Origin of the sequence: Streptomyces sp. NPDC015032 (genome assembly GCF_043080425.1) — a bacterium.
Taxonomy (GTDB): domain Bacteria; phylum Actinomycetota; class Actinomycetes; order Streptomycetales; family Streptomycetaceae; genus Streptomyces.
The window spans coordinates 1-47,614 of record NZ_JBIBVN010000049.1; the positions used below are offsets into that span (position 1 = coordinate 1).

A 47,614-nucleotide genomic window follows, 5' to 3' on the forward strand; every position below is an offset into this window, starting at 1 on the left:
TCAGGCGAGTACTTCGATGTCCCCAACGGGAACTCCCGTCCTATGGATCTTCACGATCCAATGATCAGGGTGTCCACGATCAAGGGGAAACGCCCGGGGGACCTGAATGAGCGGCAGTGGGTCTATCTGGGTGAGACCCTGCGGGATGACCAGATGACCGGCCGAGATTTGGATGCGCTGGCAGAACTAGGTGAGCATTACACCGGCCAGGCAGTGGCGGAAGCTGCCGTTCGCGCACCCGCTGAAGTGGTCGGCCGCACGCGTCCCTTGCTCGCAAGATGAGCTGCAGCTTGGGCGCGGTTCGCCTTGAGCGGACGCCTCGCGGAGATCACACCCGTCTGCATCGGCGTCGAACCCGACCGCTCGGCTCCATGTCCGCAGCGCCTCGACGGCTCCGCCCCTATGGTTCCCCTCGAGAGCCGAAGAGTGAGGGACCTAGCGCTCCTCGTGCCCTGCGGTAGGCAACCCTCCGTCGCGACTGCGAGCAGTCTGGCTAGTGACAAGACAACGGCTGCGGAGGATGTGGACGGTATGCAGGAGCCATGTGGCATTCCGGCAGAGGTGCAGCGATTACAAGGCCATGCTGAGCGCGCCTTCGTCGAGGTACAGCGAACAGACACGAAAGCAACGGCGTTGTGCGGAATAGCCGGTGGGTTGCTGGCTGCATGTGTGGCTGTGCTGTCAGGCGCAGATGACATGCCCTTGATCGGGTCCTTCTCCCTAGTACTGACGTGCCTATTGCTGATGGTCGCCATAGGAGCTGCGTTGCTCGCCCTGCGGCCTGCAATGCCAAGATCGGGACTACATGCAGTGCTGGTACGGGAGGCGGCCGTGCACCGCGGGGTTGGTGTGAGCGCGGCCGCGCACGGGGAGCTTGAACGGCAGGTCGAGGCCCACCGTCTGTGGGTGCTCGCCTGGCTGGCAGACAGAAAACTCCGAGCGGTCCGTCTGGCTGTCGATTTTGCGCTAGCAGCCCTACTGGTGGCTGGAATCTGCCTATTGAGCTGCTTTCTGGTCAGTTGAGACGATCACCTAAGTGTGTTGGGGCCACGCAGCAGGGGGACGTGTGTATCAGCCGCATGCCACGGTGATCGGTGACAAGTTCTGGGCACATCTGAAGGCGCTGGCACCGCAGCGCATCCGGCCCGCTCGAAGTGTGCTGCTGCGTCAGGGAGATCCAGCAACACACGTCATCGTGCTGGCATCCGGATCAGCGTTGATCACCCTCGCCGGGGACTGCGGAGAAAGGGCGCTCCTCGCCGTTCGCGGCGCCGGCGAGTTGCTCGGAGAGCTGGCCGTTCTGGATTCTCAGCCGCGCACTGCCACGGTCATCGCTGCTGAGCCCTGTCATATCCACATCATTCCGGCCACCGCCTTTCTCACCTTCGTGGACGAGCATGGCCTGCTCACCCCACTACTGCGCCATGCCATTGCCCGAGTCAGGGAGTCGGAGGCCGTGCGGCTTGAACTGGCCACCGCGTCCGTGCCACTACGCCTGGCATCGGCCCTGTGCCGACTGGTCGAAGCCGCATCCACTTCGCCCTCGGAGCTCACCGTGCGTCTGACACAGACAGAGCTGTCTCAGATGATCGGCGCTTCCCGCAATGCGGTGGTCAACGCGCTCAAGCCCTGGCGCGAGGAGGACTGGGTCCGCACCACCTCCGGTGGCGGGCTCCTTGTTCGCGACATCCATGCGATTCAGTCGCACGCACGTACGCAGACGTGACAGGTCGCACTTACGGCATGCCCACTACTGGGCAGCGGCGGGCGCGCCCCCCGATCAACATGGGCACTCTCCTGACCGCCTGCGCTGAAAGGACGGTGCCCGATGGATGCGCCGCTGTACTCAGAACCCTTGGCTATGCCCGCTGAACTCGCCCTCGTGGCGATCGACATGGAGGAGTACAGCCAGATCCCCGAGGCAAAGATGGCCCCCGCGCGGTGCGACGTGGACGACATCGTGGCAACCGTGCTCGCCGAATGTCAGCTGCCCGATCCGCAAGAACTTCCTGGTGGCTACAAGGACAGCGGCGACGGGGCGATCCTGCTTTTCCCGCCCTCGGTACTGGCCCGGCTCGTGGATCCGCTGCTGGGCCGGCTCAATGCGGCGCTGGTGCGCTACGAGCAGCAGCGGCTGGCCAGCAGTCCCGTCCTGCGACTGCGAGCCAGCGTGCACGTCGGCCCCCTGTCCCTGCCCGACCACCGCGGTAACGCCATCAACGACACCAACCGACTGCTCAACAGCCAGGCAACTCGCCAAGCGCTGTTCGCCGCGAAGGACAGCGGTGCATTCCTCGCGGCCGCGCTCTCCGAGACCGTCTGCCAGCGCACCGTCCACGCAGGCCGCACGCCGGATCTGGGCCCACACCACTTCCTTGAGGCGGTTGCCCGCGTCAGCGACAAGCCCGGCTTCGAGCAGCCGTGCCGGGTCCACGTGCCGGGCATGACCGGACGGGCCGTACGCCCCTACCTCACCGACGCCGCATCGCCGGCTACTGCTCCCTCCTCTACCGCACAGCCGAGCGATGCGTTGGCGCCACCGGTTGCCAGCAGCAGCGGCGGCACGTTCCAGTTCCACGGTCAGGTCAACGACCCCACGATCGCCAACGTCATCGAAACCCTGCGGATTGACCGCCGCCAGCGGTGAGGCGTCCGTCCGCCCGCCCTGCCGTTATTCCCAGAGTCACCCTGGAGTTCCCGCATGTCTGACGTACCCTTCGACGCCACCCGCTCCAACACCACCCCGCCGACCAGCGAGGCCGGCGAGAACCAGTCCAACGGCTCCGGCAGCTGGCTGCAGCGATGGCGTCCTGGCGCTGGCGCTCCCGATCGGCCGGACGCGAACCTTGACGACCCATCCCCCTCCCCCGCTCCCCCGTCGCCGGATCCTGTCCCACCCACGCCGCGCGTGCACGAAACCAACGGTGCAGCGACGAACGTGTACGGGGGAGCCGACGTCGTCGCCAACGTCATCGAACAGCTGATCCTGGAAACCCGAAAGCGGGACTTACTGGAGGGTGTCAAACAAAGCCGCGAGCGGCTGCTCGACCAGCCGTTCGCTCGCAGCACTCACTGGGAAACGGTCTGGGAGCAGATCATCGATCCTGCTACCAGCCGCCCTTACCAACCCGTGATCATCATTGTCGCGCCCCGCTCATACGGCTCCACAACACTCGCTCTGAGACTGCTGGCCGAGCACACTACTGACACCACCACCGTGGTCAAGCTGGATGCGGACTGGAAGACCCCTAGCAAGGGCCGTCTGCCGCTTGAGAAGGCGCACGCCTACCAGCTTGACCTCAAGCACCCGGAGAACGATCAGGTATCGACCGACTTCCTCAACGCGTTGTCGGAACACGCCACCCACCTCCGGGGCTGCCGTTCCTATCTGGCGCTGACCGTGGCACAGGACCTGTGGAAGGATCACCGCCTCAGTGATCGTGACGGCATCCAAGTGGTTCGTCTGCGCGAGGCGCCCGATGCCCAGGACGTGGTCGAGACGCATCTGGACGCCCACGGCTACGGCCAGCTGGTCACATCGCTGCGTTCCCTACCCAAGGCCACCGCTTCCTTGCGCGGACTGACCGCGGTGGCCGCCGTGCGAGCCGCGCACGCCGTGGCGATGACTTGGAAGGAACACACTCACACCAGCTCCCAGCAGTCGCTCGTACAGACCGACGGCGAGGGCGAAACCCAGAGCACGCTTGAGGAACGCATTATCGCGGCGCTGACCGATTGGCGCGGTGAACTCGACGTGCGGTTCGGCGAGATGAACAGCCTGCACGCCCACGAGAACCCCTCACTCACTGTGCAGGACCGCTGTCTGCTGCTGGCCCTGGCCGTGCAGCAGTCCGCGCCCATGCCCGTCGTCGCGCGCAGTGCAGCCGCTCTGCTGGAAGCCATCGGAGACACCCCTAAAGCTCCAAGCCCAGCACCAGGATTCTCACCGACCCTCAGTGCACTGGCCGGACGGGGCATGCGCCGGCGTATCCAGGATGTCGGGGGCCGAGTCGACATGCAGGACACAGTGGTCTTCGACCGGCCCGCCTACGGACGCGCGGTACTGGAGTACGTCTGGGACAACTATGACGTCATGCGCAAGCCCTTGCTGACCTGGCTCGTCGCAACAGCCCAAAACGCCGACCCGGAAGACCACGCAGTGGCCGCGCTGGCCGAACTCACCGTGCGGCACGGAACGGTGGGCTACCTCACGACACTGGGCGAACTCGTCGGCAGCAGTCAGCCAAAGGTGCTCGGTGCGGTGATGGAAAGCGCCGTGCGCAACGAACACGTCGGACGCCTGGCATGGGAGGCACTCTATGGGTGGGCTGAGCAGAAAAGTTACGCGCCCACCGTGATTGCACTGTGCCGACGCATCCTGGATGACTCCTCCGTCGCCGCATCTCTGGCCAAGCGGGCAATGGTGCGCCTGCGCCGCGTCGCGCACAAGAACACCGACGACACCGTAGTCAGTCAAGTCCTGGATGCCTTCGACGCTCTGGTCCAACACCCCACAGTGGCCCAGCGGCTGGCCGGCGAGGTCCACGGCTGGCAACAGGGCAAGGTCTCTGCACGCAGCGGCGCACTGGCCTTCCTCGCATTGATGACCGTCCGCCGCGACGGCACGCCGTGGCTCGTGTGCTCCCCTCCCACGGACATCGACGTACAGCGAGCCGTCCACGACCTGTTGTCCTCTTCGGACACCGCCCCTGAAGTCATCTCGCGTCTGACGGACTGGATCCGTTCTTGTGCCGGCGATCCCAGCGCCTACACACAGTTGCGTGAAAAGCTCCTGCCGGCGCTGCGCGGCCACAACATGTTCGAGGCTGGCATGAAACTCATGAACGAGCTGCGTGGCATCTCCACCGCTGAGGGCGTCAGCGTGGCTGACGACTTCTACAACCACCTCGTCGACAGCCGTCTGCACACGGTCTTCCCGCTTGAAGAGAACCTCGTATGAGGTGGCCATGGCGCCGCGCAGTCCGCACGAGTACGTCTATCCAGCCGCGTCTTCTGCCCAGTGCCACCGAGGGCATCGCGTTCGAGGCCGTGTTCACGATCACCTGGCGCCCGCTCTGGCGTGTGCCTCCCAACGTGGAAGAGGCCGTACGCACAGCTGTGCATGCCACGGCCACCGAGGGAGCGGCGGGTCTGGGAGCCTCGGACGTGCCCGCCGCACAGGACGCCGTCAACGCCGCCCTCGGCTGCCTGCCTCGTCGTGCCTCGAACTACTGCCTGCTGAACGTCTCCGCGGCTCTCGGTCTGCCCAGCGCAGCACAGGAGCTACTGGCACAGCAAGCGGCCGACGAACAACGCATCCGCCGCCTGCGCTTCTTGAAGGAGAACCTCTACGATCACCCCGACCTCGTCGTCCTGGATCAACTTGAGCACCATGCCCCCGACGCTCTGGGCAATGAACACGTTGCCGAACTCCAGCGCCTTGCTCGCCTGATCTGCTCCTGCGACCGCTGGTGGTTCCCGCTCCTGCAGCAATGGGAACAGGTCGGCCAAGGGTTCACGGACATCGAGCAGCGACAGCAAGCCATGCTCGTGCTGTCCGACTCCCTCAAGGCTCTCAACGGCGGCAGCCTGCCCAGCAGCATCGCGCGGGTGGACATGCATGGGTCCGAGGGGGCGCTGCGAAGGGCGCATCCATGAAGCTCGTCCTGTGGCGAATACTGCTGGCCCCTCTGGCCAGCTTCCGAGCCCTGCTCATTCAACGGCGCAGTGCAACCCCTCTGTCGTATGACGCTGCCTGGCGCCGGGCACGCTTGCACCGTTGTCCCGACGAAATGGTCTATCGGCTCCACGGCCACCAAGCCGCCACCACCCCCGACCAGGCATCCAGTGCTCGGTCACCCTTCGCCCCGCCCAGGAAGGACGAGCCGACCGACCGACGCCCATGACCTGAGCCTTCCGCAAACACACAGACGCCTTGGCCCTGTCCATGAGGACAGGGCCAAGGGACGTTTCTGGGCGCGGAACCGGGTGGTGCTCGACGCCGATGTCTCCCACCCGGCCCGGAAGGTCGCCGAGCGCGGCGCGGTCCACTTCCGCAATGACCTGCACACCTCGGTGCGCTGGGACGACGAAACGCTACGGCTGCTCCGTCGGCCCAAGGAGCTCACCCCGAGGGCAGCAGGCCAAGGGGCCCTGACCCCGGGGTTTGGACACCGGAGAGACTTGGATCTTGATGGTCCAGGAGAACGGAGTCCCTGTGGGGATGAAGCACTACCCCGCCGAGTTCAAGGCGGACGCTGTTGCGTTGTACCAGTCCCGTCCGGGAGCGACGATCAAGTCGGTCGCTGCGGACCTCGGGGTGAACACCGAGACGCTGCGCAACTGGATCCGGGCCGCCGACGGACGTCGCCCCGGTGCCCACTCCGCACCCGCGGTGGCGCCGCAGCCTGACAGTGACACGGTTCAGGCGGAGCTGGCCGCCGCACGGAAGAGGATCTGGGAGCTCGAGGAGGAGCGGGACATTCTCCGCAAGGCGGCTCGGTATTTCGCAGGGGAGACGCGCTGGTGAACCGCTGCCAGTTCGTTGACGATCACCAGCGCCGGTTCGGCGTGAAGCGGTTGTCCTCGATCCTGGGGATCGCGCGCTCGAGTTTCTACTACTGGCGCCGCACCGCCCCGGACCGGGCGGCCCGCCAGGCCGCCGACGACCGCCTTGCGGCCCGGATACGCACGGTCCACCGAGACTCCGACGGCACCTACGGCGCCCCGAGGATCACCGCCGAGCTCCGCGACGAGGGCGGCCAGGTGGTCAACCACAAGCGCGTCGCGAGAATCACGCGGACCATCGGCCTCGAAGGGGTCCGCCTGAGGCGCCGTCATCGCACCACCATCTCCGACCCGGTCGCAGTGAAGGCGCCGGACCTGATCGGCCGCAACTTCACCGCGACCGAAGTGAACACGAAGTACGTCGGCGACATCACCTACCTGAGCGTCGGCGGCGGAAAGTTCTGCTGTCTCGCGACCGTCATCGATCTGTGTTCACGACGTCTGGCCGGGTGGACGATCGCCGACCACATGCGTTCCGAACTCGTCACTGACGCCCTCGCCGCCGCGATCCGGACCCGCGGCAGCCTTGCCGGAGCCGTGATGCACACCGATCACGGAGCCCAGTACACGAGTCGGGCCTTCGCCGACGCCTGCCGCCTCGCCGGTGTCCGTCAGAGCATGAGCGCGATCGGCAGCAGCGCGGACAACGCCGCTGCGGAATCGTTCCACGCAACCTTCAAAAGAGAGACGCTGAAAGGACGAAAGGGCTGGTCAAACGAGCGCGAAGCCCGACTCGACGCCTTCCGCTGGCTCCATCGATACAACACCCGACGCCGACACTCCCGCCTCGGCCAGCGATCCCCGCTCGCCTACGAGGACGCCTTCCACACAACATCAACTACCCTGACCCGAGCCGCATAGACGTGTTCAAACTTCGGGGTCAAGGCCCGCGCCCAACCGCCCCTCGGCGCCAGTCACGGAAAGCTCGCCGGCCACCATTCCGGCCACCCGGGAGCCCTCCGAGCCGCCCCCTCTTGAGTGAGGCCCCACGGGGCCCGAAGCGCCGGAAACCACACATGCCTGGGTGACGGTCACTGACCGTTACCCAGGCATGCTCTGTTCTCGGAGACAGACGTGGCTGTGGCGTGATCGTCACGGCACCACCGCCTCACCAAGCCGACCGCAGGGCCCGAAGGCCCCATGAACGACGAATTACCGGTGATCCCTAAGGATTCAACCGGTAACTCGTGAATGAGAACGGGACGATCTCGTGAACATCCCACTGGTGTCCGAGGGGGGACTTGAACCCCCACGCCCGATAAAGGGCACTAGCACCTCAAGCTAGCGCGTCTGCCATTCCGCCACCCGGACCAGGTGGTCGGCCCCGGTTTCCCGCGGCGACATGGAAAACAATACCAGGGGTTCGGGGTGCCTCTCACCTGCGTTTCCGGTGGTCAGTGCGGTGCGGCGGCCAGTCTCGGCCCGGTCCGGCGCACCGTACCCGGACGTGCGCACGATCCGTGCCGCCGCCTGTACGCACCGTGCCCGAATCCGTGGCCGGTCGGACGGGAGGCCGTCCGGCCGGGCTTCGCGGGATACGAACGACCGCGGCTCTCCCCGCCCGCAGCGGGGAGAGCCGTCGTACATGGGCCGGTCAGCAGCCCTTGCGGCGCAGTGTGTGGAGGTGGGCGGCCGAGCGACGGGCCGTGGTGAAGGAGTCGATGATCGGCTGGTCGTGCTCGACCTGCCAGTGGTGGTCGCGGCGTCCGCCGTGGGTCCTCGTGACGGCGTCGAGGAATTTCTGGTAGTCGATGTCGCCGTCCCCGACGTCCACCATGCGGTAGCCGTCGCGGGCCGCGGCGTCGTGCTCGCCGTCCTTGACGTGGAAGAGCGGGTAGCGATCGGGCTGCTTCAGTACGTAGTGCAGCGGGTCGAACGTGTCGGGCGTACCGTCCGCCCGCTTGCCGAACCGGAACTGGCCCACGTACGCCCAGTAGATGTCCATCTCCAGGAAGACCAGGCCGGGGTCGGTCTCGGCGAGCAGCACGTCGTAGAGGCGGACGTCCGGCCGGTCGGTGGCGAAGGAGAACTCATCGGCGTGGTTGTGCTGGTAGAACTTCATGCCGCGTTCCCTGGCCGCGGCGCCGTAGGTGTTGAAGTCCGCGGCGGCGCGCTTCCAGGCGTCGACGGTCGACCCGTAGCGGAACGGTCCGGAGGCGGTGCCTATGTGCTTGAGGCCGAGGGCCTGGGCGTCGTCGAGGACCTTGGTGAGATTCTGCGCGAAGGTGTAGGCGTTCGCGTTGTTGTTGTCGTAGTAGCCGACGTGGCTGCCGATGCCCTTGAGCCCGTGGTCACGGGTGAGCTGCCCCAGCTGGGCGAGGGTGAGGGCACCGGCCGAGCCCTGGGTGTAGCCGGCGTACTCGACCTCGTCGTAGCCGTACGCCTCCAGTTCGGCGAAGACCTTGTCGAAACCGAGTGTCGATACCTTGTCGCGGAGGGTGTAGAGCTGGATTCCCAGGCGGCCCGGCGGCAGCAGCGGGCCGCCGTGGGGCTTGCTCAGGGCGGTGGCGGTCGGGGCGGCGGCGCCGAGAAGCGCGGCGGCCGTGGCTCCGGCGGCGACGCCGAGCATGGAGCGCCGGCTGAGTTTGTGGGCGAGTTCGGCGTCGACGGGGGTGCGGCGGCTCATGGTGGAACTCCTTCTGGGGGTGCGACGTTTGTCAGTGCAGTCCGGCAAGCCCGAGGAGCAGGGACTTCACTTCGGTGGCCCGGACGGGGCCGGTGAACGCGTGGGGGGTGGAGCACAGGATGAGCGGACCTTCTTCGTCGCTCGGGGGAAGGCGGCCGTGGCTGCCGCGAACAGGTGACGGGTCCAGCGGTACGACCGCCATGCGATAGCGCATGCCGAGTTTCTTGCGGGCGACCGCCGTGGCCGCCTTGACCCGGACGTACGGGTCCTGGGGGTCCAGGAAGAGTTCGACGGGGTCGTAGCCGGGTTTGCGGTGGATCTCGACGAGCTGCGCGAAGTCGGGCGCGTGGGCGTCGTCGAGCCAGTAGTAGTACGTGAACCAGGAGTCCGGTTCCGCGACGGCGACCAGCTCGCCGGAGCGGGGGTGGTCCAGGCCGTGGGCCTTCTTGCCCTCGTCGTCGAGGAGCTGCTCGATGCCAGGGAGGTTCTGTAGGGCCGCGCGGGTCGCTTCGAGATCCTCGGGGCGGCGTACGTAGACGTGGGCGAGCTGGTGGTCGGCGACGGCGAAGGCACGGGAGGCCATCGGGTCGAGGTATTCCATGCCGTCCTGGGTGTGGACCTCCAGGAGGCCCGCGCGGCGCAGGGCCCGGTTGATGTCGACGGGCCGGTCGACGCGGGTGATGCCGTATTCCGAGAGGGCGACGACGGTGCGGCCCTCGTGCCGGGCGTCGTCCAGGAGGGGGGCCATGGCCCGGTCGAGATCGGCCGCGGCCCGGTGGGAGCGGGGGTCGTCGGGGCCGTAGCGCTGCAGGTCGTAGTCGAGGTGCGGGAGGTAGCACAGGGCCAGGTCGGGGTGGCGGGTGCCGAGGATGTGCCGGGTCGCGTCGATGATCCACCGGGAGGAGACGAGGTCGGCGCCGGGGCCCCAGAAGTGGAAGAGGGGGAAGGTGCCGAGTTTCTCGGTGAGTTCGTCGTGCAGGGCGGGTGGCCGGGTGTAGCAGTCGGGTTCCTTGCGGCCGTCGGCGTAGTAGACGGGGCGCGGGGTGACGGTGATGTCGGTGTCGGCGCCCATCGCGTACCACCAGCAGATGTTGGCGACGGTGTAGCCGGGGTGGGCGCGGCGGGCGGCGTCCCAGAGTTTGTCTCCGGCGACCAGTCCGTTGTGCTGGCGCCAGAGCAGGATGTCGCCGAGCTCACGGAAGTACCAGCCGTTGGCGACGATGCCGTGCTCGGCGGGGGTGGTGCCGGTGAGGAAGGTGGACTGGGCGGCGCAGGTGACGGCGGGGAGCACGGTGCCGAGGGGGGCGTGGGTGCCGGACTTCCCCAGGGCCTTGAGGTGGGGCATGTGGTCGAGGAGTCGCGGGGTCAGGCCGACGACGTCGATGACGAGGAGCGGGGTGGGTGCCGTGGGCCCGGTGGGCTGCTCGGCTGCGGTCACGGGAGCTCCTTGAGGCCGAGGTCGACCAGGAGGTCGCGGGCGAGGGTCAGTTCGGCGGCGATGCCGTCGGCGAGCTGGGTGCGGGTACGCGGGCGCAGTGCGGCCGGCAGTGCCTGCCAGGTGTACGTCTCGACCTCCAGGTGCCTGGTGAGGGGCCTCGCACTGCCCACCAGCCGGGTCAGCGCGGACCGGAGTTCGGGAAGGGTCGAGGTGAGCGGTGGGGCCGGGGGTGTGTGGAGGGGCACGTGGAAGTGGGCGCGCCACGGGGCGCCGTCGGGCAGGGCCCGGCCGGTGACCGCCTCGTCGAGGTCGTCGGTGCCGCGCAGCCCGGCGGCGGTGCGGGTGCGGGTCTGGTGGAGGAAGCGGGGCTCGGCGAAGGCGGCGAGTGCGGCGCGTACTTCGGGGAGGTGGGGGTGTTCGGCATGCAGTGCGGCGGAGAGCTGGGCCTTGGCGACCGGGATGCCCGCTGCGTCGAGCGCGTCGACGGCGGTGCCGGGGTCTTCGAAGGAGGTGGCCAGGTGGCAGGTGTCGATGCAGATGCCGATGCGGGGGTGTCCGACGGCCGTGAGCGGTCCGATGGCATCGGCGGTGGTCTCGATCGTGCAGCCGGGCTCGGGTTCGAGGCCGATGCGGATGGACTTTCCGGTGAGCTCGGCCAGCGCGTCGAGGCGCTCCGCGAGGCTGGTGAGCGCGGTGTGTGCGGCTCCGGCGGCTTCGGCGTCGGAGTCGAAGGGGGTGCGCCAGGCGATCGGGAGAGTGGAGATGGTTCCATCGGTGACGTCGTCGGGGAGCAGGCCGGCCAGGAGCCGGGCGAGGTCCGTGGTGTGGGCGAGCCGTTCGGGGTCCGTCCAGTCCGGCTTGTACACCCGGTACTTGACCTCGTCGGCGCCGAACCCCTCGTACGGGAAGCCGTTGAGGGTGACGACCTCCAGACCACGGCGGTCCAGTTCGGCACGGAGGGACCGCAGTTGGGACGGGTCGTTGATCAGGCTGCGGGCGGCGTCCCCGGCCAGCCAGAGGCCGATTCCGAGGCGGTCGCGGCCGAGCCGTCTGCGGACCGGTTCGCAGTGGTCGCGGAGTTGGGCGCGGACCCCGTCGAGCGTCTCGGCCGGGTGGACGTTGGTGCAGTACGAGAGGTGGACGGTGGAGCCGTCGGGATGGCGGAAGCGCATCGCCTCACTCCCCACCGCGCAGGATGGAGTTGCCCTCGTGGAGTGGTTCCGGCGCGGCGACGCCGAGCTGGAGGCGGCCGCTCTGTCCGTAGAAGGCGACGGGGTTGCGCCAGAGCACCAGGTCGATCTCGTTGTTGCTGAACCCGGCGGCGAGCATCGCGTCCCCCACCTTGCGGGTCTTGAGCGGGTCGCTTCTGCCCCAGTCCGCGGCCGAGTTGACCAGGATCCTCTCGGGGCCGTAGAACCTGAGGATCGCGATCATGCGGTTCTCGTCCATCTTGGTGTCGGGGTAGATGGAGAAGCCTGCCCAGCAGCCGCTGTTCAGGGCGTGGCTCACGGTCGTCTCATTGAGGTGGTCGAGCAGGACCCGCTCCGGCGGGAGGTGGGATTCGCGGATGACATCGAGGGTGCGGTGCAGACCGGCGAGCTTGTCGCGGTGCGGGGTGTGCACGAGGGCCGGCAGGCCGTGGTCGGCGGCGAGCTGGAGCTGGGCGGCCAGAGCGGTGTCCTCGGCCGGGGTCATGGAGTCGTAGCCGATCTCGCCGACGGCGACGACGGAGTCCTTGACGAGATAGCGGGGCAGGGCGTCCAGGACGGGGGTGCAGCGGGGGTCGTTCGCCTCTTTGGGGTTGAGGGCGAGCGTGCAGTGGTGGGCGATGCCGTACTGGGCGGCGCGGAAGGGTTCCCAGCCGAGCAGGGCGTCGAAGTAGTCGAAGAAGCTGGTGGGCGAGGTGCGGGGCTGGCCGAGCCAGAAGGAGGGTTCCACGAGGGCGCGGACGCCCGCGTCGTACATCGCCTGGTAGTCGTCCGTGGTGCGGGAGGTCATGTGGATATGGGGGTCGAAGATGCGCATCAGGACTCCTCCGTGGGGGCGGCAGGGCCGGGGGTGGTGAGGGCGAGGACGCGGGTGAGATCGGCGGGGACGCCGCGGCCCGCGGCGATGCGTTCGGCCGCGAAGTCGCCGAGCATGCGGGCGAGTTCGGCGTCGCCGCGCGAGCGCCGTGCCAGCCGGCCGACCGCCTCGACGGGGACCCCGGTGAAGAGGCATTTGAGAACGGCGTGGCGCCAGTTGTGCGCATCGAGATGGGCGGCCGCGTACGGGCCGACGGCTGCCGCGATCAGCCGTGTGTCGTTGGTGCGCAGCGCGTCCTCGACGAGCGGGAGGGCGGTGGGGCCGACGTCCAGCCGGTGCAGGGTGAGCAGGACGGCGCGTCGTTCGGCGGCGGTTCCCTGCTCGTAGAGCCGGGTCAGGGCGGGCAGTGCGGCCCGGGCCTCGATGAGCAGCAGGGCGCGTACGGAGTCGGCGTGTTCGAGTCCGCAGTGCCGGCCGGCGGCGGCGTACCGAAGCTCCCACGGCGGCACGGCGTACGGGCTGCCGGGCCGCTGCTCGGTGTCCTCGTGGGCGGCGGCGTGTTCGGCTTCGGCCAGGGCCTCGTCGAGCCAGGCGCGCGCGGCTCCGCCGAGCCTGGCGTCGAGTTCCTTGCGGGTCAGCAGCGGGGCGTTCGTCGGGGTCATCGGCATGGTGTCGTTGCTCCCTTCGCGGTTTCAGTGGCTCGACGGGCTGTGCTTGCGGAGGAACTCGACGCAGGTGCGGGCGAGTTCGGGGCCGGCGTGGGAGTGACGGGGCAGCTCGACCACGGTGAGACCTCGGTAGCCGGTGTCCGAGAGGGCGTCGAGCGCTTCGAGTACGGGCGGGAAGTCGATCTCGCCGTCACCGAACGGGAGGTGTTCGTGGACGCCCCGGCGCATGTCCTCGATCTGGACGTGTCGCAGCCAGGGAGCGGCGTCGCGCACGCAGTCGGCGGGCGGGGCGGGCTCCAGGCACTGGCAGTGGCCGATGTCGAGGGTGAGTCCGAGCGGTGGTGGATCGCCGCTGAGGACGCGCAGGCGGTGGAAGCCCGCGAGGTCGGCGAGGAGGTGGCCGGGCTCGGGTTCGATGGCCAGGGGGATGCCGGCGCGGTCGGCGGCGTCCAGGACGGGGGCGAGGGAGCCGGTGAGCCGTTGCCAGGCGGTGTCGGGGGTGGTGTCCGGTGGGGCGATGCCGCTGAAGCAGTGCACGGCGTGGGCGCCGAGGTCGGCGGCGATGGCGACGGCCCGGACGAGCAGCCGGGTGCGGGCGGCGCGGGCCTCGGGGTCCGGGTCCAGGAGGGACGGGCCGTGCTTGCGGCGGGGGTCGAGGATGTAGCGGGCGCCGGTTTCGACGGTGACGTCGAGGCCCAGCTCCCGGAGCCTGGACGCGACCCGGCGGGTGCGGGCGTGGAGATCCGGGGCGAGCGGGTCCAGGTGCATGTGGTCGAGAGTCAGGCCGACGCCGTCGTAACCGAGGTCGGCGAGGAGCCCGAGGGCGTCGTCCAGGCGGAGGTCGGTGAGTCCGTTGGTGCCGTAGCCGAGGCGGATCGTCATGTGGGGCTCACCTTCCGGGCGAGAGTGCGGGCGAGCGGGACGAGCCCCATGACGGCGAGCCCGGATCCGGCGGCTCCGGCGCGGGTGGCCAGGGCGGCCTGGAGCGGGATCATCGCCCTGATGCCGCCGCCGACCGCGCGCTGGGTGAGCGGCGGGGACGGGTTCAGGGCGGCGTGGAGGAGGGGCCCGGCGGCGGTACGGACGTAGGTGCCGGTGAGCGCGGCGCGCAGGAGGCGGGTGGTGGTGGAGGTCGGGGTTGTCCGGGTGGGGTGCGGGCGGAGCACCTCTGCCGTCCTGGCGCGATCCGTGGCCGGCGTCGCGCCCGTTCCCGGGTCCGCCGTCGCGCCCCCGGGGCCGCGGCCGCGCCGCTCGCGCAGGGTCGCGGCGCCCAGCGCGGTGATGGCCGCGAGCGCGGCGAGCGGGGCGGTGGTGGATCCGCCCTGCGCCTCGTGCCGGGAGACGGCGGTCACGGCGTAGGTGTGCGCGCCGACCAGACCGGCGGCCGGAAGGGCCCCGCGTACGCGGCCGCGCACGGCCTCGGCGGCGCCCGGACCAGGGCCCGGGGCCGAAGCGGTATCCGGCCCGGGGGACGAAGCCGGACCCCGGTGCGTCGTCCGTTTCGCGGCCCCCGTGGCAGCGGCGCCGAGGAGCAGGTCCAGTCCTCGTGCCGCCGCCATCGCCGCGGGCCCCGCCGGGGTGTGTTTGAGGCGGAGGTCGTACGCCCAGACCGTCGCCGCCAGCCCCGTGGCGACCGCGAGGGCGGGGCGGCCCGCCCGGGCGGCGAGGCCCAGGCCGGCGGCCGTCAGCGCGCCCGCCGCCGCGAGGGCGGCGCCGGGCGCGATCCGTCCCGAGGGGATCGGCCGGTGCGGGCGGTCGACGGCGTCCTCGTCGCGGTCGGCCCAGTCGTTGAGCGCCATGCCCGCCTCGTACAGGCAGAGCGAGGCACCGGCGGCGAGCACGGTGCCCCGGTCGGGGCGCCGGCCCGTCGCCGCCGCTCCGGCGAACGCGTCGCCGGGGACGGTGAACAGCGCCGACACCCGCAGCAGTTCCGCCCAGGCCCGTAGCGTCACTTCTCCCCCCGCAGCCGGTCGGCGAAGGCCAGCAGTTCCCCGTACTGCTCGAAGAGCGCGGCCGGACCACCGTCCGGGTCCTTGAAGTAGAACCCGAGCTGGGGCAGGGGGCCGGTCAGTCCCTTCTCGTGAGCGCGGGCGACCAGCCTCGCCAGGTCCAGGACCAGGGGTGCCGCCAGCGCGGAGTCGCAGCCCTGCCACGTCGTCTGGAGCACCATGCGGGCCCCGAGGAATCCGTCGAAGGCGATGTGGTCCCAGGCCGTCTTCCAGTCGCCGAGGGCCGGCACGTCGTCGATGTGGACCTCGCCCTCGGGCGCCGTTCCCAGCGTGTCGGCGAGGACGCGCTCCTTGCCCGCGTTCTTGGCCGCGGCCGCATCCGGGTCGGCCAGCGCCGCTCCGTCCCCGCCGCCCAGCAGGTTGGTGCCCGACCAGGCCCGCACGGGCAGGGCGCGTTGCACGAACATCGGGGCGAGTACGGAGCGGAGCAGTGTCTGGCCGGTCTTGCCGTCGCGGCCCGCGTGAGGAAGTCCGCAGCCCGCGACGGTGTCCTGGAGGGCGGGGGTGCGCAGCCCGGTGGAGGGGGTGAAGTTGATGTACGGGCAGCCGGCCCGCAGGGCTGCCGCGGCATAGAGCGAGCTTGCGGGCAGCCGCCGTTCGCCGGGTGCCGGAACGGGCTCCGTGGAGGCGACATTGATCACGACGGTCCTGGCCAGGCTGTTGCGTTGCCCGAAGTCGACGAGGTCGTCGGCGAAGGCGGCGATGAGTTCCTCGTCGCCGCGGGTGTCGCCGGGCAGTGGGCCGCCGGGCCGTATCTCCGCGTCGGCGGCGGCGAGTTCGCAGCGCACGGCTGCGGGCAGGCCGTGCGGCAGCACTCCCCCGGCGGCCAGGGCCTCGGCGCGTTTGGGCAGTGGACAGCCGATGGTGTCGTGTCCGCCGAAGACCAGTGAGGTGACGGGGGGCAGCCCGCTGTCGGCGAACGGCGGGGTCTCGGTGACCATGCCTGCCGCCGGGTGGAGCCCCGCCGCGACCGCCGCGCACCCCGCCGTGGCGGTGGTGGCGACGGAGCCGCGTGCTCCGATGAACCAGACTCCGGTGCGAACGGCGGGTGCTGTCACGGGCTGCCTCCCTGGCTGGGGATCCTGTCTGGGCGGAGCGGGTGGCGCTGTGCGACGGGGGACGGGATCGACGAGTCGGGTTGGTCTCGCGTGGTGACGGGGGGCGGGGAGGACGGGTCTTCCCCGCCCCCCGTCGACCGGGTGCACCGCCCTACGCGGAGGGCAGCTCCTTCAACTGGATGTTGCGGAAGGACACATGGTCATCGGCACCGTGGTTCTGCAGGCCGATGTATCCGTTCTTCAGGCTCCGCACCGGATCGGTGTTGGTGAAGTCGTTGATCTTCACCCCGTTGAGGAAGACCCGAAGACGCTCGCCCTGGACCTTGATCTCGTAGCTGTTCCACTGGCCGGGCGGTCGCAGGGCCCGGTCCCGGGCCTGGAGGTCCGCCGCCTTGAAGGTGTAGACCGAGCCCGTGGTGCGGTCGGGTGCGTCGGTGGCGTCGATCTGGACCTCGTAGCCGTTGTTCACCGCGGACCAGGGGTCGTCGGACTCGGGGAAGCCGACGAAGACACCGGAGTTGTCGTCGCCCTGCAGCTTCCAGTCGAGCTTGAGCGAGTAGGCCCCGAGTTCCTTGGCCTGGTAGGTGAGCAGGCCCATGCCGCCCTGGGACCGCAGTTCACCGTCGACGATGTCGAACTTCCCGGGGCCGGCCTGCTTCCAGCCTTCGAGCGTCTTGCCGTTGAAGATCGACCGGTAGCCGGTGTCGGGCTTGCAGTCGGCCTTCACCTGGCCGGCCGCGTACCGCATGCCGCCGAGCAGGAGTTGACGGAAGGCCGGTTCGGCGTACGACTCCTTGGTGTGGCCGAGGCCGGTGTAGAAGGAGCGGCCGCCCTGGTAGCTCTGGCACCAGGTGATCGGGTGATCGCCCTTCATGGCGCCGCCGGTGTAGGTGGTCTCGTCGAGTGTGGCGAGGACCTTGGCCTGACCGCGCGGGTTGGTACGGTAGTTGTACCACTCGTCGGTGCGGTTCCACTCGTCGTCGAGGTGGGCGGTCGCCGGGTGCTTGTGGTCCTCGACGCGTACGGTGGCGGGCTGGATCGCGGGGTGCGAGGAGAAGTACGCCCCGACGAGTCCACCGTAGAAAGCCCAGTCGTACTCGGTGTCCGCCGCCGCGTGGACACCCATGTAGCCGCCGCCGGTGGCCACGTAGTTCTCGAATGCCTTCTGCTGGTCGGCGGCGAGCACATCACCGGTCGTCGACAGGAAGACGACGGCGTCGTACCGCGCCAGGTTCGCGGTGGTGAACTGGCGGGCCTCCTCCGTCGCGTCGACGGTGATGTCGCTGCCCCTGCCGAGTTCCTTGAGCGCGGCGATGCCGTCGGGAATCGCGTCATGGCGGAAGCCGGCCGTCTTCGAGAAGACCAGGACCCGCTTGGCGGTCTTGCCGACGGTGCTGTGGGTGAGCTCGAAGTCGTCCACGTCGTACAGCGCTCCGTCGCCTCCCTTGAAGACGAGGAAGAGCTCGGTGGCCTTCTTGGGAACGTTCCTCAACGGTACGTCGACGTCCTGGAAGTTCTCCCAGCCGCCGGTCACCGGCACCGGGGTCGAGCCCAGGAGCGTACCGGTCGCCGAGCCTGCCCGGACTTCGAGGAAGCCGCCGCTGCCACCGGACGCGATGCGGGCGGTGAGCTTGTTGGAGTCACCGAGGATGTATGGCGTGAAGGAGATCCAGTCGCCGTTGTGGATGTCGCCGACGGTCTTGCCGCCGTTGGCGGTCGCCTTGTCGTAGACCTTGATCCCCGACGAGGCGCTGAAGTGCTCGGCCTGGCGGTGCCGCGGCTGGAGCTGGGCCTGATCGTGACCGGACAGGGATGCCTGGCCACCGCCTCCGCCGTCCGTGTAGGAGGCGTCGATGACCCCGAAGATGTTGGCGTTCGGGTCGTGGCCGCCGTCGACGGCGGTCTTGATCGTGCCGGAGCAGCCGTTGGCGGTGGTGATGGGGTGACCGTGGCTGTCGTGGCCGAGAACGAAGCGGACCTCGACCTTGGAGCAGTCGATCGTGCCGTCCTCGGGATCGGTGACGGTCACCTTGAACGGGACGTCGTCGCCGAAGCTGAACAGCTGCCCGTCGCCGGGGAGTTTCAGCTCCACCTTCGGCGCGGTGTTGCCGACGGTGACATGGACACTCGCCGAGGCGGTCCGGCCGGTCGGGTCCTTGGCGGTGACGGTCGCCGTGTAGGTGCCGTTCTTCTTGTACGTGTAGGTGGGGCTAACGGCCGTCGAGGTGCCGCCGTCACCGAAGTTCCAGGCGTACGTCAGTGCGTCGCCGTCGGGGTCGACGGTGCCCTCCGAGGAGAACTTCACCTTGAGCGGTGCCGTGCCCGAGGTCTTGTCGGACGATGCCACCGCGTTGGGAGAGCGCCCCCCGGTGGCGTTCTCGATGCGGTAGAGGGCGGAGTTCGCGTCGCCGCCGAACCAACTGGTGCCGTAGTCGAGTACGTACAGCGCCCCGTCGGGTCCGAAGGCCATGTCCATCACCTGGGTCCCGGTCCACGGGACGGGGTTGATGGACTGGACGGTGCCGTCGGCGTCGTGCTTGATGGCCTTGATCCAGCGTCGGCCGAACTCTCCGGCGAAGAACTGCCCGTCGTAGGACTCGGGGAACTTCACGGGCGAGTCGAGGCCGGCGTCGTAGTGGTAGACGGGTCCGCCCATCGGCGACTCGGATCCGGTGCCGAACTCGGGTACGGATCCGCCGTCGTAGGGAATCCAGGCGGGCTGGGCGGGCGGGAGGTCGACGAGACCGGTGTTGTGCGGAGAGGTGTTCTTCGGGGCGGCGCAGTCGAAGGACGCGCCGGACGTCTTCGTCGCGAAGTCGTAGTCGACGTACGCGTCGTTGTTCCCGGTGCAGAACGGCCAGCCGAAGTTGCCCGGCTCGGTCACCCGGGCGAACTCGACCTGGCCCGACGGGCCCCGCTTGGGATCGGCCGCGCCCGCGTCGGGCCCGTAGTCGCCGACGTAGAGGATGCCGGTGGCCTTGTCGACGGAGAAGCGGAACGGGTTGCGGAAGCCCATCGCGTAGATCTCGGGGCGGGTCTTGTCCGTGCCGGGTGCGAAGAGGTTCCCGTCGGGGATGGTGTACGAGCCGTCGTCGGCGACCTTGATCCGGAGGATCTTGCCGCGCAGGTCGTTGGTGTTGCCCGCGCTGCGCCGGGCGTCGAACGCAGGGTTGCGGTCGGGGCGCTGGTCGATCGGGGTGTAGCCGTCGGAGGCGAACGGGTTGGTGTCGTCACCGGTCGACAGGTACAGGTTGCCCTGGGCGTCGAAGTCGATGTCGCCGCCGACGTGGCAGCACGTGCCGCGCGAGGCCGGGATGTCGAGGATCTTCTTCTCGCTGGCGTTGTCGAGAGTACCGTCGTCCTTCAGGACGAAGCGCGACAGGCGGTTCACGCCGTCGAACTTGGCGAAGTCGGCGGCCGTGCCGTTCTCGGGGGCATCTCCGGAAGGGGTGTCCAGCGGGGGCGCGTAGTAGAGGTAGATGGCTCGGTTCTTGCTGAAGTCGGGGTCGACGGCGACGCCCTGGAGCCCTTCCTCGTCGTGCGAGTACACGGGGACGGACCCCACCGTGCGGGTGTTCCCGCCGCTGTCGGTGAGACGCAGCTCTCCAGTGCGCGAGGTGTGCAGCACGCTGCGGTCGGGAAGGACCGCGAGGGTCATGGGCTCGCCGGTCTCGGCTGCGCCCTTGGCGAGGGTGACCTGCTGGAATTCCTCCGCCGCCGCGTCGGCGCCGGCCGGCGAGGACGGTCCCGTCGCGGCCGCTCCGGGCGAGGCGCCCAGAGCGAGGGTTGCCGCCGCGAGCAGGCCGCTGGTGAGCAGCGCGAGAGATGTGCGGGCGCGGAGCCACGTTCGGTTCCTGCTTCTGGCTCTTGTTCTGTGCACGAGTGTCCTCCGGAGAGTGCCGGTTGTACGGGCGGGTGCTGCCGTGCCGTGCTGCGCGGGGACTGCCGCGCGGGTCGTCCGGGGCCCGTGGGGCACCGGCGAGCCTAGTCATGTCATGTACACGATTTGGACGGTAGACCTGTTCGTCCAAGACCGAAAGCCCTTACGCATCGGTCTCATTGAACTTCTTCCTGCGCCAGGACAAAGCGGGATGAGGGCAGGGGCGAGCACGGGGCGACCGCGGAGCTCTCTCCTCTGCCCCGCGCCGCCCCCGGTGGGGCCGCGGTCAGTCGCCGCCCCCGAAGGCCGCGTCGAACGACGCCGACGGCGGCTCGAAGTCGTACCGCTTCAGCGTGGCAAGCGCTTCCGGGGCGCCCATCAGCCGGTCCATCCCCGCGTCCTCCCATTCCACGGAGACCGGCCCCTCGTACCCGATGGACCGGAGCATCCGGAACACGTCCTCCCACGGCACATCACCGTGCCCGGCCGAGACGAAGTCCCAGCCGCGCCGCGGGTCGCCCCACGGCAGATGGGAGCCGAGGCGGCCGTTGCGGCCGTCCAGTCGCCTGCGTGCCTCCTTGCAGTCCACGTGGTAGATCCGGTCCCGGAAGTCGTACAGGAAGCCGACCGGGTCGAGGTCCTGCCAGACGAAGTGGCTGGGGTCGAAGTTCAGCCCGAACGCGGCCCGGTGGCCCACTGCCTCCAGTGCGCGGTGCGTGGTCCAGTAGTCGTACGCGATCTCGCCGGGGTGCACCTCGTGGGCGAACCGCACGCCCTCCGCGTCGAAGACGTCGAGGATCGGGTTCCAGCGCTCGGCGAAGTCCTCGTACCCCCGCTCGATCATGTGCGGCGGGACGGGCGGGAACATCGCGACCAGGTGCCAGATGGAGGAACCGGTGAAGCCGATGACCGTACGCACCCCGAAGGCGGCTGCGGCCCGCGCGGTGTTCCCGAGCTCCTCGGCGGCCCGTCGGCGTACCCCTTCGGGCTCACCGTCGCCCCAGATCCGCGCCGGCAGAATTCCCTGGTGCCTTTCGTCGATCGGGTGGTCGCAGACGGCCTGGCCGACGAGGTGGTTGGAGATCGCCCAGCACTTCAGCCCGTACGTGTCGAGCAATTGCCGTCGGCCGTCCAGATATCCCGGATCGGACAGGGCCTTGTCGACCTCGAAGTGGTCGCCCCAGCAGGCGAGTTCGAGCCCGTCGTACCCGAAGTCCCGGGCGAACCGGCAGACCTCCTCCAGCGGCAGGTCGGCCCACTGGCCGGTGAAGAGCGTGAAGGGACGAGGCATGAGGGGGACCTCCTAGAGAGCTACGGGGGTGTGTACGGAGTTCTTCTCGGCGCTCTCCTGCACGGCCGCGAGCACCCGCTGCACCCGGAGCCCGTCCGCGAACGACGGTGCGGGGGCCGTCCCTTCAGCGATGGTCCGCACCAGGTCACGGGCCTGGTGGACGAAGGTGTGCTCGTAACCGAGGGCATGGCCCGGCGGCCACCACGCCTCCAGGTAGGGGTGCTCGGGCTCGGTGACGAGGATGCGCCGGAACCCTGCCGTGGCGGCGGGTTCGGTGTGATCGTGGAAGGACAGCTCGTTGAGCCGTTCCAGATCGAAGGCGAGCGAGCCGCGCTCGCCGTTGATCTCCAGCCGCAGCGCGTTCTTCCGTCCGGCCGCCATCCGGGTCGCCTCGAACGAGGCCAGCGCCCCGGACGCGAGCCGGCCGGTGAACAGCGCCGCGTCGTCCACGGTCACCGCCCCTCGCACTCCCCGGTCCGCGGCTCCAAAGAGCCCGGCCGAAGACCCTGCGAGGACCGGCCGTTCGCGTACGAACGTCTCGCTGACCGCCGACACCCCGACCAGCGGCTCCCCCGCCAGGTACTGCGCCAGGTCGACGATGTGCGCCCCCAGGTCGCCGAGCGCTCCCGATCCGGCGTGTTCCCGCTTCAGCCGCCAGCTGAGTGGCGATTCGGGGTCGACGAGCCAGTCCTGGAGATAGGTGGCACGGACATGTCGCAGGGTGCCGATCCGGCCGTCGGCGATCAGCTGCCTGGCGTAGGTGATCGCGGGCACCCTGCGGTAGTTGAAGCCCACCATCGCGACCTGGCCGCGGACCGCCGCGCGCTCCGCAGCCTCGGCCATCGCCTCGGCCTCGGCGACCGTGTTGGCGAGCGGCTTCTCGCACAGCACGTGCTTGCCGGCCTCCAGGGTGGCGATGGCGATCTCGGCATGGCTGTCGCCGGGGGTGCAGATGTCGACGAGCTGTACGTCCTCCCGGGCGATCAGGGCCCGCCAGTCGGTCTCCGCCGCCGCCCAGCCATGGCGGGCCGCCGCCGCGTCGACCGCTGCCCGGTCGCGTCCGCAGATCGCTGCGAGAGCCGGTTTCATGGGCAGGTCGAAGACGTGTCCCGCGGTGCGCCAGCCCTGTGAGTGGGCGGCGCCCATGAACGCGTATCCGACCATGCCGACTCCGAGCACCGGCGCACTCGTCGTCGGCCGGTTGGTCGGCGGCGGCGCTGCGGCCTCCTGATCCGTCTCTTCCCTACGGGCCATCCGGGCTTCCTCCTCGTCGGTCGTTCGATGGGGGCGGCAGAAGGGTCGGCACCCTCCCGCGGGGCGGCTCAGCGGAAGCCCGTCGGCAGGTACTGGTCGATGTTCTCCTTGGTGACCACGGCCGAGTAGAGAGTGAGATTGGTCGGGATCTCCAGTTCGGCCAGGCCCCCGACGCCCTTGCCCTGCGCGAGGGCGCGGGCCAGGTCGATGGCGGACGCCGCCATCGTCGGCGGGTAGAGAACGGTGGCCTTCAGTACGCTGTTGTCGGCCTTGATGGCATCCATCGCGGACTTGGCCCCGGCACCGCCGACCATCAGGAACTCGTCGCGGCCCGCCTGCTGGATGGCGCGGAGCGCGCCCACGCCCTGGTCGTCGTCGTGATTCCACAGCGCGTCGAACTTCTTCTGTGCCTGGAGGAGCTGCGCCATCTTCGCCTGACCCGACTCGACGGTGAAATCCGCCGCCTGACGGGCCACCAGTTGGACGTTCGGGTAGTTCTTCAGGGCGTCGGCGAAGCCCTGGCTGCGCTGCTTGGTGAGCTCCAGATTGTCGATGCCGGCCAGCTCGACGACCTTGGCTCCCGCCTTGTCCTTGAGCTGCTCGCCGATGTACGTGCCGGCGTTGAGACCCATGCCGTAGTTGTCGCCGCCGACCCAGCAGCGGTAGGCCTGCGGCGAGGCGAAGATGCGGTCCAGGTTGATGACGGGAATGCCCGCCCGCATGGCCTCCAGGCCGACCTGGGTGAGTGCCTTGCCGTCGGCGGGAAGGATGACGAGAACGTCGACCTTCTTGTTGATGAGGGTCTTGACCTGGCCGATCTGGGCGGCGGTGTCGTTGGAGCCCTCGGTGCTCTCCAGTGTCACCTCGGAGTATTTCGCTGCCCGCGATGTGGCGTTCTCGTTGATCGCGTTGAGCCAGCCGTGGTCGGCCTGCGGACCGGCGAAGCCGATGGTGACGGGCTTTCCGGGCTTGTTGTCGGCGGCAGGCCGGTCGTTCTGCGCGGTCTCCGACTTCTTGGGCTCGTTGCTGGTGCAGGCGGTGAGGAGGGCGCCCGCGGAGACGGCCGCGGTGCCGAAGAGCAGTCGTCTGCGGCTGGTTTCTGGCATGGCTGTCAAACCCTTCATCCGGTGCGTGACATGTCACATGGGGGCGTGCGGGGCGGTGCGGCGGTTCGGAGCTGCCGGGTCACCGGGCGCGCGCCCAGCGGCTCAGGTCTCCCCGTGCGCCGATGTGCGGCGCTGGACCAGGACGGCGGCGACGATGATCGCGCCCTTGGCGATCTGCTGGACGTCGCTCTGCAGATTGTTGAGCGCGAAGATGTTGGTGATGGTGGTGAAGACGAGGACTCCGAGTACGGAGCCGACGATGGTGCCGCGTCCACCGCTGAGCAGGGTGCCGCCGATGATCGCCGCGGCGATGGCGTCGAGCTCGTACAGGTTGCCGTTGGTGTTCTGTCCCGAGCCGGACAGGATGATCAGCATGAAGGCCGCGATGCCGCAGCACAGCCCGGAGAGCAGATAGAGCTGGAGCCGCTGCCGTCGTACATCGATGCCGGCCAGCCTGGCCGCCTCCGCGTTGCCGCCGACCGCGACCGTACGCCGTCCGAAGGTCGTGCGGTTCAGCACCAGCCAGCCGATGACGGTCACCGCGGCGAACATCATGACCAGGGGCGGAATACCGAGGATGTACGAGTCGGGCAGGCCCAGGTCGAGGACCGATTCCACGGTGACGAGCTGGGTCCTGCCGTCGGTGATCTGGAGGGCGAGCCCGCGGGCCGAGGCGAGCATGGCCAGCGTCGCGATGAACGGAACCATCCGGCCGTACGCGATGAGCAGCCCGTTCACCAGTCCGGCGCCGAGACCGACGATCAGCGCGGTGAACAGGATTCCCGCGAAGCCGTACTCCTGGGTGGCGACCGTGGTCGCCCACACGGAGGCCAGTGCCACCATCGCACCGACCGACAGATCGATGCCGCCGCTGGTGATGACGAAGGTCATTCCGACGGTGACGACACCGATGACCGACGCCTGGGTCAGGATCAGCTGAAGGTTTCCGGTGTCCAGGAAGGCGTCGGGCTCGGTGAATCCGCCGACGGCGATCAGTACGGCGAGAACGCCGAGAAGCGAGAGGTTGCGGACGTCCGCGCGCAGGCCGAAGGCGCGCGTGGTGCCGTCCTCCTTACGGGCTCCGGAGAACGGGGCGGGGGCGGGGGCGGCGGCCCCCTTGTCCGGACCGCCCTGCTGCGCCGAGGAGACGGGCTGCGTCATGACGTCGGGCTCCCTTCCATCACTAGGTCGAGTACGCGGTGCTCGTCGAGCTCCCCGGCGTCCGCCGTGTGCACGACACGGCCCTCGCGGAGCACCAGCACCCGGTCGGCGAGGCCCAGCACCTCGGGCACCTCGCTGGAGACGAGCAGGACGGCGAGGCCCTCGTCGGCCAGCCGGCGGATCACGGCGTAGAGCTCGGCACGGGCGCCGACGTCGACACCGCGGGTCGGCTCGTCGAGCAACAGGACCCGGCAGCCGCGCAGCAGCCAGCGGGCCAGGACGGCTTTCTGCTGATTGCCGCCGGACAGTGTGCGGACCGGCGTGTCCGGGTTGTCGGGGCGCAGGGAGAGCTCGCGGGTGGCGGTACGGGCCGCCCGGCGTTCGGCCCGGCGGTCCATCCAGCCGGCCCGGGAGAACCGGGACATCGAGGAGACGGAGACATTACGGGTGACGGATTCGAGCATCAGCAGGGCCTGCGCCTTGCGTTCCTCGGGGGCCAGGCCGATCCCGGCGGCAACGGCCGCGCGGACGCTGCCGGGCCGGAGCTGTTGGCCGGCCACGGTGACGCGTCCGGCGCTCGGCCTGCGGGCGCCGTAGACGGTCTCCAGGATCTCGGAACGCCCCGAGCCGACGAGTCCGGCCAGACCGACGATCTCACCTGGCCTCAACTCCAGGTCCACCGGGGCGAATTCTCCCTTTCTGGTCAGCCCCTCGACCTTCAGTACCGGCTCGGCCGCTGCTGCCCCCGAGCCGTCCGTGGTGCGTGGCGGAAAGACGTACTCGACGTTGCGGCCGGTCATCATGGCAACGATGTCGCGTGTCGGTGTGGACTTGGCGGGCAGCCCCACGGCGACGGCGCGGCCGTCCTTGAGCACGGTCACCCGGTCGCCGATCCGGCGGATCTCCTCCAGTCGGTGCGAGATGTACACGACGGCGACGCCGTCGGCGGTGAGGGCGGCGACGATACGGAAGAGGTTGTCGACCTCGTCGGGGTCGAGCGCGGCCGACGGCTCGTCCATCACGATGAGCCGCACGTCGTGCGAGAGGGCCCGCGCCATGGAGACGATCTGCTGTTGTGCGGCGGACAGTTCACCGACCGCCTGCGCCGGGTCGATCTCCGGGTGGCCGAGACGCTTCAGCAGGGCGGCGGCCGCCGTGCGGCCCTCGCGGATGCGGACGACGAAGCGGGCGGTGGTGGGTTCATGACCGAGGAAGACGTTCTCGGCGACCGACAGGCCCTCGACCAGGTCGAGTTCCTGGTAGATGGTGGCGATGCCCAGGCGCATCGCGGCGACGGGCGACTTGAGGGCGACGGGTTCATCGCGCCAGGTGATCTCGCCGCCGTCGGGCCGGTGGGCCCCGGCGAGCACCTTGATGAGAGTGGACTTGCCGGCACCGTTCTGCCCGAGGAGACAGTGGACTTCGCCGGCCTGTACCTCCAGATCCACACCCTCCAGGGCACGTACTCCGGGGAACGACTTGGTGATGCCGGACATGGTGAGCAGAGGTGGTTCTGGTGCCATGACAAATCCCCTCGGCGAGTGGGGTCTCCCCTGCTCGAACGCAGCCGAGAGCTGGGGGAAGGCCGGTGAGCGGGCAGGGCTGTACCAGGTACGGTGGTGCGAGTGTTCCGGGACGTCCGAGGCTTCCGGGGTGTCCGGGGTGTCCGGGGTTTCTCTGCGTTTCGGTACTTCGGCACTTGGCTGCTTCGGAACTTCGGAGCTTCGGAGCTTCGGAGCGTGCCTACGTTTGCTGGTGTGGGCTGCCTATGCGCTGCCGGCCCGCGGTCAGGCCGGTGAGAACAGATGGTCGCTGATGAGCCGGGCGGCGCCGATCACTCCGGCGGCCGGTCCCAACTCGCCCAGCACGATGGGGAGATTGCCGGTGGCCAGCGGCAGCGACTGCCGGTAGACCTGGGTCCTGACGCTGGCGAGGAGCGTGTGCCCGAGGCCGGTCACACCGCCTCCAATCACCACCAGCCCGGGATTGAAGAAGCTGACGAGTCCCGCGATGACCTGGCCGACCCGGTTGCCGCCTTCGCGGATCAGGTCGAGCGAGGTGGCATCGCCGGCGGCCGCGGCGGCGGCCACATCGGCGGCGGTGAGCTGTCCGGCGGCCTCCAGCCGGCCCGCGAGCTCCGCCGACTGCCCGGCACGCGCCGCGTCCTCGGCGTCGCGGGCGAGCGCGGCACCGCTGAAGTGGGCTTCCAGACACCCCCGGTTGCCACAGGCGCAGGCGCGTCCTTCGGGTTCGACCTGGATGTGGCCGATGTCTCCGGCGCTGCCCGTCGTACCGCGGTGGACCTCACCGCCGACGACGATGCCGCAGCCGATGCCCGTACCGATCTTGACGCAGAGGAAGTCGCCGACCGAACGCGCCACCCCTGCGTGCTGCTCCCCCATGGCCATCAGGTTCACGTCGTTGTCGACCATGACGGGGCAGCCCAGCTCCTGGCTGAGCGCCTCGCGGACCGGGAAGCCGTCCCAGCCGGGCATGATCGGGGGCGCGACCGGCACGCCTTCGGGGAAGCGGACCGGGCCCGGCACACCGATGCCCGCGCCGTCGAAGCCTTCGGCGAGGCCGGAGGCCCGGAGCTTGGCCGCCATGGCCAGCACCTGCTCGAAGATGGCGACGGGCCCTTCGCGTACGTCCATGGGATGGTTGAGGTGACCCAGGACCTCCAACTCGGCGTTGGTGACTGCCACATCGACGGATGTGGCACCGATGTCGACGCCGAGGAACCGCAGCTGCGGGGCGAGCCGGATGTTGTGCGAGCGACGCCCTCCGCGGGATGCGGCGAGTCCGTCGGCCACGACAAGTCCGGTCTCCAGCAGCCTGTCCACCTCGACGGCGAGCTTGGAGCGGGAGAGATCGACCTGATCCCCCAGCTGTGCCCGTGAGTTGGGCCCGCCGTCGCGCAACAGCCGGAGCAGTCGCGCCTGATGCGCATTCGCGGGTCGTGCCGTCATACGTCTCACGCACCCCTCCCGCCGCATCGGCCTGTCCGTCGGGCTTTCGAGGGGAACGTAGCAGCGGTTGCCGGGAGTGGGAAGAAGTTGCGCAGCAATCCACTACAACTTTCTCCACACCGAGGACAAAGCCGTTCCTCCGGCCGACGGCCGGCGGTGAGCGCGGCGGGAGCGGACCGAGCGGAAATCAGCGGTGCCGGAACGGGCCGTCCAGCGCCGCCCATTGGAGCAGCATGATGGTCTTGGCATCGGTGATGGACCCGTCCCGGACCATGGAGAGGGCCTCCTCGAAGGGAAGTTCCACGGTCTCGATGTCCTCCCCCTCGGCCGCGATCCCGTACCCGCCGGAGGTTCCGGTCGTCGAGTGGTAGGGGGCGGCGAAGAAGTGCAGGCGTTCGGTGACCGAGCCGGGGCTCATGTAGACGTCGAAGACACGCTCGGGGGTGCCGACGACGTGCCCGGTCTCCTCGGCCGCCTCCCTGCGGATGGCCTCCTCGGGACTGTCGCCGTCGAGCAGCCCGGCGGCGGCCTCGATCAGCATCCCGTCGTGGTGCCCGTTGACGTAGGCGGGCAGCCTGAACTGACGGGTCAGCAGAACGGCGCGGCGGTCGGGGTGGTAGAGCAGGATCGTGGCACCGTCGCCCCGGTCGTACGTCTCCCGCTGCTCCCGGCTCCAGTGACCGTCACCGTGCTGGTAGTCGAAAGTCGTTCTGCGCAGGACGTACCAGTCGCAGGACAGCACCTCCACGTCCCTGATCCGCACGCGCGGATTGCCGGTCAGGTCGCGCCCCTGCCGGTCCAGGCCGGTGCGGCCGCGACGGTCGGGGGTGTCCAGTCCTGCGGTCATGGTGTGCGCTCCTCGTGGTGGATCGGGTTCAGGCGAGGACGGTCCGGACGCCCGCGTCGCGCAGGGCCGCCAGCGTCAGCGGGCCGTTGGGGTGGGTGGCGGCGTCCCGGGCCGCGCTGTCGGTGACGAACGCGTCCACCGCGCCCACGGCAGCGACCTGACTGAACGCGCGCACTCCGAGCTTGGTCGCGTCCGCGACGGCGACGGTCCGGTCCGACTGCGCGAGCGCGGCCCGTTTGACGGCCGCGTCGTCGAGCGAGAACTCCGACCAGCCGTACTCGGCGTGCACACCACCGATGGACAGTACGAAGCAGTCGAAGGCCAGCGCTTCGATGGTGCGCAGGGCCAGCGGGCCGACCAGTGAACGTTCGCCGGGACGTGACCGGCCGCCGACGACCAGCAGTTCGATCCCGGGCCGGTCCGCCAGGCGGGCCGCGGCCTGAAGACTGAGCACCGCCACCGTCAGGGGCGCCCGTGCGGCCAGCTGCTCGGCGACATGCACCGTGGTGGTTCCCGCGTCGAGAAGCACCCGCGAGCCCGGCTCGACCATCGCGGCGACGGCCACGCCGAGCCGGTTCTTCGTCGCGGCCTGCCACGGCTCACGGGCCGAGAAGCCCGCGCCCTCCTCCCGAGCGCGCGTGGCGACCGCACCGCCGTGCACCCTGCGCACCAGCCCCTGCCGCTCCAGCGCGTCGAGGTCCCGGCGGACGGTCATTTCGGAGACCCCGAGGCGATGGGAGAGCTCCGACACGGAGACCCGGTCGGAGCCCTGCACCAATCGCAGGGTCAGGTCCAGACGATTGGCGACACCCATGACCCATTTCTAACATGGTGATGTTCATTTGAACATCCATATATGCGAATACCTGAGCGCCATCAGAGCGGCCGGGTGACACGAAAGGCGGAAGGGCGGTGTGCCACGCGGAGGACGGTGCGCCACGCACGGAAGGGCCGGGGCCTCAGGCCCCGGCCCCGCCACTCAGGGACAGCGGATCACCTGACCCGCGTACGAGAGATTCCCGCCGAAGCCGAAAAGCAGCACCGGCGCGCCGCTGTGGATCTCGCCGCGCTCCACCAGCTTGGACAGGGCCATCGGAATCGAGGCCGCGGACGTGTTGCCGGATTCCACGACATCCCGGGCAATGACCGCGTTCACCGCGCCGATCTTCCTGGCGACAGGTTCGATGATCCTCAGATTGGCCTGATGCAGCACGACCGCGGCCAGGTCCTCCGGGGCGACCCCGGCCTTTTCGCACACCTTGCGCGCGATGGGCGGCAGCTGCGTGGTGGCCCACCTGTATACGGACTGCCCTTCCTGCGCGAAACGCGGGGGCGTTCCCTCGATCCGTACCGCGTTGCCCATCTCCGGCACCGACCCCCACAGCACGGGGCCGATCCCGGGCCGGTCCCCGCCGTCCGGGTCCGCGACGACGACCGCCGCACCGGCGCCGTCACCGAGCAGGACACAGGTGCTGCGGTCGGTCCAGTCCGCGATGTCCGCCATCTTGTCGGCGCCGATGACGAGGACGCGCTCGGCCGAGCCCGCCCGGATCGCATGGTCGGCGGTGGCGAGGGCGTGGGTGAATCCGGAGCAGACCACGTTGATGTCCATCACCGCGGGCGACCCCATACCGAGCCGGGCGGCCACCCGCGCCGACATGCTCGGCGAACGGTCGATCGCCGTGGAGGTGGCGACCAGCACCAGATCGACCTCCGCGGGCTGCAGCCCCGCCGCGGCGAGCGCCTTGCCCCCCGCGTACGCGGCCATCTCGTCCACCGGCTCGTCAGGGCCGCCCACATGGCGGGTCTTGATACCGACGCGACTGGTGATCCACTCGTCACTGGTGTCGACCATGGCCGCCAGATCGTCGTTGGTGAGCACCTTGGCGGGCTGATAGTGGCCGAGCGCCACGACACGTGAGCCGGTCATGTACGGGGTCCCCTCGCTACGTATGGCAGGAACCATCCAGTCTTGGTCGCTACCGACCGGTACAGGGGCACGTGTTCCCACAGGAATAGCACTCGGTCGTTGGAGGCTTGGCGACAGTGTTGACCGCACGAAACACATACTGTAGGCAAAGTTCTGTCGTCGTGGGCATCGCCTCCGTTCTCCCACCCGGCTCGCTCCCCCTGCGCGATGGCGCGGCCGGAGGCTTCATGCGCCCGGCGCACTCGGCATCTCCCGCCCTTCGAGGAACAGCGGCATCCGGGACCCGGTACGGGCCGGCCCGGACGGAGACCGCGACCAACCGTGCGCACTGCGGTACCGGCTGCAATGTCACACTCCACGTGCAGGACAATGTGATCGTCGAGGTCGCCTCTCCGCACAGACATCCGGTGGCCCACGGCAATCTCCGCATCAAGGGCCGGTTCGGCTTCCACCACGTACAGAATCGGGTTCAGCCGCTATGGGACGGGTCACCGAGCGCCGCCGCATCATCCGCATCCGGGACGGGGCCGTCTCCACACGCCCCGACACGCTCGTCGCCGAGGAGCCCCTGGAAATCCGGCTGAACGGCAGGCCGCTCGCCATCACGATGCGCACACCGGGCGACGACTTCGCGCTGGCGGCGGGCTTCCTGGTGAGCGAGGGCGTGATCGGCGACGGCTCCGAGGTGCGCTCGATCGTCTACTGTGCCGGGGCCACGGCGGACGGCACGAACACGTACAACGTGGTGGATGTGAAGCTCGCGCCCGGCGTCGCGGTCCCCGACATCACCCTCGAACGCAATGTGTACACCACGTCCTCCTGCGGGCTGTGCGGCAAGGCGAGCCTCGACGCGGTACGCACCACGACCCGGCATCCGATCGCCGACACTCCCCCGGTCCGGGTCGAACCCGCCCTGCTCGCCGCCCTCCCCGACCGGCTGCGGGCAGCGCAACAGGTCTTCGACCGGACCGGTGGCCTGCACGCGGCGGCACTGTTCTCCGAGAGGGGCGAACTGCTCGACATCCGGGAGGACGTCGGCCGGCACAACGCGGTCGACAAGCTGGTCGGCCGGGTCCTCACCGACGGCCGGCTGCCTCTGTCGCGGGCGATTCTGCTGGTGTCGGGACGGGCCTCGTTCGAGCTGGCCCAGAAGGCGGTGATGGCCGGGATCCCGCTGCTCGCCTCGGTCTCGGCTCCGTCGTCCCTCGCCGTGGACCTGGCGGCCGAGACCGGACTGACCCTGGTCGGTTTTCTGCGGGGTCCGTCCATGAACGTGTACGCGGGTGAGCACCGCATCGCTCTGGAGGCGGCTCCCGGCCAGGACTGACGCACCCCACCCGTCCGCAGGGGGTAGGGTCGGCCGGCGAGAACGCCCCCTGCTCCGGTCGGCCCCACCCCCGCCCGGGATCCGTCTTCAGCTCACCGCGGCCGGCTCCCGCGGCACCGCGCCGTTCTCCTGGTTCTCCTCCCGCGGGTCGCGCGAACGGCGCTTGGCGATCACCGCGCACACCATCAGCTGCATCTGATGGAAGAGCATCAGCGGCAGCACGGCGAGGGATGCCTGCGCCCCGAACAGGACGCTCGCCATCGGCAGCCCGGAGGCCAGGCTCTTCTTCGAGCCGGCGAACTGGATGGCGATCCGGTCCTCCCGGTCGAAGCCGAGCCACTTCGCCCCGTACCAGGTCAGCGCGAGCATCAGCGCGAGCAGTAGCACTTCGGCACCGAGCAGTGCACCCAGCCTCGCGGGGGTGACCTGGTGCCAGATACCCGCGACCATGCCCTCGCTGAACGCCGTGTAGACGACGAGCAGGATCGAGCCGCGGTCGACATGGCCGAGGACCTTCTTGTGGCGGGTGATGAAGCCGCCGATCCAGCGGCGCAGCAGCTGCCCCACGACGAACGGCAGCAGCAGCTGGACCCCGATCCTCAGCAGCGCGTCAGCCGAGAATCCGTCGCCGCTGTTGCCGAGCAGCGCCGCGGCGAGCAACGGGGTGAGGAAGATCCCGGCGATCGAGGAGAAGGAACCCGCGCAGATCGCCGCGGGCACGTTGCCGCGCGCGATCGAGGTGAAGGCGATCGACGACTGGATGGTCGAGGGAACGAAGCAGAGGAAGAGGAAGCCGCTGTAGAGCTGCGGGGTCAGGACGTACGGCACCAGCCCCCTGCCCGCCAGTCCGAGCAGCGGAAAGGCGACGAAGGTACAGACCAGTACGGTGAGGTGGAGCCGCCAGTGCCTGAGGCCCTCGAGTGCCTCGGCAGTGGAGAGCCGGGCGCCGTACAGGAAGAAGAGCAGGGCGACCGCTCCGGTCGACGCGCCGCCCGCCACATCCGCGACGGGTCCCGACGCCGGCAGTATCGCCGCGAGTACGACCGTGCCGATCAGCGCCATGATGTACGGGTCGATCGGCAGCCAGGACGGCAGTTTCGGGGTGCGGCGGCTCATCTGCTCCACATGTTCTCTTGGTTCCGGTCGTACCCTGCCCATCCTGCTCTTGACCGAGGCCATCGGGAATCCCGCATGCCGCTCTCACTGTCATCGCGTTCCGCGATAGCCTGGCCCCATGTACGACCCCGTGCAGCTCCGTACCTTTCTCGCCGTCGCCCAGACCCTGAGCTTCACGCAGGCCGCCCGCCGGCTGGGGGTGCGGCAGTCCACGGTGAGCCAGCATGTGCGGCGGCTGGAGGACGCGGCGGGGCGGCAGTTGTTCACCCGGGACACGCACCGGGTCGATCTCACCGTGGACGGTGAGGCGATGCTCGGTTTCGCCCGGACGATACTCGAGGCCCACGAGCGGGCGGCGGCCTTCTTCGCCGGCACGCGGCTGCGCGGGCGGCTGCGCTTCGGGGCGTCCGAGGATTTCGTGCTGACCCGGCTGCCGGAGATCCTGGAGTCGTTCCGCCGCGACCACCCGGAGGTCGAGCTGGAGCTGACGGTGGAGCTCTCCGGCACGCTGCACCAGCGACTGGCGGCGGGCCGGCTCGACCTGGTGCTCGCCAAGCGACGCGTCGGCGACACGCACGGGGAGCTGGTCTGGCAGGACGCGCTGACCTGGATCGGCGCACCACGGCTGCGGATCGACCCGGACCGTCCGGTTCCGCTGGTCCTCTTCCCGCCGCCGGGCATCACCCGGGCCCGCGCCATCGAGGTCCTGGAGGAGCACGGCCGGTCCTGGCGGGTCGCCTGTACGAGCTCCAGCCTGAACGGACTGATCGCGGCGGCCCGCGCGGGGCTGGGCGCGATGGCTCACAGCCGCGGGCTGATCCCGCCGGGCCTGGCGCCGGTGCCGGCCGGAGCGGGGCTGCCGGAGCTGGGCGATGTGGACTTCGTCCTGCTGCACGGCCGCCGCCGCAACGCGGCGCAGGAGGCCGCGGATGCCCTGGCTGCGGCGATCCTGGCGGGCGGCGACCGGCTGCTCCGGGGCGGCGGCGCGATCGGTTCGATCGGCGGCCGGGGCGGCGCATGACCACACGCCCGTACGGGAAAGATGGCCCGGCCCCGGCCCCGGCCCCGGCCCCGGCCGCAGGACCGACGCCGACGCCGGGTCCGCGCCCGCCCGGTCCGGTCCGGGGTGCACTTGCCCCTTCATGGGCCAATGGCCCCACAACCGCCCGGCCCAGGAGTGACCGCGGCGTACAGATTCGGTGGAGATTCCGGCGCGGGCCGCTTGCTCTGCGGTCCCCGTCGCGCCCGAGCCTTGCCCATCTGGCCGGTTTTCGGTGGCTGATCTGTGGCTATGGCCACGTGGTCCGCGGGTACGGGACCCTCCCGCCGCACCGTTCGTTGGGGTAGCGTCACGGCGCTGTGCGGAGCGCCACGAGGAGCAGGTCATTGCGCGAGTTCACTGTCCCACCCATGGCGGCCGCGCCCCTCGTAGGCGGGCTGGCCGATGTGGTGTTCGACTACGCCGAGGAGGATCCGGACCGGGTCGCGCTCGGCCGGAAAGACGCGGGCGGACGCTGGCGGGACGTCACTGCGGCGATGTTCCGCGACGAGGTGCTGTCGCTCGCCAAGGGGCTGATCGCCCACGGTGTCAGATTCGGCGACCGGGTGGCCCTGATGTCGCGCACGCGCTACGAGTGGACGCTCTTCGACTTCGCGCTGTGGACGGTCGGAGCCCAGTCCGTGCCGGTCTATCCGACGTCCTCGGCCGAGCAGGTCCTCTGGATGCTGCACGACGCCGATGTGTCCGCCGTCATGGTCGAGCACGAGGACCACGCGATGACGCTCGCCTCGGTCATCGACCGGCTCCCCGGACTCAAGCGGCTCTGGCAGCTGGACGTCGACGCCGTGACCGAGCTGTTCGACGCCGGCGCCCGGATCGACGACGAGGTGGTGCACCGCCACCGGCGCGCGGTGACACCCGAGTCGGTGGCGACGATCATCTACACCTCGGGGACGACGGGACGCCCCAAGGGCTGTGTGATCACGCACGCGAACTTCATGTTCGAGACGGACACCATGGCCTCGCGCTGGGAGTCGGTGTTCCACTCCAGGCCGGGCGACGAGGCGGCCACCCTCCTCTTCCTGCCGCTGGCGCACGTGTTCGGCCGGATGGTGGAAGTCGCCGCGGTCCGCGGCCGGGTGAAGCTGGGCCATCAGCCGGAGCTGTCGGCGAAGGCCCTGATGCCGGATCTGGAGTCGTTCCGGCCGACGTTCATCCTGGCGGTGCCGTACATCCTCGAGAAGGTTTTCCACGCGGCCCGGCGCAAGGCGGAGGCGGAGGGCCGGGCCGGACCGTTCGACAAGGCCGTGGACATCGCGGTGAAGTACGCCGAGGCAATGGAGGCGCGGGCGTTCGGAACCGGTCCGGGGCCGTCCGCCGGGCTGCGGATGCAGCACCAGTTCTTCGACAAGGTCGTGTACAAGAAGGTGCGCGAGGCGATGGGCGGCCGGATCCGGCACGCCATGTCCGGCGGTTCGGGGATGGAGCGGCGGCTCGGGCTGTTCTTCGCGGGCGCCGGCGTCACGGTCTACGAGGGGTACGGGCTGACCGAGTCGACCGCGGCGGCCACCGCCAATCCGCCGGAGCGCGCCCGGTACGGCACGGTCGGGCAGCCGATCCCCGGCACGACCGTGCACATCGCCGAGGACGGCGAGGTGTGGTTGCACGGCGCCAACGTGTTCACGGGCTACCTCGGCGACCCGCGGGCCACCGACGCGGTGCTGCGTGAGGGCTGGCTGGCCACCGGGGATCTGGGAACACTCGACGAGGACGGCTATCTCACGATCACCGGGCGGAAGAAGGAGGTCCTGGTGACCTCGGGCGGCAAGACCGTGTCGCCGACCGGGCTGGAGGAACGGGTGCGGGCCCATCCGCTGGTCGCGCAGTGCATCGTCGTCGGCAACGACCGGCCGTACATCGCCGCGCTGGTCACGGTCGACCAGGAATCGGTGGACCACTGGCTCGCCATGCAGGGGCGGGCGCCCATGTCTCCGGGGGAGCTGGTGCGCAACCCCGACCTGGAGATGGAGGTCCGGCGGGCGGTGGTCGCCGCCAATACGGCGGTGTCCCAGGCCGAGTCGATCCGTACGTTCCGGATCCTCGCGCATCCGTTCAGCGAGGAACACGGTCTGCTCACGCCGTCACTGAAGCTGAAGCGGAAGGCGATCGAGACGGCGTACGCGAAGGAGGTCGATGCGCTGTACCGCTGAGGCACGGCCGGCCGTGCCCCAGCGGAAGGGCGCGGGCTAGGTGATCGAGATGCGGAACAGCTTGTCCGAGCCGTCCGGTTCCTTCCCCTTGTTGTCGCAGTTGGTGGTGGAGAGCCAGAGCTGGTCCTGGCCGGGAACCTTGGTGACCGTGCGCAGCCGTCCGTAGGTACCGACGTAGTACGCGGTCGGCGTGCCGAGGTTCTCGGTGTCACCGCTGATCGGCACCCGCCACAGCCTCTCGCCCTTCAGGGCGGCCATGTAGATGACGTTGCGGACGATGGCGATCCCACTGGGCGAGGCCTCGGAGACGGTCCAGGTCTTCTTCGGATTGGTCATGCCGGCGGTGGTGCAGGTGCCCTCGCAGACGGGCCAGCCGTAGTTCTTGCCCGGCTTGATGAGATTGAGCTCGTCCTTCTTGCTGTCGCCGAACTCCGCCTCCCACAGGCGGCCGTTGCGGTCGAAGGCGAGGCCCTGCGGGTTGCGGTGGCCGTAGCTGTAGACGTAGTTGCCGAACGGGTTGCCGGGGGCGGGCCTGCCGTCCGTCGTCATCCGCAGGATCTTGCCGTTCAGCGAGTTCTTGTCCTGGGCGAGGTCGGGGGTCTGGGCCTCGCCGGTCGACGCGTACAGGTAGCCGTCGGGGCCGAACGCGAGCCGCCCGCCGTTGTGGTATCTGCTCTTCTTGATCCCCTTGAGCAGGACCGTGTATCCGCCGAGCGAGCTGCCGTCGTACGTCATGCGGGCGACGCGATTGCCCTCGGACGCGGTGTGCATGAAGTACACGTAGTGGTTGGTGGACCACTTGGGGTCGGCCGCGACGCCGAGCAGACCGCCCTCACCGTCGGTCGTGACCGCGTCGGGCACGGTCCCGACCTGGGTCCTGGTGCCGCCGGAGGTGACCTTGAAGACCTTGAAGCTGTCCCGTTCGGTCGTCAGCGCGGTCTTGCCGTCGGGCATCCAGTAGGTGCCCCACGGAATGGACCAGCCGGTGGAGACGGTGGCGATGCCCGACGGCACACCTCCGTCGGTGGCGCAGGCCGGGGTGGTGAAGGCGACCGTGTTGCCGGGCGGCGAGGTGTTGCCCGCCGCGTCCTCGGCGACGACGTCGAGGGAGTACGGGCTGGCACAGGCGAGCCCGGTGAGGGTGGTCGTGGTGGCCGGCGGGGTGCCGGTGACGGTCTTGTAGACGGTGCTGCCGCTGCGCACCTCGTAGGCGGTGACGGCCTTGTCGTCCGTCGACGCTCCCCAGTCCAGGACGACGCTGTTGGCGGTGAGGCCCGAGGCGGACAGGGTGCCGGGCGCGGAGGGTGCGGTGGTGTCGGAGCTGCGCAGGGTGGTGCAGTCCACGACCGGACTGACCGACGACACGTTGCCGGCCGCGTCACGCGCGAAGACGGAGAGGTTGTACGTAGTGCCGGGGGTGAGCCCGGTCAGGTTCTTCGTCGTGGCGGTGCCCGCCGCCTCGGCGAGCTTGTTGCCGTGTTCGTAGATGTCGTAGGCGGCGACGCCCACGTTGTCCGTCGCGGCGCCCCAGTTCAGCGTGAGGCCGTCCTCGGTGATCGCGGAGCAGCTGGGCTGCCCGGGTGCGGTGGGCGCCTCGGTGTCCGAGGAGGTGACGGTGAAGTCGATGTAGTCGAGGTTGGGCAGTCCGTCGGCCGTCGTGGACGTCAGCCGGATCTTGTTGCTGCCTGCCGCGACGGGGGCAGTGAGGGTGGAGGTGGCCCAGGTGTTCCAGTCGGCGGTGGCCTTGAAGGCGCGGGCGGCCGAGACGACCGTGCCGCCCACGGCGATGTCGGCGGGCCTGGTGGCCGCCGTGCCGTTGGAGTACCGGACGGCGATCTGCCCGGTCCCCGCGGAGGCCGCGGTGACGGTGAACTCCACATAGCTGCCGGTGACGTTGTCTCCGTTGACGAAGCCGGTCCCGGAGTAGCCGGAGTGGTTGGACTCGGTGGCGCCCTTGACGATGGTCGCGGACTCCGCCTCGTACCGGGTGGCGGCCGCGGAGGCGGATTGCGGGACCGCCTGCACCAGGGCGGTACAGAGCAGCATGACCGCGAGGGCGGCCGTTCTGCTCCGTAACGCGGTGAACGTTCTGGCCTTCATCCGAACCTCCGTCAGGGAACCCAGTAGTTACCGGATGCGACGATCATCGACTGCAGTTGGACGCTCCCGCCGTAGTAGAGCTGCGGGTCGATCGAGGTGGTGGCCAGCTTGTTCCAGAGAGCGTCGAGCCAGGTCTGGGATCCGGGGTCGGTCAGCGCGGTCACGACGAACGGGGCGGTGAACGCCATGTCGTCGCCGCTGTCGAAGGTCGTGCCGTTGAGGTGGTACCCGGTGACGATCTTGTCCGGGTTGCCGCCGGTCTTCGACTTTATCCAGGAGTTGAGCTTGCGCGCCGAGGCGATCGAGGCGGCATCCCCGCTGGTGACGGCGTCGGCCCCGATGCGCCACGGGTCGCGGCAGGCGTTCCAGGAGTAGTCGCCGTCGTTGGGTCCTTCGAGCACCTCGCCCGCGGCGGGCTTTGCCGTGGTGTTGGTGTTGACGACGAAGTCCGCCAACAGGCCCGTGCCGGATGCGTACTTGGACTGCTGAGAGGTGATCAGTTTCTGGTGGGCCGTGCGCACGGTGTCCCAGGTGCTGTCGCCCGTCGCCTTCCTGAAGGCACGGAAGTGGTCGATCATCCAGTCCGAGGAGCGGGTCATCCAGTAGTGGGACTCGCCGGAGTCCGACCAGTCGCCGAACAGCATGAGGTGAGTGGTCGGGTTGACCTCGCTCTTCTTGATGGCGTTGATGTGCTTGACCGCGAGATCCTTGTAGTTGTACGTCCCCGTGGAGCCCCACTGCTTGTCGGCGAGCAGCAGCCCGTAGGCGACGTCGAGGTCCCCGTCGGTCGCCGAGTCGGAGCCGTCGACGCTCTTGCAGGAGGCGTCCTGCTCCGCGGCGAGAAGGTTGGCGTTGTTGACCGAGGGGTGCGCGAGCATGTACTTCACCATGCCGTCGAAGACGGTCTTCGCCTCCGGGTCGGCTCCCGCCATCGTCGCGGTGACGACCATGCCGTAGCCCTGGGCCTCAGCGACGTAGGGGTGGTCGGCGTCCGGCGAGATGACCTGGTACCAGCCGTTTCCGCAGTTCTTCCGGACGAACGCGGACTTCCAGGCGTTGTACGTCTTGATCACTGCCTGGTCGAGCGCGGACTGCGCACCGGACGGCTTCAGCATCCCCGCGGCGTAGGGGAACTGGTGGCTGCCGAACGGCACCGCGGGAGCGCCGGTCGCGCCGAACGGGACCGAGGAGGCGACGACCCCGCCGTTGACGCCGATGTCCATCGGGCGGTCGGTGGCGGTGCCGTTGGCGTAGCGGGTGGCGAGCGAGGTGCTGCCCGCGGCGGCATCCACCGCGAACTCCGCGGAAGAACCCGCGGCGTTGGTGTGGTCGACGAAGCCGGTGCCGGAGTAGCCGGAGTGGTTCGTCGGCGCGGTCGCGCGGGAGAGTGTGGCGCCCTCCGCCTCGTATCGGTCGGCCGCCGCGGCCGCGGGCGGCGCGGCGAGCAGGGGCAGCAGCAGTCCGGCGGCGGCGAGTGCCGTGCCGCCGATGGTCAGTTTGCTCGTGGTGGTGCGCATGGGACCTCCTCAGCCCTTGTACTGGACGACGATCTTGGTGAAGTCGTACGGGGACTGGGACACTCCGCTGCAGGCGTCCGCGTCGCCGTCAAAACCGCAGGCACGGTCCCGGTTGAGGGACCAGAAGGCGTAGCGCGCGATGTGGTGCTGCTGCGCGTAGCCGAGGATCGTTCTGAAGTCGGTGGTGGTGACGGTCTCGCCCGGCTCGTCGGTCTTCCCGTTCATCGAGGAGACCCCGATGTGCCGGTAGGCCGCGTCGTCGCTGTAACCGTAGGCGCTCTTGACGGCGGCCTTCAGCCCGTCGAGTGCGCTGACCGTGGCCGCGCCCATGGTGCCGCTGTGCCCGCCGAAGTCGAAGGGCATGATGACCCAGCCGTCGTTGTCGAGCCCTGCGGCGGCGCCCCGTTCGATGAGGTCCTTGCCGTTGGCGTCGGGGCCGGTCGGCGTGGTCCCCATGGTCACGTAGGTGACGATGCCCGGGTTCCTGGCCTTGACGATCTTCAGGGCGTCGACGACGCGCTGTCGCACGGTGGCCTTGGAGAACTCGGTGTCCTCGATGTCGATGTCCAGCGCCTTGAGGTGGTAGGCGTCGATCACCTTCTGATAAGCCCCGGCCAGCGCGGCGGCGCTGGAACACTTCTCGCCGAGCTTGTTGCCGCTCCAGCCGCCCACCGACACGACGATGTCGCCGCGAGCCGCCCGGATGGAGTCGATGGCGGCCTGGTCCGAACCGCCGGTCAGCGCCCGGTCGCCGTCCCACTTCGGGTTGCAGGTGCCGTCCGAGAGGATGAAGGCGAGCGTGAACCACTTCACGCCCGTCGCCGCCATCACCTCGGTCGGCTTCTGCGGGTTTCCCCAGCCCAGGTACTCGTAGGGGGCCGCGGCCATCGCTCCGGGGCCCGCGGCCTCGGCAGGAGCGGACGGGGCGTCGGCACCCGCGCCGTCGGCGCCCGATGCGGCGGTGGCCTTGGGGATCTGGGCGAGCAGCGGAAGAATCAGACAGCTGAGGCCGGCGAGGACGGCCGCGATACGGCGTGGGGGGCGATCAGCATGCACGAGGGCTCCCTTCGGGTCGACGTTAGGAAAGGTTCCTAACCATCACTGCATGGGATTCCCTGGAGAACGATCTGTCAATGCTCCGCGCGGGCCCAAATATCGTGGTCCGTACGTGAGTTCGCAGGATTTCGGACAGGTCGGGCACGAACCGGCAGCGGGACGGAAGCCGGCTCGCCGGGGAATGCATCGCAGTCGCTGATCGTTGACGATGAGAATGCCAATCGACGATGTAAGGATCGACTGCTCGTGAGCAAGGCCCCCTCCATCACCCTCAACAACGGCGTCGAGATGCCACAGCTCGGTTTCGGTGTCTGGCAGGTGCCCGACGACGAGGCCGCGCGGGCGGTCGCGACAGCCATCGAGTCCGGGTACCGGAGCATCGACACCGCCGCGATCTACGAGAACGAAGAAGGCACCGGCCGGGCCATAGCGGCCTCCGGTGTCGCTCGCGAAGAGCTCTTCGTCACGACAAAGCTGTGGAACGCCGATCAGGGCTACGACTCCACCCTGCGCGCCTTCGACACCTCGCTCGACAAGCTGGGTCTGGACTATGTCGATCTGTACCTGATCCACTGGCCCGTACCGGCCAAGGACGCGTACGTCGACACGTACAAGGCCTTCGAGAAGATCTGCTCCGACGGCCGCGCGAGGGCCATCGGCGTCTCGAACTTCCTCCCCGAGCACCTGGAGCGACTGCTCGACGAGACCTCCGTGGTCCCGGTGATCAACCAGATCGAGCTCCACCCGCAGCTCCAGCAGGCCGAGTCGCGCGCCTTCCACGCCAAGCACGGCATCGCGACCGAGGCATGGTCTCCGCTGGGTCAGGGCAAGGGGCTCCTGGAGGTGCCGACCGTCGTCGCGATCGCCCGGAAGCACGACCGCACACCGGCCCAGGTGGTGCTCCGCTGGCACATCCAGACCGGCAACGTGGTGATCCCGAAGTCGGTGACGCCGTCCCGGATCGTGGAGAACCTCGATGTGTTCGGCTTCGAGCTGGACGCCGACGACCTGGCCGCATTCGCCGCGCTGGACGAGGGCAAGCGCCTCGGCCCGAATCCCGGTGAGTTCAACGTCGGCGGCTGAGCCGTGCCACTGCACCGTTGACACACACGGACCGCCTCCCGGCCGGGCAGCCGGGAGGCGGTCCGCTCCGCAGGAAGGAACGGCAACATGAGCGGGGACACCGCGCCCGTGGTCGCGGCGGGCCGATATCGGCTGCGCAACGTGGGCAGCGGTCTGCTGCTGGAGGTGTACGGCTCCGCCAGGGGCGGCGGCGCCCCGGCGCAGCAGGGCGAGGAGACAGGTTCGGCGGCCCAGCACTGGCAGCTCTCACCCGTGCACGAGGGCGCGGCGCTGTACCACCTGGTCAACGTCCACAGCGGCAAGCGTCTGGACGTCGCCAACGCCTCCACCGAGAACGGCGCCGCGATCCAGCAGTGGCGGGCCAACAACTACGGCGCCCAGGAATGGCTGATCGAGCGGCACCTGGAGACACCCGGGGTGGTGACGCTGGTCAGCTTCATCAGCGGGCTCGTCCTCGAGGTCGCCGAAGGCAGCACGACGGCCGGTGCCCGCGTCCAGCAATGGGAGGACACCGACTCCCCCGGCCAGTGGTGGCAGTTGGAGCCGGTACCCGACACTCCCGGGATACAGGCCGGTACGGGCCGTTCCGGGGGCAGTGGATGACGGTGCCGGTGCCGCAGCGTCACGGATGCCCGAGGGCCACCGCGGGTGCCCGCGTACCGGAACACCGTCCGACCCTTCCGGAGCCGTGCCGCTCGGGCGTTCACCCTCCTGGGTGAAGGTCCGGCGTCGGGCACGCCCGGACACCGCAGGAGTCTTCGCTCGCCGGACTGCGCATCGGCGGGCCGTCCGCAGGGCCGGCCGGCTTCGGGGCGGCCGCGACGTGGGCGGCGTCTGCCGCGCCGGTGCCGCGCTCCGCCACCCCGGACACCGGGCCCCGCCCACGACCGTGGGCCGAGAACGCGAACCGGAGCCGGCCCCGGAAGCCACATGCGACGCGGCCGTTCCGATCGGCTGGCAGCGCCTCGCCGTCCGGCTCTAGTATGGCGTGGCAGCTGTACGGGTTTGTCTGTTGTCGTTCAGGTGTGGGCATCCGACCGGGTCGCCCCGGTCGGATGCCCGGCTGGAACCCCGGCCCGATTCCGGCGGGCCGGGGTTCTACGTCAGGCCGGTGACTCGGTCACCGGCCCTCGTAGTCTTCGAAGTGGTGCTTGATCACCCGGAAGCTGCCCACCACTCCGTTCTTGACGAACACGCCGCCCTTGACGTGGCCGGGGAAGACACCGTCGCTGGAGCTGTGCGGGCCGACGGTGGCGATGGGCGCGCCGTTGTCGCAGGTGGCGCCGCGGAAGACTTCGACGGTCCGGCGGCTTTCATTGCGGATGTTGAGGCTCTTGGCGCCCAGGCCGCTGACCACGACCATGCAGCCGCCCGGCTCGGCGGAGTACGTCCGCTCGTTGATGTGGATGCGGCCCTCCTCGCGGTGCCCGCGCTCCCTCTCGAAGCCCTTTTCGTAGCCCTGCTCGTAGCCCTGCTCGTAGCCCTTGCCCTCATTGCCCTTGCCCTCGTTGCCCTTGCCGGTGTCGCCACCGTCGAGCGCCGAAACGGGAGTGGCCTGCTGAACGACCGGGGCTGCCTGAACCGCCTCGGAGGTGGCGGCCGAGGCGTAGGTGATGCCGGTGGCGGCGAGGGCCGCGGCGGCCGCGACGGCAGCGGTAACGATGGTGGAACGGGGAACCATGTCACTCCTCCTGTCTCAGAGAGGTCGGCTGAGCAGTCGACCCGTGGATGAACGTACTGACGGCGGTCATACCTGTCATATCGGACACGTTGAAGGTCGGCACCGGGACGCCGATCGGGGTACATAAAGTACGCCATATGCTATTTCCATATAATTAGATCAACAGCCAATTACCTTGCAAAATAGGCGAATTGATGGGTCGCTAGCCTGTTCAGGGGACTTTCTGATGCCTGCTCACCCCGGCGACTGCGTGTCTCCTATTGACACAGTCCGGCCAACAGCCGCAGGCCGTGGACCCCGGTCGTCCACGGCCTGTGCGGCGTACGAAGCGGGGCCTGCCGGCCCGTCAGCTGTCCAGCCAGCGTCTGAGGTCCTCGGTGTGCTGGCCGAGGCGCGGCGGCCGCCGCTCGTATCGCGGCGGGGTGCGGGACAGCCCGATGGGGTTGGCCACCAGACGCATGGGGTCGTCGGGGTCCGCGTCGGCCGGTGTGACCTGCGGGGACAGGCCCAGGCGTTCGGCGAGGCCGAAGGCGCCCTCGAGGTCGTTGACCGGACCGCAGGGCACCCCGAGCGGGGTGAGCAGGTCGAACCACTCGGCGGCGGTCCGCAGCACGAGCCGAGCGGAGATCTCCTCGGCCAGCGCGTCGACATGGGCAACCCGGCCCGCGTTCGAGGCGAACCTGGGATCGGCGGCGAGCGGCTCGGCACCCAGGCCCCGGCACAGGGCGAGGAACTGCCGGTCGTTGCCGACAGCAACGACGAGCGGCCGGTCCGCAGCCCGGTACACCTCGTACGGGGCGATGGACGGGTGACGGTTGCCGAGGATGCCCGGCACCCGGCCGGCCAGGGTGTAACCGCCCGCCTGGTTCACCATGCTCGACAGCAGCGAGGACAGCAGGCTGACCTCGACGTGCTGGCCCTCGCCGGTCTCGTCGCGATGCCGCAGCGCCGCGAGGACGCCCACGGCGGCGTGCAGACCGGTGAGCACGTCGACGAGTGCCACGCCCGCCTTGACCGGCTGCCCCGGCGCCGCCCCGGTGACGCTCATCAGCCCGCCGACCGCCTGCAGGAGCAGGTCGTAACCGGGCAGCGCGGCTCCTTCACCGGCCCCGAATCCGGTGACCGAGCAGTAGACGATGCCGGGGTTGAGCGCGTGGGCCTCCTTGTAGGAGAGCCCGTACTTGTCCATCGTGCCGGGGCGGAAGTTCTCGAAGAGCACATCGGCGCGGTGCACCAGTTCGCGGGCGTACCGGCGTCCTTCCGCCGTGCCGAGATCGAGGGTGAGAGACCGTTTGTTGCGGTTCACGGAGAGGAAGTAGGTGGATTCGTCATGGGCGTGCGGCGGACCCCAGGCCCGGGTGTCGTCACCGGAGCCCGGACGTTCCACCTTGATGACGTCGGCACCCAGGTCCGCGAGGAGCATCGTGGCATACGGGGCGGCCAGCACACGCCCGCGACGACCACACCCGACAGGGGACCGGGGGCGGCGGCGCTCATCGGCTCTCCGCCCGCGAACGGCGCGCACACACTGTGGCCGTGGCGGAGGGCAAGTCCCGTGCGGCGCGGCCCCGTTCACACGGGCCGAAGCCGCCGCACCGTCGCCCGCCGCCGAAGGGCCCCTGCGGACCGGCCGTGCCCGTCCCGGAGTTGAGGTGCGGAAGGCAGACGTCGAGGCGTCGCAAGGCGGCCCCGACGGCCCGTAGACCATCCGCGGGAAGGGCGGCCCCGAGCACCGGCTCGCTCCGGCCGGCCGGGTCGGGCGCCGCACCGTCGTCCCCGGCGCGGCGTACCGCGACGACGGGTCCGCACTGCGCCTCGCGCCACAACGCTCCGTACCCCGTGGGCATTTCGACACCGGCGGGGCACGGACGGGTGCCCGCGGCCCGCGGCGCGTCCGAGTACGGCGGGCAACCCTTCAGGGCCGGTACGCGCCCGGGCCGTGCGGCCGCGGGATCCACCGCGCGGGCGGCGACGGGGGTGTGCTGCATGGGTCTCCCTCTCGATACGCGTCCTCGCGCGAGGCGACATGTCGCGCGCCGGGCCGGTGACGCCCCGGATCACGAAGCCACATCTTGGGTACACGGCACCCGTCGTCACAGTGGACGAGATGTACCACTCGGCTACGGGGAAGCACTCCAATCCGTCCACATCCGTGCCCTGGTCCCGCGTGTGCTCCCGGGCGGGGCGGAATCGGCGTGCTCGTGCTGCGCGGCTGCGGCCCCGGCGGGCGGTCGGCATGAGCGGCGGCCGCGGGCCGGCCGCCCAGGTGCGGTACCACTGCGTTCCCCCTGGTCCGTTGCCCACCGCCGACGGACCCGCGCACCGGCCCGTCGGGCGCCCCGTACACCGGGAACCCGGCAGGCCGGCACCGGTCAGCTCCGTCGGCCCAGGTGCACCGTACGCGCCTGGAGCAGGAAGACATCGGGGCGCAGGCGCAGCCCGGCCGGGTCCTCGGGATCGATGAGCCGGTCCAGTACGGCGACGTCCTCGGCCGTGAGGGTCTCCTCGAACATCTCGCGCCGACGGATGAACTCGGCGATGACGTGGTCGCGCCCCGGCTCGGAGAGCGGTGCCGGGAGGTCGAGCAGGAAGCTGCGGGATTTCTGCGGGGCGAGCCCCACCGCGGTGAACAGGGCGCCCCAGTCCTCGGTCTCCCGCTTGGCGCCGGGCAGCGACGCCCGCATGTCCTCGAACCAGTCCGCGTTGATCGCGTCGAGCCTGGCCTCCAGCCCGGGCCGTCCCATGCCGATGTCGCGCGGGAGCCGGCGGGACGGCAGACCGCCCTCGACCAGGGCGACGGTCCCACCGGGGCGCAGCAGGGCGGCGAACCCGGCAAGGACGGCACGCTGGTCACCCATGTGGTGCAGGGCGTTGCCCGCCCAGATCAGATCCGCCTCCCCCAGCTCGTCGAGGCCGTCGGGGATCTCGGCCCGCCGTGTCCGTACGCGGTCGCCGAGGCCGAGCCGCTGCGCCCGGGCCCGGGTGCGTTCCAGCAGGGCCGGGGTGCCGTCGACGGCGACCACTTCGGCCTCGGGGAAGACCTCGGCGAGCAGACAGGAGATCACGCCGGGCCCGCTGCCGATGTCGAGCACCCTGCGTACCTGCGGGGCCGTGGGCAGACCGGCGATCCAACGGGCGGCCTCCTCGTACTGGGGGAGGCTGAGCTCGGCCTCCTGCTCCAGCCGTGGGCCCATGACCTCCCAGTCGAGGTCCGCGGTGTCGTGATGATGGGCGTGGGTGTCGTTGTGCCGATGGCTGTGAGTGGTCCGGTGCTCGTGGCTGTGGTCGGTTTCCTGGCTCATGGGGACACCCTCACCGCACTTCAGTCTTTCGGCAAGCTTTGTTGCCGGTTCGGCAAGCCGCCGCTCCGGTACTCCTGGGGGGCTGATGTCCCGGACACGCTTGAAGGCGGCACATCTCATACGCTCCCGCAGCACATCTCCCGGCCATCACACCGGTGGATCGAGGCTAAGCGCAATACCGTTCAGTTAGTGGGGGGTGATGTGGGGGCTGTGTTTGGGTTGGGGCCAGTGTGTGTGGTGGGAGCGTTTCGCGGCCCATTTCAGGACCTTGCGTTTGATGACTCGGGGGTGTGAGCGTTTTCGGCGGGGTGGGTTGAGGTGTTGGGTGAGCCATCGGATGGCGTGATGCCAGGTCGTGTTGGCCGTGTCAGTGCCCGGAGGGGGAAAATGCGC

36 protein-coding genes, 1 tRNA gene and 1 pseudogene are annotated in these 47,614 nt (G+C 69.7%); 12 read left to right on the plus strand and 26 right to left on the minus strand.

The features are described 5' to 3' along the window. From ACF08M_RS36865 to ACF08M_RS36890, 6 genes are all read left to right on the plus strand, one after another. Nucleotides 1-282 (plus strand): hypothetical protein (locus ACF08M_RS36865; RefSeq protein WP_392189663.1); only part of this gene is annotated, 282 nt, incomplete at its 5' end. Between the two features lie 784 nt (nt 283-1,066). After that, on the plus strand, nt 1,067-1,726 hold the full coding sequence (locus ACF08M_RS36870; RefSeq protein ID WP_392189664.1) for a Crp/Fnr family transcriptional regulator: 660 nt from the start codon (nt 1,067-1,069) through the stop codon (nt 1,724-1,726). Nucleotides 1,727-1,828: 102 nt separating this feature from the next. After that, nucleotides 1,829-2,647, plus strand: a complete 819-nt coding sequence (locus ACF08M_RS36875) for a hypothetical protein (protein ID WP_392189665.1) — start codon at nt 1,829-1,831, stop codon at nt 2,645-2,647. A gap of 54 nt (nt 2,648-2,701) precedes the next feature. Beyond that, nucleotides 2,702-4,960, plus strand: coding sequence for a hypothetical protein (locus ACF08M_RS36880; RefSeq protein ID WP_392189666.1), 2,259 nt, complete (start codon nt 2,702-2,704; stop codon nt 4,958-4,960). After that, nucleotides 4,957-5,658, plus strand: coding sequence for a hypothetical protein (locus ACF08M_RS36885; protein ID WP_392189667.1), 702 nt, complete (start codon nt 4,957-4,959; stop codon nt 5,656-5,658). The genes ACF08M_RS36880 and ACF08M_RS36885 overlap by 4 nt, the downstream gene beginning before the upstream one ends. A 559-nt stretch (nt 5,659-6,217) precedes the next feature. Beyond that, a protein-coding gene (locus tag ACF08M_RS36890; RefSeq protein WP_392189668.1) for an IS3 family transposase occupies nt 6,218-7,428 on the plus strand; the annotation gives its coding sequence in 2 pieces (ribosomal slippage) (nt 6,218-6,509 and nt 6,509-7,428; 1,212 coding nt in all). Between the two features lie 362 nt (nt 7,429-7,790). Here ACF08M_RS36890 and ACF08M_RS36895 read toward each other — a convergent pair. The 19 genes from ACF08M_RS36895 to ACF08M_RS36985 all read right to left on the minus strand — a co-directional run bounded on the left by ACF08M_RS36895 (nt 7,791) and on the right by ACF08M_RS36985 (nt 30,829). Next, nucleotides 7,791-7,878 (minus strand) — tRNA-Leu (locus tag ACF08M_RS36895). 283 nt (nt 7,879-8,161) lie between these two features. Beyond that, entirely contained in the window at nt 8,162-9,193 is a 1,032-nt protein-coding gene (locus ACF08M_RS36900) for a sugar phosphate isomerase/epimerase family protein (RefSeq protein ID WP_392189669.1), read from the minus strand. Nucleotides 9,194-9,224: 31 nt separating this feature from the next. Further along, nucleotides 9,225-10,631, minus strand: coding sequence for an alkaline phosphatase family protein (locus ACF08M_RS36905; RefSeq protein WP_392189670.1), 1,407 nt, complete (start codon nt 10,629-10,631; stop codon nt 9,225-9,227). Then, nucleotides 10,628-11,803, minus strand: a complete 1,176-nt coding sequence (eboE, locus tag ACF08M_RS36910; protein ID WP_392189671.1) for a metabolite traffic protein EboE — start codon at nt 11,801-11,803, stop codon at nt 10,628-10,630. Before eboE ends, ACF08M_RS36905 begins: the two co-directional genes overlap by 4 nt. Nucleotides 11,804-11,807: 4 nt before the next feature. Beyond that, nucleotides 11,808-12,656, minus strand: a complete 849-nt coding sequence (locus ACF08M_RS36915; protein WP_392189672.1) for a TatD family hydrolase — start codon at nt 12,654-12,656, stop codon at nt 11,808-11,810. Then, nucleotides 12,656-13,324, minus strand: a complete 669-nt coding sequence (locus ACF08M_RS36920; protein ID WP_392189673.1) for an EboA domain-containing protein — start codon at nt 13,322-13,324, stop codon at nt 12,656-12,658. The genes ACF08M_RS36915 and ACF08M_RS36920 overlap by 1 nt, the downstream gene beginning before the upstream one ends. Before the next feature lie 24 nt (nt 13,325-13,348). Beyond that, nucleotides 13,349-14,206, minus strand: a complete 858-nt coding sequence (locus tag ACF08M_RS36925) for a sugar phosphate isomerase/epimerase family protein (RefSeq protein ID WP_392189674.1) — start codon at nt 14,204-14,206, stop codon at nt 13,349-13,351. Beyond that, nucleotides 14,203-15,276, minus strand: a complete 1,074-nt coding sequence (locus tag ACF08M_RS36930; protein WP_392189675.1) for an SCO3242 family prenyltransferase — start codon at nt 15,274-15,276, stop codon at nt 14,203-14,205. Before ACF08M_RS36930 ends, ACF08M_RS36925 begins: the two co-directional genes overlap by 4 nt. After that, nucleotides 15,273-16,391 carry an inositol-3-phosphate synthase gene (locus tag ACF08M_RS36935; RefSeq protein WP_392189676.1) on the minus strand — a complete coding sequence of 373 codons (1,119 nt, stop codon included), beginning with the start codon at nt 16,389-16,391 and terminating at the stop codon, nt 15,273-15,275. Before ACF08M_RS36935 ends, ACF08M_RS36930 begins: the two co-directional genes overlap by 4 nt. Nucleotides 16,392-16,542: 151 nt before the next feature. Next, the gene (locus tag ACF08M_RS36940; RefSeq protein WP_392189677.1) at nt 16,543-20,271 is read right to left on the minus strand and encodes a ThuA domain-containing protein; all 3,729 of its coding nucleotides are present in this window, start codon (nt 20,269-20,271) and stop codon (nt 16,543-16,545) included. Nucleotides 20,272-20,557: 286 nt separating this feature from the next. Continuing rightward, the gene (locus ACF08M_RS36945; RefSeq protein ID WP_392189678.1) at nt 20,558-21,562 is read right to left on the minus strand and encodes a sugar phosphate isomerase/epimerase family protein; all 1,005 of its coding nucleotides are present in this window, start codon (nt 21,560-21,562) and stop codon (nt 20,558-20,560) included. A gap of 12 nt (nt 21,563-21,574) precedes the next feature. Beyond that, a complete protein-coding gene (locus ACF08M_RS36950; protein WP_392189679.1) occupies nt 21,575-22,816 on the minus strand; it encodes a Gfo/Idh/MocA family protein in 1,242 nt (413 codons plus the stop codon). Between the two features lie 68 nt (nt 22,817-22,884). After that, nucleotides 22,885-23,922, minus strand: coding sequence for a substrate-binding domain-containing protein (locus ACF08M_RS36955; RefSeq protein WP_392189680.1), 1,038 nt, complete (start codon nt 23,920-23,922; stop codon nt 22,885-22,887). Nucleotides 23,923-24,024: 102 nt separating this feature from the next. Beyond that, entirely contained in the window at nt 24,025-25,083 is a 1,059-nt protein-coding gene (locus ACF08M_RS36960) for an ABC transporter permease (protein WP_392189681.1), read from the minus strand. Next, on the minus strand, nt 25,080-26,606 hold the full coding sequence (locus ACF08M_RS36965) for a sugar ABC transporter ATP-binding protein (protein WP_392189682.1): 1,527 nt from the start codon (nt 26,604-26,606) through the stop codon (nt 25,080-25,082). Before ACF08M_RS36965 ends, ACF08M_RS36960 begins: the two co-directional genes overlap by 4 nt. Before the next feature lie 264 nt (nt 26,607-26,870). Continuing rightward, on the minus strand, nt 26,871-28,052 hold the full coding sequence (locus tag ACF08M_RS36970; RefSeq protein ID WP_392189683.1) for an ROK family protein: 1,182 nt from the start codon (nt 28,050-28,052) through the stop codon (nt 26,871-26,873). Between the two features lie 187 nt (nt 28,053-28,239). Further along, nucleotides 28,240-28,899, minus strand: coding sequence for an NUDIX domain-containing protein (locus ACF08M_RS36975; protein ID WP_392189684.1), 660 nt, complete (start codon nt 28,897-28,899; stop codon nt 28,240-28,242). 28 nt (nt 28,900-28,927) lie between these two features. Further along, nucleotides 28,928-29,713: a DeoR/GlpR family DNA-binding transcription regulator gene (locus ACF08M_RS36980; protein WP_392189685.1), complete on the minus strand. Its 786-nt coding sequence runs from the start codon at nt 29,711-29,713 to the stop codon at nt 28,928-28,930. A gap of 165 nt (nt 29,714-29,878) precedes the next feature. Then, a complete protein-coding gene (locus ACF08M_RS36985; RefSeq protein ID WP_392189686.1) occupies nt 29,879-30,829 on the minus strand; it encodes a beta-ketoacyl-ACP synthase III in 951 nt (316 codons plus the stop codon). A 296-nt stretch (nt 30,830-31,125) separates the two neighbouring features. On the opposite strand from ACF08M_RS36985, the pseudogene ACF08M_RS36990 reads away from it, so the two are divergent. Both ACF08M_RS36990 and fdhD read left to right on the plus strand, forming a co-directional pair. Beyond that, a pseudogene (locus ACF08M_RS36990) lies at nt 31,126-31,296 on the plus strand (Fe-S-binding domain-containing protein); the annotation flags it as partial. Between the two features lie 11 nt (nt 31,297-31,307). Then, nucleotides 31,308-32,156, plus strand: a complete 849-nt coding sequence (gene fdhD, locus ACF08M_RS36995; RefSeq protein WP_392189687.1) for a formate dehydrogenase accessory sulfurtransferase FdhD — start codon at nt 31,308-31,310, stop codon at nt 32,154-32,156. 87 nt (nt 32,157-32,243) lie between these two features. Here the strand turns inward: fdhD and ACF08M_RS37000 are convergent, their stop codons facing one another. Next, entirely contained in the window at nt 32,244-33,281 is a 1,038-nt protein-coding gene (locus tag ACF08M_RS37000) for a bile acid:sodium symporter family protein (protein ID WP_392189688.1), read from the minus strand. 109 nt (nt 33,282-33,390) lie between these two features. Here ACF08M_RS37000 and ACF08M_RS37005 point away from each other — a divergent pair, with 109 nt between their 5' ends. Further along, complete coding sequence (locus tag ACF08M_RS37005) at nt 33,391-34,293, plus strand: LysR family transcriptional regulator (RefSeq protein WP_392189689.1); 903 nt, start codon at nt 33,391-33,393, stop codon at nt 34,291-34,293. Between the two features lie 389 nt (nt 34,294-34,682). Then, nucleotides 34,683-36,482 (plus strand): AMP-dependent synthetase/ligase, encoded by a 1,800-nt coding sequence (locus ACF08M_RS37010; RefSeq protein WP_392189690.1) that lies wholly within the window; start codon nt 34,683-34,685, stop codon nt 36,480-36,482. A 36-nt stretch (nt 36,483-36,518) separates the two neighbouring features. Here the strand turns inward: ACF08M_RS37010 and ACF08M_RS37015 are convergent, their stop codons facing one another. Genes ACF08M_RS37015 through ACF08M_RS37025 form a run of 3 tightly spaced genes read right to left on the minus strand, consistent with a single transcriptional unit; the run spans nt 36,519 to nt 41,155 of the window. Beyond that, nucleotides 36,519-38,582, minus strand: coding sequence for a PQQ-dependent sugar dehydrogenase (locus ACF08M_RS37015; protein ID WP_392189691.1), 2,064 nt, complete (start codon nt 38,580-38,582; stop codon nt 36,519-36,521). A gap of 11 nt (nt 38,583-38,593) precedes the next feature. Next, nucleotides 38,594-40,099: a glycosyl hydrolase family 8 gene (locus tag ACF08M_RS37020; protein ID WP_392189692.1), complete on the minus strand. Its 1,506-nt coding sequence runs from the start codon at nt 40,097-40,099 to the stop codon at nt 38,594-38,596. A 9-nt stretch (nt 40,100-40,108) separates the two neighbouring features. Continuing rightward, a complete protein-coding gene (locus ACF08M_RS37025) occupies nt 40,109-41,155 on the minus strand; it encodes a chitinase (protein WP_392189693.1) in 1,047 nt (348 codons plus the stop codon). Between the two features lie 246 nt (nt 41,156-41,401). Between ACF08M_RS37025 and ACF08M_RS37030 the strand changes: the two genes are divergently transcribed. Beyond that, nucleotides 41,402-42,238, plus strand: coding sequence for an aldo/keto reductase (locus ACF08M_RS37030; protein WP_392189694.1), 837 nt, complete (start codon nt 41,402-41,404; stop codon nt 42,236-42,238). 87 nt (nt 42,239-42,325) lie between these two features. Next, nucleotides 42,326-42,841, plus strand: a complete 516-nt coding sequence (locus ACF08M_RS37035; RefSeq protein WP_392189695.1) for an RICIN domain-containing protein — start codon at nt 42,326-42,328, stop codon at nt 42,839-42,841. 517 nt (nt 42,842-43,358) lie between these two features. Here the strand turns inward: ACF08M_RS37035 and ACF08M_RS37040 are convergent. From ACF08M_RS37040 to ACF08M_RS37050, 3 genes are all read right to left on the minus strand, one after another. Beyond that, nucleotides 43,359-43,919 (minus strand): hypothetical protein, encoded by a 561-nt coding sequence (locus tag ACF08M_RS37040; protein WP_392189696.1) that lies wholly within the window; start codon nt 43,917-43,919, stop codon nt 43,359-43,361. A 346-nt stretch (nt 43,920-44,265) separates the two neighbouring features. Then, the gene (locus ACF08M_RS37045) at nt 44,266-45,342 is read right to left on the minus strand and encodes a CaiB/BaiF CoA transferase family protein (protein ID WP_392189698.1); all 1,077 of its coding nucleotides are present in this window, start codon (nt 45,340-45,342) and stop codon (nt 44,266-44,268) included. A gap of 949 nt (nt 45,343-46,291) precedes the next feature. Continuing rightward, a complete protein-coding gene (locus tag ACF08M_RS37050) occupies nt 46,292-47,221 on the minus strand; it encodes a methyltransferase (protein WP_392189697.1) in 930 nt (309 codons plus the stop codon). Nucleotides 47,222-47,614 lie beyond the last annotated feature (393 nt).

What these genes read in the sequence shown, in the direction of transcription:
- ACF08M_RS36965 (WP_392189682.1), bottom strand. Translation starts at nt 26,606, where the DNA reads ATGGCACCAGAACCACCTCTGCTCACCATGTCCGGCATCACCAAGTCG.
- ACF08M_RS37045 (WP_392189698.1), bottom strand. Translation starts at nt 45,342, where the DNA reads ATGCTCCTCGCGGACCTGGGTGCCGACGTCATCAAGGTGGAACGTCCG.
- ACF08M_RS36915 (WP_392189672.1), bottom strand. Translation starts at nt 12,656, where the DNA reads ATGCGCATCTTCGACCCCCATATCCACATGACCTCCCGCACCACGGAC.
- ACF08M_RS36945 (WP_392189678.1), bottom strand. Translation starts at nt 21,562, where the DNA reads ATGCCTCGTCCCTTCACGCTCTTCACCGGCCAGTGGGCCGACCTGCCG.
- eboE (WP_392189671.1), bottom strand. Translation starts at nt 11,803, where the DNA reads ATGCGCTTCCGCCATCCCGACGGCTCCACCGTCCACCTCTCGTACTGC.
- ACF08M_RS36960 (WP_392189681.1), bottom strand. Translation starts at nt 25,083, where the DNA reads ATGACGCAGCCCGTCTCCTCGGCGCAGCAGGGCGGTCCGGACAAGGGG.
- ACF08M_RS36980 (WP_392189685.1), bottom strand. Translation starts at nt 29,713, where the DNA reads ATGGGTGTCGCCAATCGTCTGGACCTGACCCTGCGATTGGTGCAGGGC.
- ACF08M_RS36900 (WP_392189669.1), bottom strand. Translation starts at nt 9,193, where the DNA reads ATGAGCCGCCGCACCCCCGTCGACGCCGAACTCGCCCACAAACTCAGC.
- ACF08M_RS37035 (WP_392189695.1), top strand. Translation starts at nt 42,326, where the DNA reads ATGAGCGGGGACACCGCGCCCGTGGTCGCGGCGGGCCGATATCGGCTG.
- ACF08M_RS36950 (WP_392189679.1), bottom strand. Translation starts at nt 22,816, where the DNA reads ATGGCCCGTAGGGAAGAGACGGATCAGGAGGCCGCAGCGCCGCCGCCG.
- ACF08M_RS36970 (WP_392189683.1), bottom strand. Translation starts at nt 28,052, where the DNA reads ATGACGGCACGACCCGCGAATGCGCATCAGGCGCGACTGCTCCGGCTG.
- ACF08M_RS37015 (WP_392189691.1), bottom strand. Translation starts at nt 38,582, where the DNA reads ATGAAGGCCAGAACGTTCACCGCGTTACGGAGCAGAACGGCCGCCCTC.
- ACF08M_RS37020 (WP_392189692.1), bottom strand. Translation starts at nt 40,099, where the DNA reads ATGCGCACCACCACGAGCAAACTGACCATCGGCGGCACGGCACTCGCC.
- ACF08M_RS37010 (WP_392189690.1), top strand. Translation starts at nt 34,683, where the DNA reads ATGGCGGCCGCGCCCCTCGTAGGCGGGCTGGCCGATGTGGTGTTCGAC.
- ACF08M_RS36880 (WP_392189666.1), top strand. Translation starts at nt 2,702, where the DNA reads ATGTCTGACGTACCCTTCGACGCCACCCGCTCCAACACCACCCCGCCG.
- ACF08M_RS36985 (WP_392189686.1), bottom strand. Translation starts at nt 30,829, where the DNA reads ATGACCGGCTCACGTGTCGTGGCGCTCGGCCACTATCAGCCCGCCAAG.
- ACF08M_RS36955 (WP_392189680.1), bottom strand. Translation starts at nt 23,922, where the DNA reads ATGCCAGAAACCAGCCGCAGACGACTGCTCTTCGGCACCGCGGCCGTC.
- fdhD (WP_392189687.1), top strand. Translation starts at nt 31,308, where the DNA reads ATGGGACGGGTCACCGAGCGCCGCCGCATCATCCGCATCCGGGACGGG.
- ACF08M_RS36875 (WP_392189665.1), top strand. Translation starts at nt 1,829, where the DNA reads ATGGATGCGCCGCTGTACTCAGAACCCTTGGCTATGCCCGCTGAACTC.
- ACF08M_RS36920 (WP_392189673.1), bottom strand. Translation starts at nt 13,324, where the DNA reads ATGCCGATGACCCCGACGAACGCCCCGCTGCTGACCCGCAAGGAACTC.
- ACF08M_RS37005 (WP_392189689.1), top strand. Translation starts at nt 33,391, where the DNA reads ATGTACGACCCCGTGCAGCTCCGTACCTTTCTCGCCGTCGCCCAGACC.
- ACF08M_RS37040 (WP_392189696.1), bottom strand. Translation starts at nt 43,919, where the DNA reads ATGGTTCCCCGTTCCACCATCGTTACCGCTGCCGTCGCGGCCGCCGCG.
- ACF08M_RS36975 (WP_392189684.1), bottom strand. Translation starts at nt 28,899, where the DNA reads ATGACCGCAGGACTGGACACCCCCGACCGTCGCGGCCGCACCGGCCTG.
- ACF08M_RS37050 (WP_392189697.1), bottom strand. Translation starts at nt 47,221, where the DNA reads ATGAGCCAGGAAACCGACCACAGCCACGAGCACCGGACCACTCACAGC.
- ACF08M_RS36925 (WP_392189674.1), bottom strand. Translation starts at nt 14,206, where the DNA reads ATGACGATCCGCCTCGGCTACGGCACCAACGGACTCACCGACCTCCGC.
- ACF08M_RS36885 (WP_392189667.1), top strand. Translation starts at nt 4,957, where the DNA reads ATGAGGTGGCCATGGCGCCGCGCAGTCCGCACGAGTACGTCTATCCAG.